Source organism: Hydrogenophaga flava NBRC 102514, assembly GCF_001571145.1.
Taxonomy (GTDB): Bacteria; Pseudomonadota; Gammaproteobacteria; order Burkholderiales; family Burkholderiaceae_C; genus Hydrogenophaga; species Hydrogenophaga flava.
On sequence record NZ_BCTF01000007.1, the window covers coordinates 112571 to 170241 of the forward strand.

The following is a 57671-nucleotide window of genomic DNA, read 5'->3' on the forward strand; positions in this document are numbered from 1 at the left end:
CAACAATGCGGTGAGGGTCAGCTGCGCCTGCGGCATGCTGGCGCCAAAGCCCTGGGTGATCGAGGGCAGGGCGGGCAGGTAGAGGTCGGTGGTGACCGGCTGCAGGCCCAGCAGCAGGGACAGCACCAGCACGATCAGGCTGGGCGACATGGCGGAACGGGAAGCGGACATCTGTTTGAGGGTAGCAGATGGCCTCATGTTCGACCGGTGCGACGCCGATGGCGGCGCGGGAGGATCACTTCATGCCGAAGAGTTCGGCCAGCGCCACCCGGTACTGCGGCTGCCCCACCGCGTTGGTGTTGTGGTGCGACCCGCCCTCGACCAGTTCGAAGCGCTTGGGGCCGGTGGCGGCCTCGAACAGCTTGCGGCCCAGTTCCGGCGCGATGGTGCGGTCCTCGCTGCCATGCACCACCAGCAGTGGCGAGCCGATCTTCTTGACCCGCTCCACGGTTTCGAAGCGCTGGGTGATCAGCGGACCGACCGGCAGCCAACCCCACTTGTAGGAACTGACCACATCGGGAATCGAGGTGAAGGTGCCCTCGACCAGGGTTCCGGCTTCGTCCTGCACCTGGGCCGCCAGGTCGATGGCGATCGCGCCGCCCAGCGAGTGGCCGAAGATGTAGCGCGGCCGGTCGGGGTACTGGCGTGCCAGCCAGTCCCAGGCGGCGCGGGCGTCTTCGTAGGCCATGGTCTCCGAAGGCAGGGTGTTGGTGCTCTTGCCGAAGCCCCGGTAATCCACCGCCAGCACCGAGAAGCCCAGCTCCTGCATGCGCCGCGCGCGGAAGGCCGAGCCCACCACGTTGAAGCGCGCCCCGTGCAGGTAGAGCAGCACGGGGGCCTTGGGGTCGCTCTCGAAACGTTCGTGGGCGCTCCACAGGCCGTGCAGCTTCACCGGCTGGTTGGTTTCCTGCGACTGGAACTCGATCCAAACGTCCTGCATGCCTTGGGCAGCTTCCTCGCCACGCCACCAGCTCCGGTCGGAGGGCTGGAAGATCCAGCCGCGCTGGCGTTCGTCGAGGGAGGCACAGCCCGCCAGCATGGCGGCGGAGAGGAGGACGAGGGCGATCAGGCGCTTCATGGGCTTACACGATCCACCAGACCGGTGGAAAGTTCACTGCCGGCGCGCCGGCCGGTCGCCGCCGGACGCTCACCGGTTGACACGGGCGCCTGTCCTGCCTACATTGCCGCCCATGCTGCGCATCCACCACCCGACGACCCTGTGTCGCGCTCTGTCGCCTCTGGCGACGGAACCGGGTGCGCGCGTGCCCGTCCACACCTCAGGCGGTGGCGCGACGGCCGCACATTCCTGAGCCCGGCGATCCCCTCCCTCTCCCATTCATTCGCGCCACGCGCGATCGCCGGGCCCCTCCACCAGAGCGCATCCTTGTCCTGACCCTCGTGAGGTCGGGACACGCCTTTTCTGGAGCCGACATGTCCCTGTTGTCCCGTGGTGACCGCATCGTCACCGAACTCGATTTCGTCCGCCTGCACAAGCTGGGCACCCAGCGCATGCCTGCCGGTCTGCCCGACGCCCTCGATCTGGCCGAGCAGGTGCCTTCGCCCGAGGTGCCACCCGACGTGGTGACCATGTATTCGCAGATCGAGATCCTTGAAGCGGGCGAAACGGCACCGCGCAAGCTCACCCTCTGCTATCCCGACGACGCCGAGCCGGCCCAAGGCTTTGTCTCGGTGCTTTCGCCGGTGGGCGCCAGCCTGCTGGGGCTGCGCGTCGGTGGGCGCGCGCACTGGCACACGCCGCAGGGCGAGCCGCGCTCGGCCCGGGTGAAAGCCATCCTGTTCCAGCCCGAGGCGAGCGGCGACTACACCACCTGATGCGTCAGACCACGCCCTGCGCCAGCATGGCGTCGGCCACCTTGACGAAGCCGGCGATGTTGGCGCCGTCGATGTAGCTCACGCTGCCATCGGCGCGCTGGCCGTGCCTGACGCAGGCAGCGTGGATGCCCTGCATGATCTGCAGCAGGCGGGCGTCCACCTCCTCGCGCGTCCACGACAGGCGCATGGCGTTCTGGCTCATTTCCAGGCCCGAGGTGGCGACACCGCCAGCGTTGGACGCCTTGCCCGGTGCGTACAGCACACCGGCCGCTTCAAAGGCCTTGGCGGCCTCGATGGTCGACGGCATGTTGGCGCCTTCGGCCACGCAGACCACGCCGTTGGCTATCAGGGTGCGGGCGTCGCTTTCGTCCAGTTCGTTCTGGGTGGCGCAGGGCAGGGCCACGTCCACCGGCACGTGCCAGGGGCGTTTGCCCGCTTCGAACTTCACACCGGTGCGGGCGGCGTAGTCGCTCACACGACCGTAGTGGTGGTTTTTCACGTCCATCAGGATGGCCAGCTTCTTGGGCGAGAAACCGGCCTCGTCGACGATGGTGCCGCTGGAGTCGGAGACGGTGATCACCTTGGCGCCCAGAGCCATGGCTTTCTCGACCGCGTACTGCGCCACGTTGCCCGAACCCGAGACCGAGACGCGCAGGCCCTGGAAGGACTTGCCGCGGGTCTTGAGCATCTCTTCCGCGAAGTAGACCGTGCCGTAGCCGGTGGCTTCGGGGCGGACCAGTGAGCCGCCGAAGGCCAGGCCCTTGCCGGTGAACACGCTGGCGGCGCTGTTGGCCAGCTTCTTGTACATGCCGGCCATGTAGCCGACCTCGCGGCCGCCCACGCCGATGTCGCCGGCCGGCACGTCGGTGTCCGGGCCCACGTGGCGGAACAGCTCCATCACGAACGCCTGGCAGAAGCGCATGACCTCGGCCGGGCTCTTGCCCTTGGGGTCGAAGTCCGAGCCACCCTTGCCGCCACCCATGGGCAGGGTGGTCAGCGCGTTCTTGAAGGTCTGCTCGAAGGCCAGGAACTTGAGCACCGACAGCGTGACCGAGGGGTGGAAGCGGATGCCGCCCTTGTAGGGGCCGATCGCCATGCTGTGCTGGATGCGGTAGCCGCGGTTGACCTGCACCTGGCCGTGGTCGTCGACCCAGGACACGCGGAACATGACCACGCGCTCGGGCTCGACCAAGCGGTCCAGCAGGCCCTGCTCGGCGTATTTGGGGTGGGCGGCGATGAAGGGCCAGAGGCTTTCCATCACCTCGGTGACGGCCTGCAGGAACTCGGGCTGACCCGGGTTGCGGGCTTCAACGTGGGAAAGAAAGTCGTGGACCGAAGCGTATTTCATGCGTGTCATGCTCCGAAAAAGTGCATGAAATTATGCGAAAACGGTATTTCGCATGCCAAAAGGCGCATGAATGGTGCGCAACATTTGCTGATGGTGCGCTTTAGCCGACCGGCTGGGTGCCGGGTTGCTCTGATTTGGTGCGGACAGGCCGATCAGCGTCCGCGCAGGAACAGCGCGTCCAGATCCTTCATGCCCAGCTGCCGCCAGGTCGGCCGGCCGTGGTTGCACTGGTCGCTGCGCTCGGTCACTTCCATCTGGCGCAGCAGGGCGTTCATCTCGTCCAGCGTCAGGCGGCGGTTGGCGCGCACCGCGCCGTGGCAGGCCATGGTGGCCAGCAGCTCGTTGCGGGCGCGCTGCACCACGGTGCTGGCGTCGTGCTGGCTCAGTTCGGCCAGCACGCTGCGGGCGAGTTCCACCGGGTCACCAGCCGCCAGGGTGGTGGGCACGGCGCGCACCGCCAGGGTCTTGGGCGAAAACGGCACGATTTCCAGCCCCAGCTGGGCCAGCACCTCGGCTGTGGTTTCCGCGGTGGCGACTTCTTCGGGCGTCGCGGCGAAGGTGGCCGGGATCAGCAGCGGCTGGCTGCTGATCTGGTGCGCGTCCAGCTGCTGTTTCAGGCGTTCGTAGACGATGCGCTCGTGCGCGGCGTGCATGTCCACCACCACAAGCCCTTGCGCGTTCTCGGCCAGGATGTAGACGCCGTGCAGCTGCGCGATGGCGCGGCCCAGCGGCCATTCGCCGTCGGGCAGGGGGGCCGGAGTGGCGGGAGTCGCCGTGTTCGGGCTGAACTCTAGTCCGGCGCGGCGGATGTCGGGTGCGTCCAGCGGCGCCGCGATCCGCTCCGACGGGCGCCACAGCGCTTCGAGGTCGCTCACGCGCTGGCCAACCTGTGGCACGTCCGGCCGCCAGGGCAGGGGTTGCTGGCGCGGCACCGGGCTCAGGAAGGACGAGGCGGGCGCCTCGGTCAGTGCCTCCGCAGACGGCATGGTGGCCACCGGCAGCGTCTGCGTCGAGCGCGGCGCGGCCAGCGCGCCTTCCACCGCATGGCGCACGGCCTGGTGCACCTCGCGGCTGTCGCGGAAGCGCACCTCGATCTTGGTCGGGTGCACGTTCACGTCCACCCGGGTCGGGTCGATACTGACGTACAGCGCATACACCGGCTGGCGGTGTCCGTGCAGCACGTCCTCGTAGGCGCTGCGCGCGGCGTGAGTGATGACCTTGTCGCGCACGAAGCGGCCATTGACATAGGCGAACTGCCAGTCGCCGCGCGAGCGGGCCGAGTCGGGCACGCCGGCAAAGCCCCAGACACGCAGGCGCTGCTGGCCGCCGGCGGTGGCTTCTTCGCCGGGCAAATCGCTGGCCGGCCAGTTCACGGCGACCGCGTTTTCAATGAACTCTTCGCCCAGCACGTCGGCCAGGCGGCGGCGCAGCGCGTCCAGAAGGTGTTCACCCCCGGCCAGGTCGGGCGCCACGGCGCGCCACTGCGCCACCAGCTTGCCGTCGTGCCAGATGGCAAAACCCACCTCGGGCCGCGCCAGCGCGTGGCGGCGCACGGCTTCGATGCAGTGGGCCAGCTCGGTGCTTTCGGACTTGAGGAACTTGCGCCGTGCGGGCGTGGCGAAGAACAGCTCGCGCACCTCCACCGTGGTGCCGCGTGCGCGGGCCGTGGGCTGCAGCTCTCCGCTGCGGCCGTCCAGCAACCAGCCGTGCGCCGCGCCTTCTTCGGTGCGCGTGAGCACCGAGACTTCGGCGATGGAACAGATGGCAGCCAGCGCCTCACCGCGGAACCCCATGGTGTCCACGGCTTCCAGGTCGTTCAGGCTGGCGATCTTGCTGGTGGCGTGGCGCTTGAGAGCGGTGGGCAGTTCCTCGCGCAGGATGCCGATGCCGTCGTCCTCCACGCTGATGAGCCGGATCCCGCCGGCCTGCAGCCGCACGGTGATCTGCGTGGCGCCGGCGTCCAGTGCGTTGTCCACCAGCTCGCGCACCACGGACGCGGGGCGTTCGACCACCTCGCCGGCCGCGATCTGGCTGATCAGCTCGTCGGGCAGTTCACGGATGGGGCGGCGGTGGGCGGGCAGGGGGGCGTTCACCCGGGGCATTCTAGGGGTGGGGCAACGCCCGGGGATAATCGCGGGCTATGGATTTCGCCCTCTACCTTCTCGACTTCATCCTGCACGTGGACAAGCACCTGCAGGCCTTTGTGCAAACCTACGGCGCCTGGGTGTATGCCCTGCTGTTCCTCATCATCTTTGTCGAGACCGGCCTGGTGGTCATGCCCTTCCTGCCGGGCGACTCGCTGCTGTTCATCGTGGGCGCGCTGTGTGGCGCCGGGCTGATGGACTGGTCGATCGCGGCGGGGCTGATGCTGGCGGCCGCCATTCTGGGTGACCAGACCAACTACAGCATCGGGCGCTACTTTGGCCCGAAGGTGTTCCAGTGGGAGAACTCGCGCTTCTTCAACAAGAACGCCTTCAACCAGGCCCACAACTTCTACGAGCGCTACGGCGGCGTGACCATCATCCTGGCGCGCTTCATGCCCTTCATCCGCACCTTCGCGCCCTTCGTGGCGGGCGTGGCCGAGATGACGCGCAGCAAGTTCACCGCCTACAACGTGGTGGGCGCGGTGATCTGGGTGATCGGCCTGACGGCCGCGGGCTATTTCTTCGGCAACCTGCCCTGGGTCCAGGCCAACCTGTCCAAGATCATCTGGGCGCTGATCTTCGTGCCGGGCCTGATCGCCATCTTCGGCGGCTGGCGCGCCGCGAAGGCCGAGAAAGCCCGGGCTGCGGCGGGGCAGGCCTGATCAGGCCTGCTGCTTGCGCGCCAGCGGCGGGTTCGCCGAGAAGTACTTGACGATGCCCTTGAGCAGGGCGTCGGCCAGCTGGTTCTGGTAGGCCTCGCTGCGCAGCCGGGCCTCTTCGTCGGGGTTGCTGATGAAGGCCGTTTCCACCAGCACGCTGGGAATGTCCGGCGCCTTGAGCACCGCAAACCCGGCCTGCTCCACGCGCGGCTTGTGAAGCTTGCCCACGCGGCCCACCTCGGTCAGCATCGCGCCGCCCAGTTTGAGGCTGTCCTTGATCTGGGCCGTGGTGCTCATGTCCAGCAGGGCGCGCGCCACGGTCGCATCCTTGGACTTGACGTTGATCCCGCCAACCAGGTCGGCGGCGTTTTCCTTGTTGGCCATCCAGCGCGCGGCCGCGCTGCTGGCGCCCTTGGTGCTGAGCGCAAAGATGCTCGCACCCTGCGGCCGCGGCGTCATGAAGGCGTCGGCGTGGACGCTGATGAACAGGTCGGCGCGTACCCGCTGCGCCTTTCTCACCCGCGTGCCCAGGGGCACGAAGAAGTCGGCGTCGCGCGTCATGTAGGCGCGCATTGGGTTGCCGTTGACCGTGGTCGCGTTGATGCGGTCGCGCAGCTTCTGGGCCACCTGCAGCACCACGTCCTTCTCCTGCGTGCCACCGGGGCCGATGGCGCCCGGGTCTTCGCCGCCGTGGCCCGGGTCGAGCGCCACGATGATCAGTCGTTCGGTTTTTTTCCCGGGTGCGGCCTTCGGCTCACCGGCTGGGGCGGGTTTGCCGGCGGTGGCGCCGGGCGCCTTGGGCGGTGCCGGTTTGTCGTGGCGGGCGATGAGGTCGGCCAGCGGGTCGTCCGCTGGCGTGGCCGGCATGTCCCGCAGCTCGGCGCCCAGCAGGTCGGCGGCGCGTTGGGCCGATTCGTCGACCGCGGCCGTGTGCTGGCGGATCAGTTCCTCGAACGGGTCGACCGTCTGCACCGGGTAGAGGTCGAGCACCAGCCGGTGGCCATAGGCCGCGACCGGTTCCAGGTTGAACACCTGCGGCTTGATCGGCTTTTTCAGGTCCACCGTCAGCCGCGCGACGTTGGCACTGACCGGGGCGACGCGGATGGCCGCAATGTTCGGGTCGTCGCTCTGCAGCTTGCCGACCAGCTCGCGCATGCCTTCGATGAGGTCGATGCCCTCGATGTCGACCACCAGCCGCGACGCCTGGTCGACCGTGGTCTTCTGTGCCTTGAGCTCGCCGTCGGACTCGATGGTCACGCGCGTGTAGTCCTGCGCCGGCCAGATGCGCACCGCCACCACGCGCCCTGCGCGAGCCAGGTGCGGCGCACCGATCAGCAGCACCAGCGCGCCGGCCTGCAACAGGCGGCGGCGGTCGGGTTGGTGCGGTGGTCGGATCATGTGTTCAGGGCGGCCAGCAGACGCCGGCCGGTGTCGGTGAAGGCCTGTATCGTCACCTGGCGCGGGCCGTCGGTGAAGTCGGTGTCGTCACCGGGTGTTTCCTCCGGCCCGATGGTCAGTGCCGCGTCCACCGCGCCCATGAGGCCGGCGGCGCGCTCGGGCCATTCCACCAGCTTGAGACCGGGGTTTGCAAACAGTTCCCGAAAACCCGCGTCTTCCCACTCGCGCGGGTCGCCGAAGCGGTAGAAATCGAAGTGCCAGGCTGACAGGGCGCCGTGCGGCCCGGCCTCGGCGCGGTGCGGCTCGACCACCGCGTAGGTCGGGCTCTTGATGCGGCCCTGCACGCCCAGCGCGCGCAGCAGGTGGCGCACGAAGGTGGTCTTGCCCGCGCCCAGGTCGCCGGCCAGCGTCAGCGTGGCGTTCGCGATTGCGGGCGACGTGGCCAGGCGCTGCGCGAAGGCGGCGGTGGCGGCCTCGTTTGCCCAACGCCCGTTCCACACGGCACTCTCCGGGGAGGGCGTTCCTACAATGGGCGGACGATGCGATCCGGTTTCGATGCTGCTCAACTGATGGTTCAGGTTCAGGCCTGGGGCCGGGAACTGGGATTCTCCCAAATCGGGGTGGCCGGCGTCGACCTCTCAAGCGCCGAACAGGGCCTTCAGTCGTGGCTGGCGGCCGGATTTCACGGCGGCATGGACTACATGGCGCGCCACGGCCTCAAGCGTGCCCGCCCGGCCGAGCTGGTGCCCGGCACCGTCAGCGTGATCACCGCGCGCATGGACTACCTGCCGCGCAGCACGCCCGAGGGCTGGCAGGCGCACGAGCTTGCGCGGCTGCAGCGGCCCGGCGAGGCCATCGTCTCGGTCTATGCCCGGGGCCGCGATTACCACAAGGTGCTGCGCAGCCGCCTGCAGCAGCTGGCCGAGCGCATCGACGCCGCCGTCGGCCCGCTGGGCCACCGCGTGTTCACCGACTCGGCGCCCGTGCTCGAAGCCGAGCTCGCCCGCCGCAGCGGCCAGGGCTGGCGCGGCAAACACACGCTGATCCTCAGCCGCGAGGGCGGTTCGATGGCCTTCCTCGGCGAGATCTACCTCGACCTCGCCATGCCACCCACCGCAGCGGTCAGCGACCACTGCGGCGCCTGCAGCGCCTGCATCGACGCCTGCCCCACGCAGGCCATCGTCGCGCCCTACCGGCTCGACGCACGCCGTTGCATCTCTTACCTCACCATCGAACACGAGGGGCCGATTCCGGAAGACCTGCGCCCGCTGATCGGCAACCGCATCTACGGCTGCGACGACTGCCAGCTCGTCTGCCCCTGGAACAAGTTCGCGCAGCGCAGCCCGCTGCCCGACTTCGACCCGCGCGAGGGCCTGACCGGCGCGACCCTGGTGGAGCTGTTCGGCTGGAGCGAAGAAGAATTCCTGCGCCGCACCGAAGGCAGCCCGATCCGCCGCATCGGCCACGTGCGCTGGCTGCGCAACATTGCGGCGGCCATGGGCAACGCGCTGGGCCGCAACGACGACCCCGCTGTGCGGGTAGCACTGACCGGCCGGCAGCACCATCCGGACGCCACGGTGCGCGAAGCCGTGTCGTGGGCACTGGACCGCCACGCGCCGGTGGTCTGAATCCCCTGTTTGGTTGATGCAGTCAACCTTGTGGCAAAATGGTTGACACTATCAACATGAAAGCCAAGCCATGACACCGTTCCGCAAATTCCAGGCCCTGTACCCCGTCTTCCTTATCTCCATCACCATCGCCCTGTGCATCACCGGTCTGGTGACCTGGCTGCAGACCGGCACCGGCGGCGACTTCCTGCAGCGCTGGCTCAAGGCTGCCGCCATGGCCGTGGTGGTCATGCTGCCGCTGGGCAGTCTGGTCATGGTGCAGGTCGGGCGCATCGTCAGCCGCTGGTGGGGCCACCACAGCGAACTGCGCCAGCGCATCGTGTTCGCGCTGCTCATGGGCCTGTCGATGGAAGCGCTGGCCACCGGCATGGCCACCGGCGCCAACCTGGGCCTGAGTGTGGACGCCCTTGCCCAGTGGGTCCACGCCTACGTGCGTGCCCTGCCGCTGGGGTTGTGCATCGGCCTGCTCATGGCTTTCGTCGTGCGGCCGTGGCTGCAGGCCCGGATGCTGCGGTACGGGATGGGGCCGAAGGCGTGACGGCCTGAGGGTAGGGCGGAACGCCCGTGGCCTGCGACAGGTGCTCTGCGGAGTAGTAGACCAGTGGTTTGCCCAGCAGGCTGGTGATGCCGTTGAACAAGTGCAAGACCTGCCCTGCAGAAGACCGCTACGGCTTCAGGCGCCGTCGGCCTTTCGCACATAGCCCCAGGTTAAGAGGACAAGCACGAATGCGAATCCGAAGATGGCCAGTACATCAGTTCTGGATCCGCTCCCGTCCCAGAACTGCAATAGGACTGTAGTCGGTGCGAACACCCATGTGGGAACCGAGATGGCGAGAAGCGGCCTTCCCATCCGTGCGAGCTTGCCAGACAAAAAGAAGCCTCCGTACACAGAGCAAACAGCACCGAGCCACACGGCGGTTGGTAGCCATGAGGATGACTGACTCTCCATTTATGCTCCATCAAAAACCTAGGTTGTCCCAGAAGTTCCGAACAAGGTGCGGCATGTTCTCTTTGGCCTTCGCTCGGAGGCAGTCGCACTCTGCCGAGTTGCCGAACGGCGTATATGGCCGGAGCGGTGATGTCGCCTTGACTGCGAATCCACTAGTCTGAGTTCCGGCAACGAAAGACCAGGGAGCGGTACGAAAAAATCCATTCATGAAGGTGGGGCCGACCAGGCCAAAACCTGCGGATATGACCACCTTGTTGAGGTCTACGCATCGCGCAGCCTCCTCCAATGTCGCACCGTCAAACTTCATAAGTGCCCAAAGCTGCCCACCCCCCATCCAGCCCAATCGGATCAGCCTTGGTATACCGCCCGACCCGCGGGTCGTAGAAGCGGTGCCAGTTGTAGAACAGCTCGTTGCCATCGTCAATCTGGCCGGGGTAGCGGAGTTGGTAGTTCACCGGGGCTTGCCCAGCCGCTGGCGTGCTCTGCGGCGCAATCTCCCCAAAGCCGCTGTAAGGCCACTGCCACCGTGTCTGCCCGGCCGAGTCGCTGAGCCTGCGCGGCGTGTTCAGATGATCCGCATGCACCGCGTAGTGGGTGCCGTCGATCACCGCCGCAATCGGCATCGGCCCCGAGGCGGTGGGCAGCCAGATGTGTTCGGTGGTGGACCGCAGGGAGGTGGCCAGGCGGCGCGTGGTCTGCGACAGCAGATTGAAGCCCTCCAGCCCGTAGCTGAACACGCTCTGCTCCAGATCGTTCTCGCGCAGCAAACGCTGGCCCCAGCCGTTGTAGCGGCTGAGCGTGGTCTGAGCGCCCGAGCAGTTCACCCCGGTGGGGCAAGGCGGAACACCCGTGGCCTCCGAGAGGCGCCCGGCGGTGTCGTACTGCAGCGTCTTGCCCAGCAGGCTGGTGATGTCGCCGGCGGCGTTGCTCACTCAACTTGCGCGAATTGGGACTCACTCCAAGAGCATGAGCAAAACGACGATTGCCGAACCGACCACGACATCAACGATGAGCCATGTTCCCCATCCCCATTGCTCCGGGTGGACCCCTTGTCGTTCCGGGTTCATCTCGCTATGGCTGGAAGGTTTGTTCGTGGGCATGAGGCAATGTGGCGTATCGGCCCGCAGATCACGTCGAGTACGCCCGCCGCAACTCCCGCTTCAACAGCTTCCCGCTCGGGTTCTTCGGCAGCGCTTCCGCAAACACCACGCGCTTGGGGCATTTGAAATGTGCCATGTGTTCGCTGCAATGCGCCATCACCTCGTCCTCGCTCAATGACTGCCCCGCCTTGACCACGATCACGGCGGTCACCGCTTCCACCCATTTCGGGTCGGGCAGACCGATCACCGCCACCTCGCTCACGGCGGGCAGGCGGTAGATCATTTCTTCCACCTCGCGGCTGGCAACGTTTTCGCCTCCGGTCTTGATCATGTCCTTCTTGCGGTCGACGACGGTGATGTAGCCCTCGGCGTCGATGGTGGCGAGGTCGCCGCTGTGGAACCAGTCGCCGCTGAAGCTGGCGGCGGTCTTCTCCGGGTCGTTGAAGTAGCCGAGCATCAGGTGCGGCGAGCGGTGCACGATTTCGCCGACCTCGCCCACGGCCACGTCCTGCATGTCGTCGTTCACCACGCGGGTTTCGACGTTGATGACGGCCTTGCCACACGAACCCGGTTTGCGCAGCTGGTCTTCGGGCGGCAGCATGGTCGCCAGCGGCGCAATCTCGGTCTGGCCGTAGAGGTTCCACAGGCGCACGTTCGGCAGGCGCGCGGCCAGCTCCTTCAGGACCTCGACCGGCATGATGGATGCGCCGTAGTAGCCCTTGGCCAGATGCTTCAGCTTCTCCGCGTCGAACAGCGGCGAGCGCAGCAGCGCGATCCACACCGTGGGCGGCGCGAAGAAGCTGGTGATCTGGTGCTGCTCCAGCAGCGCCAGCAGGTGGTCGGGCGTGGGTTTGCCGGTGATGACGTTGCGGCTGCCGATGTAGATGGCGGGGCCGAAGAACACGTCCAGCTGCGCGCAGTGGTAGAGCGGCAGGGCGTGCAGTGTGCGGTCGGCCTCGGCCACCTCGGCGTTGATGACGCAGCTGACGTACTGCCACAGCACCGCGTCGTGCGTGAGCATGGCGCCTTTGGGCATGGACTCGGTGCCGCTGGTGTAGACGATCTGGGCCAGGTCGTGGCTCTGCGTGCCCACGGCGGGCAGCGCGTCGGTGCAGGCAGCGAGCTCGTCGAAGCGGTGCATGCCCGGTGCCGGCTCGGTGGCGTCTTCGCTGGGCAGCCAGATGAACTGTTTGACCTGCGTCTCCAGCGCCGAGGCCTCGCGCGCCAGGCCGGCCAGGCCGCTGTCGGTGGCCAGCGTACGGGCGCCGGCGTGGCGCAGGATGTAGGCGACTTCTTCCGCCTTGAGCATGAAGTTGATCGGCACCAGCACCGCACCGCGCCGGGCCAGCGCGAAGCGCAGCGCCGCGAAGCCGTGCGAGTTGCGCGCCAGCACCGCCACCTTGTCGCCTTCGCCGACGCCGATCGCGTTCAGGCCCGCCGCCAGCCGCGTGACCAGGGCGTCGAACTCGGCGTAGGTCCAGCTGGTGGCGCCGCAGGTGATGGCGGGCTTGCCCGGCAGCCGCAGCGCGGTGCGGTGCAGCGCGTCCGCGATGGTCTGGCGGCGGATGGCGGGGGCGAGCGGGGGCAGGGGCTTGGCGGTCATGGGCGAAATCTCCTGTTACAGCGAAGGCGGGTTGGCCGGCGCAAGATCGGCCCATTGAAAACCAGCCGCGCCCGTTTGCCATGGGCGTTTCCACCATGCCGCGCGCCGGGTCTGTCGCCTGGGTGTCGCGGGCTATCATCCTTCGCATGCCCGGCTCGCCGCTCGTTCCCCCCGTCCTGGACCGCTCGCTCGGCGGCTGGGGCCGTCGCATCAGGGCCTCCTGGGCGGCGTGGTGGCATGTGCTGCTGCTGGGCGCGCAGGTGCTGGTGCTGGCCATGGCGCCGTCGAGCTATGCGCAGGGCGCGCAGCGCAGCGCGGTGCTGCGCCACCTCTACCGGGCCTCGGCGCCGCTGCTGCCCGGGTTCCTCACGCTGTCGGCACTGCTGAGCCTGGTGCTGATCCGCATCGTGGTGGCCACCGCCACCAGCTACGGCCTCTCGCAGTACGCGCTGGAGGTGCTGGTGCGCACCCTGGTGCTGGAGATCATCCCCTTGTACGCGGCAATGTTCGTGGCGCTGCGCCACACCATGCCCGAGGGTCAGCGCATCCGCAAGCTGCTCTCGCAGCAGCACCGCAGCGGCGTGCAGCACGAGCAGCAGGCCCTGCTGCGCACCGAACTGCTGCCGCGCGCACTGGCGGGCGTGTTTTCGGTGCTGCTGCTGGCGGCCGTGAGCAGCGTGATCGCGCTGGTGCTCACCTACCTCAATGTCTACGGCTTCTCGCACTGGGCGCTGCAGGCCTACACGCTCGCCGTCGGCCAGGTGTTCACGCCGGCCGTGGTGCTCATCTTCAGCCTCAAGACCCTGTTCTTCAGCCTGTCGGTGGCCATCGTGCCGCTGGCCGCAGCCGCGCGGCGCGACGAGGCGGGCGGTTTCGGCCGCCTGAGCGACATCTCCGAGTTCGCGCGCCTGCTCTCGGTGCTGCTGCTGGTGGAGGTGACCTCGCTGCTGGGCAACTACTACTGATCCATGGACCGTTCACCGATGAACCCTGCCGACACACCGCCCCCGCTGGAGCCCATGCCTCCACCGGTGAAGAACCTGGAGCTCAAGGCCGCGCTGCTGCTGGTCTTCCTGCTGCTGCTGGTGGTGGGCTCGGCGCTGTACGTTGCCTACGCGCGCGGCGCCTTCGAACGCACCCAGCGGCTGGTGCTGGTGGCGCCCGATTCGGAAGGCGTGGCCGTGGGCATGAACATCACCTTCGCCGGCTTTGCCATTGGCCGCGTCGGCCGCATCGAACTGGCCGAGGACGGCAATGTGCACATCCTGGTGGACGTGCCGGTGAAGGACGCCAAGTGGCTGCGCAGCTCCAGCATCTTCACCATGGAAAAAGCGCTGGTGGGCGGCACCAAGATCAAGGCCTTCAGCGGCGTGCTGACCGATCCCCCGCTGGAGGATGGCGCGGTACGCCAGGTGCTCAGCGGCGACGCGGCGGCCGAGATCCCGGGCATCGTGGCCTCGGTGAAGGAGCTGGTGGGCAACCTCAACGCGCTGACGGCGGCAGACGCGCCGCTGCCGCAGAGTCTGGTGCACCTGCAGGGCACGGCGGCGAAGCTCAACGGACCGCAGGGCGCGATGGGCGCGCTGTTTGGCAACGAGGCCGACGCGAAGAAGGTGGTCGAAGCCATCGACCGGGCCAACAAGCTGCTGGCGCGGGTGGACCAGCTCACCGGCCGGCTCGACAGCCTGGTGGCCAACGCCGACAAGCAGGTGTTCGGACAGGGCGCCGGCCCGGGCGGCACGGCACAGGGCGGCCTGGTGCAGGACGCGCGCGGCACGGTGAAGCAGCTCGACGGCCTGCTGGCGGACGCGCGCGTGAGCCTGCAGAAGGTGGACAAGCTGCTGGTCGATGCCCAGGCCATCACCGCCAACACCCGTGAAGCCACCACCGACCTGCACCTGCTGCGCGCCGAGGTCGATGCCAGCCTGCGCAAGGTGGACTCGCTGATCAACGAGGTCAACCGCCTGTGGCCGCTCAAGCGCGACGCGCAGATTGAACTGAAATGAAGAAGAACACGTTGCGCCGCTGGCCTTGGGTGGTCTCTTTCGCAGCCTTGCTCGCAGCCTGCAGCAGCACGCCCCCGCCGCCCGACTGGCAGATGAACGCCAAGAGCAGTGCCGAGCGCGCGGCCGAGGCCTGGCTCAGCGGCAACGGCAAGGTGGAGGAAGTCGAGTTCCTGCGAGCTCGCAGCGAGGTGGCGCGCACAGCGCAGCCGTCGCTGCTGGCGCGGCTGGAGCTGATGCGCTGCGCCACCCGCGTGGCGGCGCTGGTGTTCGAGCCCTGCGCTGGTTACGAGGCGCTGGCCACCGACGCGGCGCCGGCCGAGCAGGCCTATGCGCGCTACCTGGCCGGGCAGGCAACGGCCGCCGATGCGGCCCTTCTGCCGCCGGTGCATCGAGGCCTGGTGGGCACCGCGCCGGCCAGCCTGAGCGGCATCGAGGACCCGCTGTCGCGCCTGATCGCTGCCGGCGTGCTGCTGCAGCGCGGAGCCGCTTCACCGGCGGTGGTGGCGGACGCGGTGGAGACTTCCTCGCAACGCGGCTGGCGCCGCCCGGTGCTGGCCTGGCTGGGCGTGCAGCTGCGCCAGGCCCAGACGGCTGGCGCGGCCGACGAGGCGGCTCGCATCCAGCGGCGCCTGGACGTGCTGGCCCCGCGCTGACGCGGGTGCATCAGGTTCGCAAGCCCTTCTCCACTCCCTTCAGTTAAGCGGCGAAGCGCCATCCACCCCCGTGTGAACGGGCGGCGGGATTCGCGCGCGCTCGCGCCAGGTGTTCGCTTGGGCAGAGGGTTGCCCTGCACCGAACAGCGCCTGAAAACCCCCTTATTTCCTGCGATTGCTCGGTCAACCGTTTCTTAGCATGGGTTCAAGAGCGTGTGCTCTTGTTGTGCCCTGTGTTGCCCACGGTTTTTAAATCAAAAGTGTCTTTTTTCATCAATAAACAATCAATATGAAAACAAAATTACTTGTTGCACTGGGCGCTGTGTTCGCTATCAGTGGCTGTGCCGTCAAGCCCGTCGTCCTGACCACGGACGAACTCAAGGCGGCGGTACGCATCGATGTCGATCGCCTTTCCCAGCAGCGCGATGCCGTCTCGGCGCCTATTTCCCTGGACGAGGCGATCGCGCGTGCAGTGCGCAACAACCGCGACCGCAAGCTCAAGGTACTGGAGTCGGCGCTGGCACAGAAACAACTGGATCTGACCCGTTTCGACGCGCTGCCCGGCCTGGCGGTGTCGGCCGGCTACTCGGCGCGCAACAACTACGCCGCCTCGGCCAGTGTGCGCTTTGCGGACGGAGTGCCGGAAGCCCTGCCGGCGGACCCCTCCTATTCGGTGTCGCAGGACAAGCAGCGCAGCACCTACGACGTCGCCTTCACCTGGAACGTGCTGGATTTCGGACTCTCTTATGTGCGGGCGAACCAGCAGGCCGACCGTTTTCTGATCGGCAAGGAGCGTGAGCGCAAGGTGGTGCACAACATCACCCAGGAGGTCCGTGCGGCCTACTGGCGGGCTGTATCGGCCGAGCGTTTGCTGCAGAAGATCGGCCCCCTCGTGGAGCGCGCCGAAGCGGCGCTGAAGGACTCCCGGTCGGTGGAAGCCCAGCAACTGCGCCCGCCGCTTGAAGCCCTGCAGTACCAGCGCGAACTGCTGGAGATCCTGCGTTCCCTGCAGGCCCTGCGGCAGGATCTGATGAGCGCGCGCACCGAGCTGGCAGGCATGATGGGACTGCGCCCCGGTACATCGTTCGAGCTTTCCGAGGTCCAGATGCCGGTTTTCCGCGTGCCCGAGTTCCGCCTGGACATGGGGCGCATGGAAGAGGTGGCCCTGTTGCAACGTCCGGAGTTGCTGGAGAACCGCTACCAGCAGCGCATCTCCGCTGCTGAAACGCGAACGGCCTTGTTGCGTCTGTTGCCCAACCTCAACCTGACCGCGGGCGTCTACCGAGATTCCAGCGACTACCTGCTCAACCAGGACTGGGCCGGCGCGGGCGCACAGGTGAGCTGGAACCTGTTCAATGTTTTCCGTTTGGGGGCTGAGCAGGACATGGCCCAGGCCCGGGAGGCTTGGGTGGAAGAACAGCGCCTGGCGACGTCGATGGCTGTCCTGACGCAGGTCCACATCGCACGGTTGCGTTATGAGCAGTCGGTCAAGAGCTTCGAGCTGGCGGGTCTGTACAACGAGGTTGCGCTGCGCATCCAGGAGCAGACGCGCAACGGGACGCGCCTCCAGCGCGTGTCGGAGCTGTCGCTGATCCGCGAGTCGCTCAACGCCTTGCTGGCAGAACTGCGTCGCGACGTGGCCTATGCCGATCTGCAGAACAGCTTCGGGCGCATGTTCATGACCATAGGCCTGGATCTGGTGCCGCAGAACTACACCGATGGCACGCTTGGCGACCTGAGCAAGGACGTCGGTCAGCGCTTTGGTCGCTGGGAGAGGGGTGATATCGGCCTGGCGCCCGATAGCCAGGGTCCAGGGGCGCAGGCCGTGCCCGAGGTGGTGATCGAAGCCAGTGCACTGGAGGCGGTCAAATGAAGCGCCATCCGCGATGGGCCCGGTCGCTGGGTGCGGCGGCTGTGGCGATGTGCATGAGCGGGCTGTGCGCGTTGGCGCAGGCGGCTCCCGAGAACGAAGCGCGGGCTGTCATCAAGGCGGTGGACCGTGTCCTGCTCTCCAGTGAGCTGGCGGCGCGGGTGACCAGTCTGCCCAAGCGCGCGGGTGATGCCTTCCGCAAGGGTGATCTGCTGGTGTCCCTGGACTGCGACCTGCACCGCGCGCAGGCGGCCAAGGTGGCGGCGGAGCTGCAGGGCGCTCGGCTGAAGATGGAGAACGCCAAGCAATTGCAGGAACTGCGGTCCATTGGAGCGCTGGATGTCTCGGTGGCGGAGTCCGATTACGCGCAGACGCAGGCTGCCTTGCGCATCGCTCAGCTCAACGCAGGCCGTTGCAGCATCTCGGCGCCATGGGCCGGCCGGGTGGTGGCGGTTCACGTCAAGCCTTACGAGAACGTGCGTCAGCAACAGGAACTCATCGAGATCATCAACGACAGCCGCTTCGAGGCCGAGGTGGTGGTGCCCGCCAAGTGGATGCGATGGCTCAAGCCGGGTACACCACTGGATCTGCAGGTGGATGAGACCGGCACCAGTGCGAAAGCCAAGGTGGCCGCCATCACTCCGGCCATCGACGCCGTCAGCCAGACCGTGGTGTTGCGCGCCGCCATTGCCGACGGATCCCAGCTCATCCCTGGCATGAGTGCCACGGCGGTGTTCAACGTTCCCACCAACAAGTAATCGCCGTGTGCCGGCCTGGAGCAGGCCGGCATCAACGAGGAAAAGAACATGAAGAAGCACGTTGCCACCAACCAAGCCCCGTTGCGCTTCCGTCGCAAGCCGCTGATCACCGCGTTGGAGCCGCGCCTGCTGCTCGATGGTGCAGCCCTGGTGACGGCGGTCGACCTGAGCACGGATGTGGAATTCCAGGATCAGGCGGCCGAACCGGCCGCTGAGGCGCCCGCACCGGCGCCAGCGGTCGAGCCCGTAGTAGCAGAGGCGGCGTCCTCGGTAGAAGTTTCGCAGGAGGCGGTGCCTTCCGATACAGCACCCGCCAGCACAGCCCCCGGTCTGCCCACCTCAGACACCAACACATCCACCGAGCTGACCATCGGGTCCGGTGAGGAGGCCGAGACCGAATCGCCGGCGACAGCCAGCGACTCGCAGGCCCAGGAGGACACGGACACCAGCCTGGCGCCCGAGGCCGTCGCCCCGACGCAGGCCCGGCAGGAAGTGGTCTTCGTCGATACGCAGGTACAGGACTACCAGACCCTTGTCGACGGCCTCGGTGAAGACGTGCAGGTTCACCTCATCGACTCCAGCAGCAACGGCCTGGAGCAGATCGCCGCCGCGTTGCAGGGACAGACCGGTCTCGACGCCATACACGTGTATTCGCACGGCGACGTGGGTCAGCTGAACCTGGGTAACCTCACGTTGGACAGCGCCAACATCGGTCAGTACTCGGACCTGCTGGCGCAGATTGGCGAGTCCTTGAACGCCGAAGCCGACCTCATGCTGTACGGCTGCTACGTCGGTGCCGACAGCGCCGGCCAGGACTTCATCGACGAGATGGCCGACCTCACCGGCGCCGACGTCGCTGCATCCAGCGACCTGACGGGCGCCGACAGCCAGGGCGGTGACTGGGACCTGGAGTCCGCGACAGGACAGATCGAAACCGCTGCCGTAGCGGTCCACTCCTATGAGCAGGTGCTGGCCACCCCTGTCATCAGCCAGCTCAGCGACTTCAGCTACACCGAAGACTCGGGTACGGTGGTGGTCGATTCCAACATCACCATCGGTGGTGCCAGTGACTTCAGTGGTGGCTACATCGAGTTCTCGCTCACTGGTGGCACCACGACAGAGACACTCGGCCTGGTCACCAGCGGCAGCGCCTCCACCGCCTCCGGCGTCGTGTCCATTGTGGGCACCACCGTCTACCGGGGCACGGGCAGCGCCTCCGAAATCATCGGCAGTGTCGATTCGACCTACAACGGTCTGAACGGGCAGAACCTGCGCATCAACTTCTCCAACGCCTTCGTCAACGGCAGCTTCCAGACCGGCAGCAACGGCGACACCGTGATCACGGGCTGGACGAGCGTCGGTGGGCGCATTCGCCTGGACGGTTCGTACCAGATCGCCGGACAGGCCACGCCAGTGGATTCCACCTACGCGTCGGGCAACACCACCGGCGACTACAGCACCAACGGCAGCTTCACGCAGACCACGAATCTTTCGAACTACGCGGCCGACGTCGCCGGCGACCTGGCTCTGGAGCTCAACACCGGTAACGCGTCCATTGACCAGCCCTACGGCGTCATCCGCGGTCCCGCCGTCTACAGCAACGGCACGGTGACCCTGCAGGCCGGTGACCAAGTGTCGTTCGACTGGAAGGCGCTCAGCGGTGGCGACGCCTACGACGCCTATGGCTACATCATCAACGTGAATACCGGTGCAACGATCACCATCCTGAATTCGACCGGTAGTGCGAGCAATCAGGAAACGGCCTGGGTCACGAACACCTCGACCATCGCGTCCGGGCAGGAGGGCGTGTACCGCTTCGTCTTCGTGGCAGGTTCGTTCGATCTCACCGGTGGCCAGTACCTCGGCGGCAAGCTGATGATCGACAACGTCACCGTCACCCAGGCCAACCCGCCCGGGGCCGTGACCGCCGACAACATCACCACCATCAGCCGTCTGGTCACTTACCAGAACTCCAGCCAGGACTTCGCGAGCGCCAGCCGCACGCTGACAATGACAGCGGCCGACGGCACGGGAGACGCGGCAGGCAGCGCGAGCGCCACCATCACGCTGGTGCGTGTCAACGACGCGCCCAGTCTGACCAGTGGCAACACGCTTGGTGCGGTGGCTGAAGACGCGACCAACCCCAGCGGCGCTACGGTCTCGACGCTGTTCTCCTCGCGCCTTTCCGACCCCGATGCCACCAACGCCCCGGTCGACACCCTGGCGGGCATCGCCATCTCGGCCGATGCGAGCAGTGCGGCACAAGGCGCCTGGCAATACACCACGGACGGCAGCACCTGGTACGACGTCGGCTCGGTGTCCACCAGCAATGCCTTGCTGCTGCCCAGCACGGCCAGCCTGCGCTTCCTGCCGTCGGCCGACTGGAACGGCACCCCCGGCAACCTGTCCGTGCACGCGGTGGACAGCTCCTTCGGCGGCAGCTTCACCAGTGGCGCGTCCCGCTCCGGTTTCGACACCACGTCTGATGGATCGACCTCGGCGGTGTCGGCTTCTGCGGTGACTCTGGCGACCAGCGTGACTTCGGTCAACGACGGCGCTGTGTTCACCAGCTCGCCGGTCACCGTGTCACTGAGCGATTCCACGGGGTCCGACACCTTTGCGACCCAGTCGGGATCGTTCACAGCCAACGACACCCATGGCGGAGCGCCCAACGAAGGCGGAACCCCGAGCTTCGGTATTTCCGGTGGGTCTGTGGCCGGCGGGTCGGTGAGCCTGGCCGGCACTTACGGCACGCTGACCTTGACGAGCGCGACAGGCGCATACAGCTTCGTGCCCAATGCCACCGCCGTTAACATGTTGCCCGCCGGATCAGCGCTGAGCGATACCTTCACGGTGACCGTGTCGGATGGCCAGGGCGGTACGACCACACAGCTGTTCACGGTCAACATCACGCCGTCCAACGACAGTCCCATCGGTGTGGCCGATACCGACGACGTTATGGAAGCCGGTGGTGTGGCCAACGGCACCGCCGGTACGAGCGCCACGGGCAATGTCCTGACCAACGACACCGACATCGACAGCACCGACACTCCGTCAATCAACGGGGCTGTCACGGCGGTGCGGGAATCGACAGGGGGTTCTGACGCGACTGTGGCCGCCGGTACCGACAGCAGCGACGGACGTGTAGTCAGCGGTCTCTACGGCACGCTGCACATCGGCGCCGACGGCAGCTACCAGTACATCACCGACGAGACCAACCCCGATGTGCAGGCCCTGCGCCTGAGCGGACAGACCCTCACAGACAGCTTCGTCTATACCGTCAGCGACTCGGGTGGCCTCACCGACCACGCGACGCTGAGCATCACCATCGACGGCCGCAACGACACGCCGGTCGGCAACGACGACGCTGCAGCGGCGGTCGAACAGGGCGGTGTGTTCAACGCGTCGGCTGGATCGGATGCGACCGGCAACGTCCTTGCCAACGATGTGCTGGTGGACGGTGCGGCCAATGGAGAAACCCAGACTGTGTTTGCGGTGAGGACAGGTGCCGAGAGTGGCAGCGGAACTGCGGGCACCGTGGGCGTGGTGCTGACCGGTATGTACGGCAGCCTGCGACTGGACGACGACGGTGAGTTCACCTACGTGGTGAACGACAGCGACCCTGCCGTGCAGGCACTGCGCACCACCGGACAGACACTGACCGACAGCTTCACCTACACCGTGCGCGACGCGGCGGGGCTGACGGATCAGGCGACCCTGGTGATCACCATCGATGGCCGCAACGACAACCCGGTGGCGGTCGATGACGCAGCAACCGCGATCGAGGCCAGTGACAGCTTCAACTCGGTCCACGGCGTGGACGCCAGCGGTGACGTGCTGAGCAACGACACCGACGTCGACTCACAGGCCAACGGCGAAACGGAGACGGTCTCTGCCGTGCGCACCGGTATCGAGTCGGGAAGCGGCGACGCCGGCACGGTGGGCTCAGCGCTTGCCGGCCAGTACGGCAGCCTGACGCTCAATGCCGACGGCACCTTCACCTACGCCATTGACGACACCAACCCGGCGGTGCAGGCGCTGCGCATCAGCGGACAGACGCTGACCGACAGTTTCACCTACACCGTCAGCGACACCGGCGGTCTGACCGACCAGGCGACCCTGACCATCACCCTCGACGGCCGCAACGACACACCGGTCGGTCACGACGACACCGGGGATGCGGTGGAGCAAGGTGGGGTGTTCAATGCGGTGGCGGGATCGAACTCGACCGGCAACGTGTTGACCAACGACACCGATGCGGACAGCGCCGCGAGTGGCGAGACGCAGACGGTGACCGCTGTGCGCACCGGTACCGAAGGCGGCAGTGGCACCGCAGGAACGGTGGGAACCATACTGGTGGGGACCTACGGCAGTCTGCAGCTGGGCAGCGACGGACAGTTCACCTACGTGGTGGACGACAGCAACCCCGATGTGCAGGCCCTGCGCATCAACGGCCAGACGCTGACCGACAGCTTCACCTACACCGTCACCGACGCCGGTGGGCTCAGCGACGACGCGCAGCTGTCGATCAGCATCCATGGACGCAACGACAACCCGGTCGCCACCGACGACGCGGCGATGGCGATTGAAGCAAGTGAGCGGCTGAACTCGCTCGACGGCGTGGATGCGACCGGCAACGTGCTGGACAACGACAGCGACGTGGACGCCGACGCCAACGGCGAGACCGCCGCCGTCTCGGCGGTGCGCACCGGCGCAGAGGTTGGCAGTGGCAGCGCCGGCACGGTCGGGCAGGCCCTCACCGGCCAGTACGGCAGCCTCACGCTCAACGCCGACGGCACCTTCACCTACGCTATTGACGAGACAAACGCGGACGTCCAGGCGCTGCGCATCAGCGGGCAGACGCTGACCGACAGCTTCACCTACACGGTCAGCGACACCGGAGGTCTGACCGACCAGGCCACGCTGACCATCACCATCGACGGGCGCAACGACACCCCGGTCGCCAACAACGACACCGGCACGGCCCAAGAGGCCGGCGGCGTGAACAACAACCGTGCGGGTTCGAACGCGACGGGCAACGTGCTCATCAACGACACCGATGTGGACCGCTTGTCCAACGGTGAATCGGCCGTGGTGAGCGGCGTGCGTGCCGGCGGTGAGGGTGGCACCTTCTCCGGCGGTGTCGGCAGTGGCGTCAATGGCAGCTACGGCCGTCTCACGATCAACGCGGACGGCAGCTTCACCTATGTCGTCGACAACACCGACCCCGCCGTGGAGGCGCTGCGCCTGAGCGGCCAGACGCTGACCGACACCTTCACCTACGCGGTGACCGACGCGGGTGGTCTCACGGACCAGGCCACGCTGACCATCACTATCCAGGGGCAGAACGACGCTCCGGTGGTCGGCCTGGGCAACATCGACCAGACCTGGGATTTCGGCAAGCCGTTCTCCCTGGACGTGGGTGCCCAGTTCAGCGACGTCGATTCCGCTGCCAATGGCGAAGACCTGCAGTTTTCCGTCACGGGTTTGCCGGCCGGGCTGACCTTTGACGCCAACACCGGGCGCATCACCGGGTCCCCATCCGGCATCGGCACCTTCACTGTGACGGTGGTCGGCACGGACCGCGGAGGACTCTCGGTGTCCCGCCAGTTCAGCTTCGAGGTGCTGCCGCCGCCGGTCCAGGAACCGGCCGAGCCAGCGGTGCCAGAGCCCGTTGCGCCGCCGCCGGTTGCGGGCCCGACCGGAGATGGTTCGACGCCGACCGCGCCGCAGACTACGCCATTGCCGGATGGCACTGTCGGCAGCGGACCGGTCACTGACCCGGTCACGGACAGCGGATACCTGCCCGACGTGGGTGGTTCCTCCGATGGCATCTCCGAACAGCAGGCGGTTCTGCTGGAGAATGCCGCGGATGGCGGCTCCGAAGGCAACGGTCAGAGTCAGAGAGACGGCAGTGCGGATGGAAAGGGCGATGCCAACACCGGCGCCAAGCCCGAGACGGCTTCCAAGGGCGATGGCTCCGGCAGCGAACGTCTGCTCTTGGACGAGGGCACCACCCGGGTGACCGAGACCGTCAACGCCGATGGCAAGGTCACCTCGGTGCAAGCCGCGATCCAGGTCGAGGTCGGTGCCGATGGTCGGGTGGTCTTCAGCGACGCACAGCAGAAAGCCTTCGACATCGTCGGTCTGAGCGTGGCGTCGATCAACCCGAGCGACGGAGGCCTGACGGTGATGGTGGCTGATGAAGGTCGTGGTCGAGACACCCGGTTCTACATGGGCGAACTCGGCGATGGCAATCAACTGCCTGACTGGATCAAGGTGAACCCGAACACCGGGCAGGTGACCATCGGCAATCCGCCCGCCGGCACCGACGCCGTGACGGTGCGCGTGAAGGCCGTCGCCAGCGACGGCACGGTTCGGATGCTCGACATCGAGCTCAACCTCGACGATTTGCTCAAGCGCAAGAAGACCTCCGATGGGCAGGACAGTGTGGAGAAGGTGCCTGTGGCCGTGGGCTTTGTCCCGCTGTCCGAGCAGGTGGCCAGCGAGGTGGCGTCGCACGATGCCTATGGTCAGCGCCTGATCGAGCTGCTGGGCAATGTCTGAAAACCCGCCTACCGCCGCCGGTCCGCTGGCGGCCATGCTCGGGTTGGAGCAACAGCTGCGCAAGTCGGCCAGCCTGGCGCAGCTGTCTTTCACCATCGTCAACCAGACGCAATCCTGTGTGCCTTACGCGCAGGCGGTGCTTCTGCTGGGTTCCGATGCGCCGAGCTGGCGTGTGTACGCCGCCTCGGACATCGCCAGCGTGGACCACACCTCGCCGTATGTGGCGTGGATCGAGCGGTTGGTGCGCGAGCACTGTGCCAGCGGGGCCGAGCCCGGACAGGCCATGCTGCAACCGCAGGACGTGGCCGAGGCCTCGCGCGAGCCGTGGGCCGAGATGGCACCGGGGCACCTGCTGTGGCAACCCCTGACGGTGGAGGCGCGCGGGGGCGAAGCCAACGGTCTGCTGCTGCTCTTTCGTGACAGCCCCTGGACCGAGGCCGAACGGGCGCTGGGGTCTCATCTGGCCTCCAGCATGGGGCACGCCCTGTTTGCCTTGCGGCGAATCGATCCCATGCGCCACCTGCGCAGTCTGGTCAAGAGCCGGCGCGCGACCATGGGCATGGTGGCGGGGCTGGTCATCCTCATGGTGTGGCCGGTGCGCCTGAGTGCATTGGCGCCGGTGGAGGTGATTGCGCAGGATCCGGTGGTGATCAGCGCACCGATGGAAGGGGCCATCCGGGAGATCCGGGTCGTACCCAACCAGGCCGTGGCCAAGGGCGATGTGCTGGCGGTGATGGAGGATGCGGAACTCTCCAGCGCGCTGGAAGTCGCCCGGCGAGACCTGTATGTGGCGCAGGCCGAGTTGCGGACCTCGCAGCACACCGGCTTCCAGGACCCGTCGCAGAAGGCGGACCTGGCCGAACTCGAAGCCAAGGTGCGGGTGCGCCAGGCCCAGCTTGACTACGCGCAGGCGCGCTTCGAACGCGCCACCATCCGTGCCTCGGGCAATGGTGTGGCGGTGCTGGGCGACCCGGACGAATGGAAGGGGCGGCCGGTGCGTGTCGGTGAGCGCATCCTGCTGGTGGCCCGCCCGGAGAAGGTGGACCTGCAGGTCATGCTCGCGGTCAAGGACTCGATCGCGCTGGTCGAGGAAGCAGAGATCAAGGTCTTTTTTGACAACGATCCACTGGACGCGCGACAAGCGGTTTTGCGGCATGCGGCCTACGAACCGCAGCGCACGCCGGAGGACATCCTGGCCTATCGCCTGGTGGCGACGCCGGGCACGGACGATGGCGATCCGCTGCCGCGCATCGGCATGCGAGGGACTGCACGGGTGTACGGAGAGCGGGTTTCTCTGTTCTTCTACCTGTTTCGCCGGCCGATCACGAGCCTGCGCCAGTGGCTGGGGTGGTGAGCGATGAGCGACTCCGTTGCCCTTCCTGCGCTGCGCCAGAACCTCCAGCTCCTGCCGGGCTCGCCCGATGAGGACGGCGCGCCGCGCTGGCTGCTGTTCGACGTGGTGCGCAATCGCTACTACACGATTTCACGCATCACGCTGGACATGATCCGTCACTGGGTCGCGGGGATTGACCTGGAGGCCTATCTGGACCGGCTGGCCAGGCAGCACATCGACGTGGCGCGGGAAGAGGTGCTGGCGCTGCTGGATTTCCTGCTGGCCAACAACCTGATCGAGACACGAAGCGCCCAGGGCAGCGAATACATCCACCGCCAGCATCTGGCGAGCAAGCCAGGGCCGTGGCAGTGGATGCTGCACAACTACCTGTTCTTCCGCATCCCGCTGTTCCGCCCGGACGCCTGGCTCACGCGCTGGGCACCTCGTCTGGACTGGCTGTTCGGCGTCCAGGCCCTTTGGTTGATGCTGGCGCTGGGTCTGACGGGCGGTCTGATGGTGCTGCGGGACTGGGACCGCTTCCAGTCCACTTTCATGCACTTCTTCAGCCTGGAGGGCGTGCTCTGGTACGGCCTGGCGCTGGCGGCGGTCAAGAGCATCCACGAACTGGGGCACGCCATCGAAGCCAAGCGCCAGGGGTGCCGGGTGGCGTCCATCGGGCTGGCGTTCCTGGTGATGATGCCGGTGCTCTACACCGACGCCACCGACGCCTGGCGCCTGACTTCACGCCGTGCGCGTCTGCGCATCGCGATCGCCGGCGTGCGCATGGAGCTGTACATCGCCATGCTGGCCACGTTCCTGTGGAACCTGCTGCCGGACGGACCCTGGCGCAGCGTGGCCTTCTTCCTGGCCACCACGAGCTGGATAGCCTCGCTGCTGGTCAACACCAGCCCCTTCATGCGCTTTGACGGTTACTACGTGCTCTCCGATCTGCTGGGGGTCGAGAATCTGCAGCAGCGCGCATTCGCGCTCGGGCGCTGGCAGTTGCGGCGTCTGCTGTTTGGGCTGGACGATCCGGTACCCGAGCCTCTGCCGCGCCATCGCGCCCGCCTGCTCATCGCCTACGCCTGGGGAACCTGGATCTATCGCCTGTTCCTGTTCCTGGGTATTGCGCTGCTGGTCTACCACTTCTTCTTCAAGGTGCTGGGTGTCTTTCTGTTCGTGGTGGAGTTGCTGTGGTTTGTCGTGTTACCAATCTGGCGTGAACTGTCGCAATGGCGCAAGCGATCCGCCGATTTCCGTTTGCAGGGGGGGCGTCGTCTGGCCTGGATCGGTGGCGGGCTGATCCTGCTGTGGATGCTGTTGCCGCTGCGTACCTCGGTGGAGATGCCGGCGGTGCTGCAGGCCGCGCAGGTGCAGACGGTGTTCCCCTCGGAGGTGGCGGTGGTGGAGTCAGTGGCGGTGCGCGATGGCGACGCCGTGCAGGCGGGCAGTGTCATGCTGCGTCTGCGTTCACCGGAACTCGAGCGCGACCAGCGTGAAATCGAACAAGAACTGGCACTGGCCCGCACGCACCTCTCACGCATCGCCTCCTCGGCGCAGGACAAGGCCCTGATCGGGGTCACCATGAACCGCGTCAGCCGGCTGGAGCAGCGCGAGGCGGGTATCCGCGAGCGCATGGCGCGGCTCACCGTCTTGGCGCCGTTTGCGGGCTATGTGCGCAGCAGCGAGTGGCTCCACGAGGGCCGCTGGGTGAACCCGGCGATGCCACTGATGAGCGTGGTGGATCCCAGTGCGCTCAAGCTGATGGGACTGGCCGAGGAGCAGAACCTCAAGGTGCTGGAGCCTGGGCAGCAGGGGGTGTTCATCGCCGACCGGGCCGATGGGCCAAGCTTGCCGGTCAGGCTGGACGCCATCGACATCTCGGCGGTATTCGAGTTGCCCTTCCCGGAATTGGGCTCTCGCTACGGTGGTCATCTGCCGGTGCGCTCGGTGGGCGAGTCGCAGCTGATTCCTGAGGGAGCGCACTACCGGCTGAGCTTCTCGACGGAAGCACACGAGGCCGGGGCGGGCCAGATGCGTGAGCCCGGCATGATCGTGGTGCAAGGGGCGAGGCGCAGCTGGCTTCTGTCCGCGCTGCGGCACATGATGGCGGTGCTGGTGCGCGAGGCCGGCCTCTGAGCGGGCCGCGCAGCGGCCTCATCCGGTTCGCGGACCCCTTGGTGTCCCTGGCGAAGACAGGTCCGGGGCAGGCGGGTGGTCAACTGCGAGTCGGGGATACCCCCTCCAATGCCGGGTGCAGCGTGTATGCCGGAACGGGAACTTCGCGGTCGAATATCGTTGTGGGTTGTGCGACGGACACGTCCCCGTTGGATTTCTGAAGCGCTGCCGACTCCAGGCAGATGTGTGTGGGTGATGCGAACAGCCCCCAGATCGCCAGCCCTTACACCACGGAGGCTGACAACCCCAGCCAGGTCGCTGCCCCCTCACCACTCCGCGAAGCTGCCGTCCTTGTGGCGCCAGACCGGGTTGCGCCAGCGGTGGCCCTCGGCCGCGCGCTCGCGCACATACGCCTCGTTCACCTCGATGCCCAGGCCCGGCCCGGTCGGGATCGCCACCATGCCGTCCTCGTAGGCGAACACCTCGCGGTTGTTCACGTAGTCCAGCAGGTCGTTGGCCTGGTTGTAGTGGATGCCCAGGCTCTGTTCCTGGATGAAGGCGTTGTAGCAGCCGGCGTCGATCTGCAGGTTGGCCGCCAGCGCGATGGGGCCCAGCGGGCAGTGCAGCGCCAGCGCCACGTCGTAGGCCTCGGCCATGGCCGCGATCTTGCGCGTCTCGGTGATGCCGCCCGCGTGTGACGGGTCGGGCTGGATGATGTCCACGTAGCCCTCGGACAGGATGCGCTTGAAGTCCCAGCGCGAGTACAGCCGTTCGCCCAGCGCGATGGGCATGGTGGCCGCGTGCGCCAGTTCCTTCAGCGCCTCGTGGTGTTCGCTGAGTACCGGCTCTTCGACAAACATCAGCTTGTAGGGTTCGAGTTCGCGCAGCAGCACCTTGGCCATGGGCTTGTGCACCCGGCCGTGGAAGTCCACGCCGATGCCCACGTTCGGCCCCACGGCCTCGCGCACCGCGGCCACGTTGGCCAGGCAGCGCTCGACCTTGTCGTGGCTGTCGATGAACTGCAGTTCCTCGGTGCCGTTCATCTTGACGGCGGTGAAGCCGCGTGCCACGGCGGCTTGCGCGGCGGCGGCGGTGTCGGCCGGGCGGTCGCCGCCGATCCAGCTGTAGACGCGGATGCGGTCGCGCACCTGGCCGCCCAGCAGGTCCGAGACGCTCACACCCAGCGCCTTTCCCTTGATGTCCCACAAGGCCTGGTCGATGCCGGCGAGCGCGCTCATGTGGATGCCCCCGCCGCGGTAGAAGCCGGCGCGGTACATCACGGTCCAGTGGTCTTCGATCTGGCGCGGGTCTTTGCCGACGAGATAGTCGGAGAGCTCGTCGACCATGGCGGCCACGGTGTGGGCGCGGCCTTCGAGCACCGGCTCGCCCCAGCCGACGATGCCCTCGTCGGTCTCGATCTTGAGGAAGCACCAGCGCGGCGGGACGATGAAGGTGGTGAGGCGGGTGATTTTCATGGGGGCTATGGATCAGACGGCGGCGGTGGCCTGCTGCCAGGCACGGACGAAGGCGGTGGCCCGCTGCGCCACGGTGGCGGCGTTGTCGCCGGCCCGGTAGAGCGCGCTGCCCAGGCCGAAGCCGGAGGCACCAGCCGCGAGGTAGGGCGCAAGTGCGTCCGGCGTGACGCCACCGACCGGCACGATGGCCACCGGCGGCGTGAGCACCGCGCGCCAGGCTTTCAGGCCCATGGGGCCCAGGGTCTCGGCCGGGAACATCTTGAGCACGTCGGCGCCCGCGGCGAGCGCGGCAAAGGCTTCGGTGGGCGTGGCCACGCCGGGCGCGCAGGCCAGATCGAGGGCCTTGGCAGCGCGGACGACGGCCGGGTCGCTGTGTGGCATGACGACCAGCTGGCCGCCGGCCTTGGCGATGTCGGCGCAGGCTTCGGGCTGCAGCACCGTGCCGGCACCCACCAGGGTGTCGTCGGGCAGGGTGTCGCGCAGGATGCGGATGCTTTGCAGCGGATCGGGCGAGTTCAGCGGCACCTCGATCAGGCGGATGCCAGCGCCGTGCAGGGCCAGGCCGATGTCGCGCGCCTCCTCGGGCCGCAGCCCGCGCAGGATGGCGATCAGCCCGTGGGTGGAGAGGGTGTGGCGGAACAGAGTGGAGAGGGTCATGCGGAACGGCGGACAGAGGAGGGGGCGGCAAGGCCGGCGGCCTGCGCGATGCGCCACAGGCCCAGCGGGGTGACGCCGGAGCGGATTTCGGGTGCCGGCTGGCCCTGCGCTTCCAGGGCGGTGGCGTAGCGCACGCACAGCAGCGGCTCGCCGCACAGCACCACCGGGGTGCCGTCCTGCAGCGCGGGCGTCAGCGCCGCCACCTCGTGCCCGATCAGCAGGCCTGAGAGGTAGTCGGGCTGGGCGCTGCCGGTCAGCTGGGCGGTGAGCCCGAGCGTGCGCACGCTGAACACCGTGGAGAGCACGCCCAGCGCACCGAGTGGCGAGCGCGCCACCCGCAGGCCACGCGCGAAGGCGGGTTCGTCGTGCGGCGCGCCCATCACCATGGTGCGGCCCAGGATGGTGTGCTGCGAGAGCGCGGCATACACCTCGCCGGTCATGAAGGTTTCAAAGCGCACGACGGCGCCGTCTTCCACCCAGGCCCACTTGGTGTGGGTGCCCGGAAGCCCGATCAGCAGGCGCGCTGGCGTGCGGCCCTCGTCGGCCAGGCTCTGCAGCACGCCCGCGATCTGGGTTTCTTCGCCGCGCATCACATTGGGCAGTTCGCCGGCCTGCAGCAGGCCGGGCACCACGTGCAGCGGCTCGCCGCCGGGGCGTGCGATCACGGTCATGGCCGTGGCCAGTTCGCTGGCGCGGGCCGGCAGCGGCTGGTAGCGCGCCTCGCGCCAGCCCTGGGCGCTGCCGACCATGCCGCAGGCAATGAGTGGCGTGTCCGCATGGGCCGTGAGCCAGTCGCCGCACAACCCCTGCAGTGCGGCCTCGAAGGCCTCTGCAGGCGTGGCGATGCCGGCACCGGCCGGCAGGTTCATCACCCCGTGCTCGCTGCGGCGGGTGGCCAGAACCTGGCCGCCCGGGCCGAGGGCGTAGGCGCGCAGCGAGCTGGTGCCCCAGTCGAGCGCGAACACAACAGGACGGCTGGCCAGCGCGGTGTGCATGTCAGCGCGCCCAGTTCAGGACCATGGGGTTGAGTCGGCGCGCGATGTCGATCAGGCCGCGCCGCACCTCGGGGTGCATGGCCGGGAAGGGATGACGGCCTGCCTCGCAGGCGATCACGCCACCTTCCTTCATCAGCGCCTTGGCCGTGAGGATGCCGCCCTGGCGGTTCTCGTGGTTGATCAGCGGCAGCCAGCGCTGGTAGAGCGCAAACGCCTGGTTCATGTCGCCGCTGCGGTGCGCCTCGATGATCGGGCGGATGCCGTCGGGAAAGGCGCCGCCGGTCATGGCGCCGGTGGCGCCCGCGTCCAGGTCGGCCAGCAGGGTGATGGCTTCCTCGCCGTCCCACGGCCCTTCGATGGCGTCGCCGCCCAGGCGGATCAGCTCGCGCAGCTTGCTGGCGGCGCCGGGCACTTCGATCTTGAAGTAGGCCAGGTGCTCGATCTCCTGCGCCATGCGGGCCAGGAACGGGGCAGAGAGCACCGTGCCGCTGGCCGGCGCGTCCTGCACCATGATGGGAATGCCGATGGCGTCGGACACGCGGGCGTAGAACTCATAGATCTGCGCCTCGGGCACGCGGAAGGTGGCTCCGTGGTAGGGCGGCATGACCATCACCATGGCCGCGCCCATGTCCTGCGCGCGCTTGCTGCGGGCCGCGCAGACCGAGGTGCCGTAGTGCGTGGTGGTCACGATCACCGGCACGCGGCCGGCCACGTGTTCCAGGCAGGTGCGGGTGAGGACTTCGCGCTCGTCGTCCGAGAGCGAGAACTGTTCGGAGAAGTTGGCCAGGATGCACAGGCCGTCGACGCCGGCGTCGATCATGAAATCGAGGCAGCGCTTCTGGCTCGGCAGGTCGAGTTCACCTGATTCGGTGAAGGTGGTGGGCACCACCGGGAAGATGCCGCGGTAGCGCGGCGCACGGGCGGAGGCGGTCATGGTCTCTCTCAATGCGAATGGCGGGGCACGGCCGAGCCGCGGCAGCCGACGAGGAATTCGAAGTCGCAGCCCTGGTCGGCCTGCAGCACGTGGTTGACGTAGAGGCGCTGGTAGCCGCCGTTCATGGCGTGTTCCGGCGGCGTGACCTGGGCCAGGCGCGCGGCCAGTTCCTCGTCGCTGATGTCCAGGTGCAGGCGGCCGGTGGTGCAGTCGAGTTCGATGAAGTCGCCATCGTGCACGGCGGCCAGCGGGCCACCGGCGGCGGCCTCGGGCGCCACGTGCAGCACCACGGTGCCGTAGGCGGTGCCGCTCATGCGCGCGTCGGAGATGCGCACCATGTCCTTGATGCCCCGGCGCAGCAGCTTGGGCGGCAGGCCCATGTTGCCCACCTCGGCCATGCCGGGGTAGCCCATGGGGCCGCAGTTCTTGAGCACCATCACGCAGGTCTCGTCGATGTCCAGGTCTTCGTCGACGATACGTTCCTTGTAGTGCTCCAGGTTCTCGAACACCACGGCGCGGCCGCGGTGCTGCAGCAGATGCGGCGAGGCGGCCGAGGGCTTGAGCACGGCGCCGCGCGGCGCCAGGTTGCCGCGCAGCACGCAGATGCCGCCGTCGGGCACCAGCGGGTTGTCCAGCGGGCGGATCACCTCGTCGTTGTACTGCGGCGCGTCGGCCACGTTCTCCCACAGGCTCTTGCCGTTCACGGTGAGCGCATCCGGGTGCGGCAGCAGGTTGTTCTCGCCCAGGCGCCGCAGCACGGCCGGCAGGCCGCCCGCGTAATAGAACTCCTCCATCAGGAAACGGCCCGAGGGCTGCAGGTCCACCACCGTGGGCGTGCCCTTGCCGATGCGGGTCCAGTCGTCGAGTTCCAGCTCCACGCCGATGCGGCCGGCAATCGCCTTGAGGTGGATCACCGCATTGGTCGAACCGCCGATGGCGGCGTTGGTGCGGATCGCGTTTTCAAAAGCCTCGCGGGTGAGGATCTTGGACAGGCGCAGGTCTTCGTGCGCCATCTGGACGATGCGCTGGCCCGACATGTGGGCCAGCACGTAGCGGCGCGCGTCCACGGCGGGGATGGCGGCGTTGTGCGGCAGCGAGGTGCCCAGCGCCTCGGCCATGCAGGCCATGGTCGAGGCCGTGCCCATGGTGTTGCAGGTGCCGGCCGAACGCGACATGCCGCCCTCGGCCGCGAGGAACTGGTGCATGTTGATCTCGCCGGCCTTGAGCGATTCGTGCAGCTGCCACACGGCCGTGCCCGAGCCGATGTTCTTGCCTTCGAGCTTGCCATTCAGCATGGGGCCGCCGGTCACCACGATGGCGGGCACGTCGCAGCTGGCCGCGCCCATCAGCAGCGCGGGCGTGGTCTTGTCACAGCCCACCAGCAGCACCACCGCGTCGATCGGGTTGCCGCGGATCGCTTCCTCCACGTCCATCGACGCCAGGTTGCGCGTGAGCATGGCGGTGGGGCGCAGGTTGGACTCGCCGTTGGAGAACACCGGGAACTCCACCGGGTAGCCGCCGGCTTCGAGCACACCCTTCTTGACGTGTTCGGCCAGCTTGCGGAAGTGCGCGTTGCATGGCGTCAGCTCGGACCAGGTGTTGCAGATGCCGATGATGGGGCGGCCATCGAACGCGTGGTCGGGGATGCCCTGGTTCTTCATCCAGCTGCGGTACATGAAGCCGTTCTTGTCGGCGCTGCCGAACCATTCGGTGGAGCGCAGCTTGCGTGGTTTGTCGGACATGGTGGTGTGCGGTGGGGTGGGGGTTTAGTGGGAGCCGGCGCCGGGGCGGCGCACCATCAGGCGCTGCAGCAGGCAGAACAGGAACAGCAGCAGGCCGACGACGATGCGCGTCCACCAGGAGCTGAGCGTGCCGTCGAAGGTGATGAGGGTCTGGATCAGGCCCAGGGTGAGCACGCCGAACAGCGTGCCGAAGACGTAGCCCACGCCGCCGGTCAGCAGCGTGCCGCCGATCACCACGGCGGCGATCGCGTCCAGCTCCATGCCAACGGCGTGCAGGCCGTAGCCCGAGAGCGTGTAGAAGGTGAAGACCACGCCGCCGAGCGCCGCGCACAGGCCCGAGACCGCGTAGACGCCGACCAGGGTGCGCCGCACCGGCAGGCCCATGAGGATGGCCGAGTGTTCGCTGCCGCCGATGGCGTAGACCGTGCGGCCGAAGGTGCTGCTGTGGGCCGCGAACAGGGCCAGCGCCAGGCAGGCGATGGCGATCAGCGCGCCCAGGCTGATCGAGGCGCCCTCGGCCAGTTCCAGGCGCCAGTAGGCGAGGTTCGAATAGGCCTCGTTGCCGATGCTGATCGAGTCGATGCTGATCAGGTAGCACAGGCCGCGCGCCAGGAACATGCCCGCCAGCGTGACGATGAAGGGCTGCAGCCGGAAGCGCTCGATCAGGAAGCCCATGAAGGCGCCGAAGGACACGCCCATCACCAGCACCACGCCGATGGCGGGCAGCGGCGACCAGCCGTGGTGCTCGATCAGGGTGGCCAGCACCATGGTCGAGAGCGCCACCACCGAACCCACCGAGAGGTCGATGCCGCCGCTGAGGATGACGAAGGTCATGCCCACCGCCACGATGAGCAGGAAGGCGTTGTCGATCAGCAGGTTCAGGAACACCTGCGCCGAGAAGAAGCCGGTGTAGCTCAGCGAACCGGCCAGCCCCATCAGCAGGAACAGGCCCACCGTCGCGGCCAGCGGCAGGAAGCGCAGGTCCAGGCGGCGCAGGGCATTCGGTGTGGCGCTCATGCGGCACCTCCGGACACCGACGGGCGGCGGGCCAGCGCCCACACCTGGGCGCGGAACTCGGGCGACTGCAGCAGCATCACCACGAACACCACCGCTGCCTTGACCACCAGGTTGATCTCGGGCGGCACGCCCAGCGAATAGATGGCGTAGGTCAGGGTCTGGATGATGAGCGCGCCGATCAGCGTGCCCAGCAGGCTGAAGCGGCCACCGGCCAGCGAGGTGCCACCCAGCGTGACGGCCAGGATGGCGTCCAGCTCCATCAGCTGGCCGGCGTTGTTGCCGTCGGCGCTCTTGACGTTGGAGCTGATCAGCAGGCCCGCCACACCGGCGCAGAAGCCGCAGAACACATAGGCCGCCGTGGTCAGCTGCCGCGCGCGGATGCCGGCCACGCGCGCCGCCGCGGGGTTGACACCGACCGCCTGCACGAACACGCCCAGCGGCGTCTTGTAGAGCAGCCCGGCCAGCAAGGCCAGCACCCCGAGCCAGACGAACAGCGAGAACGGCAGGCCCAGCAGGTAGCCACCCCCGATGAAGAAGTAGGGCTGGTAGTAGATGGTGATGATCTGGCCGTCGGTGATGAGCTGGGCGATGCCGCGGCCCGCCACCATCAGGATCAGCGTGGCGATGATGGGCTGCATGCCGATGCCGGCCACCAGGGTGCCGTTCCACAATCCGCACAGCATGGCCACCGCCAGCGCGCCGGTGATGGCCACGCCCAGCGGCAGGCGCGTGGTGGCGCCGTCGACCGAGCCGCCGATCATCCAGGCGGCCACGGCGGCCGAGATCGCGACCACGGCGCCGACAGAGATGTCGATGCCGCGCATGGCGATCACCAGGGTCATGCCCAGCGAGACCAGGATCAGCGGCGCCGCGCGGTTGAGGATGTCGATCAGGCTGCCGTAGAGGTGGCCGTCGCGCCACTCGATGTGCAGGAAGCGCTCGTTGGCCACCACGTTGACCAGCAGCAGCAGGGCCAGCGTGACCAGCGGCCAGGTGAGGCGGTGGCCCAGCAGGGCGCTCATCCGAGAAGGGGTTTCAGGCATGTTCGTCGGCAATCAGTTCGTACACGGCGTCTTCGCTGCTGCCCGCTGGCAGCTCGCCGATGGGGCGGCGGTCGCGCAGGACCAGGATGCGCTGCGACACCCGGACCACCTCGCTCATCTCGGACGAGATGAAGACCACCGCCATGCCCTGCGCGGCCAGGCGCAGGATCTGGTCCATGATTTCCTGTTTGGCCGCCACGTCGATGCCGCGCGTGGGCTCGTCCAGGATCAGCAGGCGCGGCGCGGTGGCCAGCCAGCGCGCGATCACCACCTTCTGCTGGTTGCCGCCCGAGAGCTGGCCCACCGGCGTCTCGGCGCCCGGTGTGCGGATGCCCAGCAGCGCGATGTAGCGCTCGGCCATCTCGCGCTGCTCGGCCAGCGGCAGCGGGTGGCGCAGGCCGCGCATGGCCTGCAGCGCGATGGCGATGTTCTCGCGCACCGAGAGGTCGGCAAAGATGCCCTCGGTCTTGCGCTCTTCGGGGCACATGGCCAGGCCGCGCGCGATGGCGTCGACCGGGTTGTCAAAACGGGTGACCTCACCGTCGATGCGCAGCACCCCGGCGTCGGGGCTGTCCAGGCCGAACAGCAGGCGCGCCAGCTCGGTGCGGCCCGCGCCCAGCAGACCGGCGATGCCCAGCACCTCGCCGGGGCGGATGGCCAGGTCGGTCGGCTGGATGCTGCCGGCGCGCGCCAGACCCTCGGTCTGCAGCAGGGCCGGGGTGTCGCTGGCCGATGCCTCACTGGCCGCAGCGGGCGCCGTGGCCGGACCCATCTCGCGGCCCACCATGGCCTCGATCAGGCCCTGCGCGTGCAGGTCGCGCGTGAGCCACTCGCCGATCCAGCGGCCGTTGCGCAGCACCGTGATGCGGTCGGAAATGGCGTAGACCTGGTCCAGGAAGTGGGTGACGAACAGGATGGCCAGGCCTTCCTCGCGCAGGCGCCGCAGCACCTGGAACAGGCCCTTGACCTCGTCGTCGTCCAGGCTGGAGGTGGGTTCGTCGAGGATCAGCACGCGGGCGTCGATGCCCAGGGCGCGCGCAATCGCCACCAGCTGCTGGATCGCCACCGGGTAGTCCGAGAGGCGCCGGGTGACGTCGATGTCCAGGCCCACACGCGCCAGCAGGCGGCGGGCGCCTTCGCGCGTGGCCGCCCAGTCGATGCGGCGGCCCTGCCACGCCGGGTGGCGCGGGTAGCGGCCGGCGAAGATGTTCTCGGCCACCGTGAGGTTGGGGCAGAGGTTGACCTCCTGGTAGACCGTGCTGATGCCCTGCTGCTGCGCGTGCAGCGGCGAGGCCGGCCAGCCCGTGTCGTCGCCCAGGCGCATCTGCCCGGCCACGGGCGTGACCACACCGGTCAGCACCTTGATCAGGGTCGACTTGCCGGCGCCGTTCTGGCCCATCAGCGCATGGACCTCGCCGGGGAACAGGCGCAGCTGCGCGTCCTGCAGCACGGTGGTGCGCCCGAAGCGCATGCCCACGCCCGAGAGTTGCAGCACCGGAGAGCTTGCCGGGGTGCTCATGCCTTGTTCTTGTTGTAGACGTCCACGAACACGGCGGCCAGCAGCACCAGGCCCTTGATGACCTGCTGGTAGTCGATGCCGATGCCCATGATGGACATGCCGTTGTTCATCACGCCCATGATGAAGGCGCCGATGACCGCGCCCATCACCTTGCCCACGCCGCCCGAGGCCGAGGCACCGCCGATGAAGCAGGCCGCGATCACGTCCAGCTCGAAGCCCAGGCCGGCCTTGGGGGTGGCCGTGTTCAGGCGCGCTGCGAAGACCAGGCCGGCCAGCGCGGCCAGCACGCCCATGGTGACGAAGGTGTAGAAGGTCAGGCGCTCGGTCTTGATGCCCGAGAGGCGGGCGGCCTTCTCGTTGCCGCCCAGCGCGTAGATGCGGCGGCCGACGATGGTGCGCGAGGTGAGGAAGTCGAAGGCCACGATCAGCAGCGCCATCACCACCAGCACGTTGGGCAGGCCCTTGTAAGAGGCCAGCATGTAGCTGAAGAACACCAGCAGGCCGGCAAACACGGCCAGCTTGAGCGCGAACAGGCCGAAGGGTTCGGTCTCGATGCCGTGCCTGAGCTGGTTGTTGCGTGCGCGCAGGCTGGACAGGGCCAGCAGCGCGGCGGCCGCGACGCCGATCAGCAGCGAGGTCAGGCGCAGGCTTTCGCCGCTGAACAGGTCCGGGATGAAACCGGAGCTGAGCATCTGGAACGACTCGGGGAAGGGTCCGATGGACTGGCCCTGCAGCAGCGCCAGTGCCAGGCCCTTGAACACCAGCATGCCGGCCAGGGTGACGATGAAGGAAGGGATGCGGAAGAAGGCCACGAACCAGCCCTGCGCACCGCCGATCACGCCACCGACCAGCAGGCACACCAGCGAGGCGGGCACAAAGTGCCACTCGTAGGTGACCATCAGCACGGCGGCCAGCGCGCCGATGAAGCCGCAGACCGAGCCCACCGAGAGGTCGATGTGGCCGGCCACGATGACCAGCAGCATGCCCAGCGCCATGATGACGATGTAGCTGTTCTGCAGCACCAGGTTGGTCAGGTTCAGCGGCTGCATCAGCGTGCCGTCGGTCATGACCTGGAAGAAGGCCATGATCGCGACCAGCGAGATCAGCATGCCGTACTCGCGGAAGTTGTGCTTTAGGAAGTCCAGCACGGATCGGCTGTCGGACGGCGCCGCACGGGTCGCAAGGGAGGTTTGTTGTTGTTCCATGGGGTTCAGTGGCTGGTCACGATGGCGCGCATGATCTTTTCCTGGGAGGCCTCGGCGACCGGCATCTCGGCGACGAAGCGGCCTTCGTTCATCACGTAGATGCGGTCGGACAGGCCCAGCAGTTCGGGCATTTCGGAAGAGATCACGATCACGCACTTGCCCTCGGCCGCCAGCTGGGCGATGAGGGTGTAGATCTCGTACTTGGCGCCCACGTCGATGCCGCGCGTGGGCTCATCGAGGATGAGCACCTCGGGTTCGGTGAAGAGCCATTTGCTCAGCACCACCTTCTGCTGGTTGCCGCCGGAGAGGTTGACCGTCTTCTGGCCCACGCCCGAGCAGCGGATGCGCAGCTTCTCGCGGTAGCCCTGGGCCACGCTGTACTCGCGGCCGTCGTCGATGACGCCGGCGCGCGAGACGGCCTCCAGGCGGGCGAGCGAGGTGTTGAACTGGATGTCTTCGGCCAGCACCAGGCCGTTGCCCTTGCGGTCTTCGGTCACGTAGGCCAGGCCGTGCGCGACCGCCTTGCCGACGGTGCTCACGTCGATGGGCTTGCCGTGCAGCCGCACCTCGCCGCTGATGCGCTGGCCCCAGGCGCGGCCGAACACGCTCATGGCGAACTCGGTGCGGCCGGCACCCATGAGGCCGGCGATGCCGACGATCTCGCCGCGCCGCACCTGCAGGTTCACACCCTTGATGAACTCGCGGTCGACGTGCTGCGGGTGGTGCACGCGCCAGTCGCGCACCTCGAACACGGTCTCGCCGATGTCGGGCGTGCGGCGCGGGTAGCGGTCGGCCATTTCGCGGCCGACCATGCCGCGGATCACGCGGTCTTCGCTGACGGGTGCGCCCTGGCAGTCGATGGTCTCGACCGTGCTGCCGTCGCGCAGGATGGTCACCGAGTCGGCCACGCGGGCGATCTCGTTGAGTTTGTGGGAAATCAGGATGCAGGTGATGCCCTGCGCCTTGAGTTCGAGCAGCAGGTCCAGCAGGGCCTGGCTGTCGTTTTCGTTCAGGCTGGCCGTGGGCTCGTCCAGGATCAGCAGCTTGACCTGCTTGGACAGCGCCTTGGCGATCTCCACCAGCTGCTGCTTGCCCACGCCCAGGTCGGTGATGCGGGTCGAGGGCGACTCGCGCAGGCCCACCTTGCGCAGCAGCTCCTGCGTCTGGCGGTGCGCGGCCATCCAGTCGATCACGCCACGGTGTGCGATCTCGTTGCCCAGGAACACGCTCTCGGTGATCGACAGCAGCGGCACCAGGGCCAGCTCCTGGTGAATGATGATGATGCCCAGTTGCTCGCTGTCGTGGATGCCGCCGAAGTGGCGCTCCTGGCCGTCGAACAGGATCTGGCCGGTGTAGCTGCCCGAGGGGTAGACCCCCGAGAGCACTTTCATGAGCGTGGACTTGCCGGCGCCGTTTTCACCCACCAGGGCATGGATCTCGCCGGCGCGCACGCGCAGGTTGACCTGGTTGAGCGCGACCACGCCGGGGAAGGTCTTGCGGATGGACCGCATTTCCAGAAGGGTTTGCAAGGCGGATTCCTCGGTACACAGGGGGCCGGGAGCCCTGTCGGTCAGGCTCCCGGCGGCAGACCACTTACTTGAGCTGCGATTCCTTGTAGTAGCCGCTGTCCACCAGCACCTTCTTCCAGTTGCTTGCGTCGACCGGCACCGGCTTGAGCAGGTAGCTGGGCACCACCTTCACGCCGTTGTTGTAGGTCTTGGTGTCGTTGATCTCGGGCTGCTTGCCCGAGAGCGTGGCGTCCACCATGTTGGCCGTGACCTTGGCCAGCTCGCGTGTGTCCTTGAAGATGGTGGAGTACTGCTCACCCTTGAGGATGGATTTGACCGAGGGCACTTCGGCGTCCTGGCCGCTGACGATGGGACAGGGCTGTTGCGCCGTGCAGTAGCCCACGCCCTTGAGCGAGGACAGGATGCCGATGGACAGGCCGTCGTAGGGAGACAGAACGGCATGCACCTTGTCCTTGCCGTAGAAGGCCGACAGCAGGTTGTCCATGCGGGCCTGGGCCACGGCGCCGTCCCAGCGCAGCGTGCCGACCTTGTCCATGCCCATCTGCTTGCTGCGCACCACCAGCTTGCCGCTGTCGATGTAGGGCTTGAGCACGCTCATCGCGCCGTCGTAGAAGAAGAAGGCGTTGTTGTCGTCGGGCGAGCCGCCGAACAGCTCGATGTTGAACGGGCCCTTGCCCTGCTTGAGGCCGAGCTTGTCGACGATGGACGTGGCCTGCTGCACGCCGACCTGGAAGTTGTCGAAGGTGGCGTAGTAGTCGACGTTCTTGCTGCCCTTGATCAGTCGGTCGTAGGCGATGACCTTGACGCCCTTGTCGGCCGCGTTCTGCAGCGCCTTGGACAGCGTGGTGCCGTCGATGGAGGCGATCACCAGCACCTTCACGCCCTTGGTGATCATGTTCTCGATCTGCGCCAGCTGGTTCGGGATGTCGTCTTCGGCGTACTGCAGGTCGGTCTTGTAGCCGCGGTCCTTGAGGACCTTGACCATGTTGTCACCGTCGGCAATCCAGCGCGCGGACGACTTGGTGGGCATGGAGATGCCGATGGTGCCTTTGTCCTGCGCGAAGGCGCCGGTGGTGAAGGCGGCGGCGGCCAGTGCGACGGCGCAGAGGACGTGGCGGCGGTTCGGGGTGTTCAAGTGGGTCTCCTCGGTGTGGTGGTGCCGCGCGGTCGTCCGCGCGGCGGGTTGGTTGTTGTGGGTGCCGCGGGTGCGGCGGGAATCAGGTCAGTACTTGCGCTTGGGGAACTCGGCGGCGGCGGTCTCCATGGGGAAGATGCCTTCTTCGGTCACGATGCGGCGCGGCAGCGTCTTGCCAGCCTTCAGGTCCTTGACGGCGGCCATCAGCTGGGGGCCCAGCAGCGGGCTGCACTCGACGCTGACGTTCAGCTTGCCGGCGATCATGGCTTCGAAGGCACCCTTCACGGCATCGATCGAGATGATGGTGATGTCCTTGGCGGGCTTCATGCCGGCTTCCTCGATGGCCTGGATCGCGCCGATGGCCATGTCGTCGTTGTGCGCGTAGAGCACGTTGATCTTCTTGCCCTCGGCTTTCAGGAAGGCTTCCATCACTTCCTTGCCCTTGGCGCGGGTGAAGTCGCCGGTCTGGCTGCGGATGATCTTGAACTTCGGATCGGCCTTGATGATTTCCTCGAAGCCCTTCTTGCGGTCGATGGCCGGTGCCGAGCCCACGGTGCCCTGCAGCTCGACGATGTTGACCTCGCCCTTCTGGTCCTTCATCTTCTCGACCAGCCAGCGGCCAGCCTTGCGGCCTTCTTCCACGAAGTCCGAGCCCATGAAGGTGACCCACAGCGACTCGTCCTTCTCGTTGACGGCGCGGTCGGTCAGGATCACCGGGATCTTGGCGGCCTTGGCTTCGCGCAGCACGGCGCCCCAGCCGCTTTCCACCACCGGCGAGAAGGCGATCACGTCGACCTTCTGGGCGATGAACGAGCGGATGGCCTTGATCTGGTTCTCCTGCTTCTGCTGGGCATCGGCGAACTTCAGGTCGATGCCGGCTTCCTTGGCCGAGGACTTGATGGACTCGGAGTTGGCGGTGCGCCACTCCGACTCGGCCCCGATCTGGCTGAAGCCCAGCACGATGGGCTTCTGGGCGAAGGCGCCTCCGGGCAGCATCAGGGCCAAGGGTGCGGCCGCCATGGCGGTCACCAGGGTGCGGCGTTGCATTTGTTTCATGTTGTCTGTCTCCTGTCTGAGGGTGGTTGAAACGAGAGGTCAGGCCAGCATGTAACTGGTCTTGACGGTGGTATAGAACTCCGCCGCGTAGCGGCCTTGTTCCCGGGATCCGTGGCTGGAGTCCTTGCGTCCGCCGAACGGAACATGGAAATCCACGCCGGCGGTCGGCAGGTTCACCATGGTCATGCCCACCTGCGCGTGGCGACGGAAGTGTGTCGCGTGTTTGAGCGAGGTGGTACAGAGGCCGGCACACAGACCGAACGGCGTGTCGTTCGCCAGTTCGAGCGCGTGCCCGTAGTCGTCGGCCCGCAGCACGCAGGCGATGGGACCGAAGATTTCTTCGCGGGCGATGCGGTGCCCGGGTTCGGCCAGCCACAGCGCGGGGCTCATGTAGTGGCCGGGGGTCTCGCGCTCCAGGCGCTCGCCGCCGAAAACGTGCTCGGCGCCTTCGTCCGCGCCGATGGCCATGTAGGACAGGTTCTGCTCCAGCTGGGCGCCGTCGACCACCGGGCCCATCTCGGTGCCGCGGGTGAGGGCGTGGCCCACCTTCAGCGCGGCCAGGCGCTGGGTCAGCCGGGCGACGAAGGCGTCGTGCACCGGTGCCTCGACGATCAGGCGGCTGGACGCGGTGCAGCGCTGGCCGGTGGAGAAGTACGAGCCCTGCAGCGCGCAGTCCACCGCCAGGTCCAGGTCGGCGTCGGCCAGCACGATCAGCGGGTTCTTGCCGCCCATCTCCAGCTGCACCTTGGCCTGGCGCGCGGCGGTGGTGGCGAGGATGCGGCGCCCGGTGGACACCGAGCCGGTGAAGCTCACCGCGTTCACCCGCGGGTGCTCCACCAAAGTCTGGCCGACCTCGCGGCCGCTGCCCATGATGAGGTTGAAGGTGCCGGCGGGCAGGCCGCAGCGGTTGAGGATCTCGGCCAGCGCCCAGCCGCAGGTGGGCACCAGCTCGGCCGGCTTGAACACCACGGTGTTGCCATAGGCCAGGGCGGGCGCGATCTTCCAGGCGGGAATGGCGAAGGGGAAGTTCCAGGGCGCAATCACCGCGACCACGCCGACCGGCTCGCGGGTGATGTCCACCTGCACCCCGGGGCGCACCGAGGCCAGGGTCTCGCCGCCGATGCGCAGCGCCTCACCGGCGAAGAACTTGAAGATGTTGCCAGCGCGGGCGACCTCGGCGATGGCTTCGGGCAGGGTCTTGCCTTCCTCGCGCGCCAGCAGCTGGCCCAGCTCTTCCTTGCGCGCCAGCAGCTCGCTGCCGGCCATGTCCAGCGCGTCGGCGCGGCGCTGCGGGGTGCTCAGGCTCCACTGCGGCAGGGCGTCGACGGCGGCGGCAATCGCCAGTTCGGTCTGGTTGCGGTCGGCGCGGGCGAACTCGGCCACCACCTCCCGCGTGTCCGATGGGTTGATGCTGATGCCGGTGGTGGCACCACTGACCCAGCGGCCATTGATCAGGTGCCGAGGCTGTTGCCGGATCTCGCCGAGTTTCATGGGATTGCTGCTGCCTTGTGTGACGTTGGGCGGCAGTCTAGGAGCGTTTTTAATATCAATCCAATCGTTTTTCAGACAAAATTGATATCTTTCTTGGCATTCTCGAAAACCCCTGATGAGCAACTACAACCACTGGTTCATCCGCGCCCGGCTCAAGACCCGCCAGCTGCTGTTGCTGGTGGCCCTGGCCGAGGAGGGCAACATCCACCGCGCGGCCCAGGTGCTGAGCATGACCCAGCCGGCCGCGTCCAAGCTGCTCAAGGATCTGGAGGATGTGCTGGGCGTGCCGTTGTTCGAGCGCCTGCCCCGGGGCATGAGTCCGACCTGGTACGGCGAGACCATGATCCGCCACGCGCGCATGGCGCTGGCCAGCCTGAACCAGGCGCACGACGAGCTGGTGGCCCTCAAGACCGGCCACTTCGGCCAGGTGGGCATCGGCGCCGTCACCTCGCCCGGCCTGAGTCTGCTGCCGCCGGCGGTGGCGCTGGTGAAGCAGGAGCACCCCAACCTGCGCATCTCGCTGGACATCGAGACCAGCCCGGTGCTGCTGGACCGGCTGGAGCAGGGCAAGCTGGACATCGTGGTGGGGCGGTTGTTCGCCGAACACGACAAGGGCAACCTGGCCTACGAGCCGCTGACCGGGGAACTGGTGTCCGCGGTGACGCGCCCAGGGCATCCGCTGATGGGGGTGAGCAACCTGAGCCTGCGCGACGTGCACGGCGCGGGCTGGATCGTGCCGCCGGCCGGCAGCGTGCTGCGCCACCGCTTCGACCTGATGTTCCAGCAGGAGGGCCTGAGCCCGCCGATCAACACCATCGAGACCTCGGCCCTGCTGTTCATGACGCGCATGCTGCAGCAGAGCGACATGGTGGGTGTGGTAGCGAGCGAGGTGGCGAACTACTACGCCTCGCACGGGCTGCTGAGCGTGCTGCCGATGGACATGCCCTGCCACATGGACGCCTTCGGCCTCATCACCCGCACCGACCGCCTGCTCTCGCCGGGGGCCAAGGTGATGATGAAGGTGCTGAAACAAACCTGTCTCACGCAGTACGGCATCAGGCTGTCAGCCTGATTTGATTTCAGGTCCAGCCGCCGTCGACGACGAACTCCTGTGCGGTGCACATGGCCGAATCGTCGGCCGCCAGGAACAGCACCATGCTGGCCACGTGGTCCGGCCGCAGCTGGTCGGGCAGGCACTGGTTGCGCGCGATCTCCTGTTCGCCCGCGGCGTCCAGCCACAGCCGCACCTGCCGCTCGGTCATCACCCAGCCCGGCGTGATGGTGTTGACGCGGATGTGGTCCTTGCCCAGCGAGGCGGCCAGCCCGCGGGTGAGCCCGTTGACCGACGACTTGGCGATGGCGTAGCAGGGGTAGTCCGGGTTCTTGGTCTGCCAGCCGATGGAGCCGAAGTTGATCACCGAGCCGCCGCCCAGGCGGCGCATGCCGGGCACCACCGACTGCACCGCGAACAGGGCGGGGCGCTGGTTCACGGCCATGCGCTCGTCGAAGTAGGCAGGCGTGAGGTCTTCCAGGCGGTGGCGGTCGTCGCTGGCCACGTTGTTGACCAGAACGCCGAAGTCGCCCAGGGCGGTCGCCGCGTCCGCGATGGCGGCCTGCAGCGCGGCGATGTCCTTGACGTCGACCGCGCGCCACCAGGGGCGGGCATGCCCCTCGTCGGCCAGTTGCTGCGAGAGTGCTTCGGCGGCGGACGCCGCCACATCGACAAAGGCGACCTGGGCGCCCTGGCGGGCCAGGGCCGCCACGACCGCCGCACCGATGCCGGTGGCGCCACCGGTGACGAACACCCGGCGGCCCTGCAGGCTGGGGTAGCGGGCGGCCTGCGGGTTGGCAGCGGGGACGTCGGGGTTGCTGGTGGATGACATATATAAATAGGTATCTAAAAAATCAAAATTGCAATCAAACAGATATCAATCTGAACGCATAATGCGCCGAACGTCAAGCCCCGCCCCCTGGAGACACCATGCCGCGCCTGCCTTCCGTACCCGCCCACCGCGAGCCCTTTCAGGTGACCGACGAGGTGCGCTGCCTCTGGCCGGCATCGGCGGTGCTGGGCGAGGGCGGGCTCTGGTCGGTGACCCGGCGGTGCCTGTTCTGGGTCGACATCCTCTCGCGCCACATCCACCGGCTCGACCCCGCCACCGGCGCGCAGCAGAGCTGGACCTTTGACGAGGAGGTGTCCGCACTGGCCGAGCGCCGCACCGGCGAGGGCCTGGCGATCGCGCTGCGCCGGGGGCCGGCGTTCTGGAACCCCGACCAGCCGGGCGTGCCCCCGCGCTACCTGGGCCAGCCCGAACCCGAACGCAGCGGCAACCGCTTCAACGACGCCCGCTGCGACGCCGCGGGACGCTGGTGGATGGGCAGCATGGACTTCGGCTGCGCGCTGCCCACCGGCTCGCTCTACCGCGTCGCGGCCGACGGCGCCTGGGTGCGCATGGACGAAGGCTTTGCCGTCACCAACGGCCCGACCTGGATCGCCCAGGGCCGGACCATGCTGTTCAACGACACCGTCAACGGCCAGGTGCTGGCCTACGACAGCGATCCCGACACCGGCGAGATCAGCGGGCGCCGTCTCTGGCTGCAGTTCGCGCCGGAGGACGGTGTGCCCGATGGCATGACCACCGATGCGCTCGGCCGGGTGTGGATCTGCCACTGGGGCGGCGGCTGCGTCACCTGCCACGACCCCGACACCGCGCAGGAGCTGGCCCGGGTGCGCCTGCCCGTGAGCCGGGTGACCTCGTGCACCTTCGGCGGGCCGGACCTCTCGACCCTGTTCATCACCTCCGCGCGCTTCAGCCTGGACGAGGCGGCGCTGGGTCGCGAGCCGCTGGCCGGCGGCCTGTTCGCCGTGCGGCCGGGTGTGGCGGGCCTTCCCGCGTCGCCCTTCGCCGGCTGATCTTCAACGCACCCACCACAGGAGCAGACCATGGGCGAACAGAGTTTTGGCGGTGTGCACTGGATTGAGCAGCACGCGCAGCGGCTGGCGGTGATGCCCGGTGCCGGCGGCGGTGTCGTGGCCTGGCAGTGGGTGCGCGATGGTGAGCCGGTCGACCTCTGGCGGGCGTGGGACGGCCGCACCCCGCGCATGCAGGCGCTGGCCAGCTACCCGTTGCTGCCCTGGTCCAACCGCATCAGCGGCGGTGGCTTCGAGCACGCCGGGCGCTTCCATGCGCTGGCGCCCAACACGCCCGACGACCCGTACCCGATCCACGGCGACGGCTGGCTGCAGCCCTGGCAGCTGACCCGTTCCAGCGAGGACGGCGTGCATATGCAGCTGCGCAGCGCGGGCTTTGGCGGCAGCCCCTACCACTACGAGGCCAGCCAGTCCTTCACCCTGGTCGACGGAGGCATGGACCAGTCGCTGAGCGTGACCAACCGGGGCGAACATCCGCTGCCCTTCGGCCTGGCCCAGCACCCCTGGTTCACGCGCACGCCCGCGTGCCGCCTGAGCGCCCGCGTCGATGGCGTGTGGCTGGCCCGGCCCGACAAGATCCCGACCGGTTACACCACCGACTTTCCCGAGGGCTGGAACCTCGGCCAGGGCGCGCTGGTGGACCGCCTCGTGATCGACAACGGGTTCGGTGGCTGGGACGGTGAGGCGCTGATCGAATGGCCCGAGCGCGACCTGGCGCTGCGCATGCACAGCACGCTGACACTGCCCGACGGATCGCAGGCGCGCCCGGACTGCCTGCTCTACGCGCCGGCTGAACCGCCGGTGTTCTGCTTCGAGCCGATCAGCCACCCCATCGACGCCGCGCACCTGCCCGGCCAGCCCGGCTGGACCGAGGTGGCGCCAGGCCAGTCCATGGCGCTGGTGGTGGAGTGGCGCTTCAGCAGCTCACCGGCAGACCGGTCCGCAGCGACTGCGTGATCGCCTGACCGATGCGCGTGGCCTCGGTCGCGTCATTCAGCGTCAGCGGCGCCGGGCGCTCGCCGCGGCAGGCCGCCACGAAGGCCTCCATCTCCAGCCGGAAGGCGTCGCCGAAGCGCGCGAAGAAATCCGGCAGGGCGCGGTGGCCCACGCCGTCCGCGTCGCGGTACTGCACGCGGCTCAGGTGCGCGCCCATGCCCACCTGCAGCGTGCCGGCGGTGCCGATCACCTCGGTGGTGGTCTCGTGGCCGTGCGGCATGGTGCGGCTGGCGTAGAACACCGCACGCTGGCCGCCCTCGAACTCGACAATCGCCAGGCCGTTGTCCACGTCGCCGAAGGGCTTGAGGCCTTCGTGGATGGCGATGGTGCCGCTGGCGAACACGCGCGTGGCCTTGGGGTTGCCCAGCATCCAGCGTGCGAGGTCGATGTCGTGCACGCTGCAGTCCATGAAGATGCCGCCCGACGACTCGGCAAAGCGCACGAAGAAGCCCGTCTCGTCGTTCTGGTCGCAGGTCTGCGAGCGCACGAGGAACGGCCTGCCCAGATCGCCCTTGTCGATGGCGGCCTTGGCCTCGGCGTAGCTGGGGTCGAAGCGGCGCACGAAGCCGACCATGGCGACCAGGTCCGGATGGTCCTTGGCCACGGCCTCGACCGCTTCGCAGGTGGCCACGTCGAGCGACAGCGGCTTTTCCACAAAGACGTGTTTGCCCGCGCGCAGGCAGGCGCTGGTCTGGTCGGCGTGCAGCGTGGTCGGCGTGACCAGCACGATGGCGTCGATGTCGGCATCCGCCAGCATGGTTTCCAGCGTCTCGTGGCAGCGGGTGATGCCCAGCTCCTGCCGCGCCCAGTCGAGTTCGGAAGCGACGGGGCTGCAGGCCGTAACCAGGCGCGCGCCCGGCGTGTTGCGGGCCAGCTGCTGCGCATGGCGCTTGCCCAGCCGGCCCAGGCCGGCGATGCCGACGTTGAGGATCTTGGTGCTCATGCGTGCGGCCTTCAGAACGTGACGGGCTGGCCCGTGGTCGCGCTCTGCGTGGCGGCGTCTGCCAGCTTCTGCGCCATCACGCCGTCCTGCACCGTGGTCTTGAAGGGCTGGCCCGACTGCAGGCAGCTGAAGAAGTGCTCGATCTCCAGCCGGTAGGCGGCGGCGTAGCGCTGCAGGAAGAAGGCCTCGGGCTTGTCGGCCTGGATGCCGTTGGCGCCCCAGTGCTGCACCTCGGTGGGCGTGTGGTTGCCGCATTGCAGCAGACCGGCCGAGCCCAGCATCTCGAAGCGCTGGTCGTAGCCGTAGGCGGCGCGGCGCGTGGTGTTGATCTGGCACAGGCGACCCTTGTGCGTGCGGATGGTGACGGCGGTGCAGTCGAAGTCGCCCGCGGCGCCCACGGCCGGGTCGGTCAGCACCGAGCCGGTGGCGCTCAGCCAGGCGGCCTCGTCGCCGTCGGCGCAGAGGATCCACCGGAACACGTCGAAGTCGTGAATCAGCATGTCGCGGAAGATGCCGCCGGATTGTTTGATGTACTCGACCGGCGGGGCGCCGGGGTCGCGGCTGGTGATCACCATCATCTCGGGCGTGCCGATCTCGCCGGCGTCCATGCGGCGGCGGGCCTCGTTGAAGGTCGGGTCAAAGCGGCGCTGGAAACCGATCATGCAGCCCACGCCGGCGGCGGCCACGGCCTGGGCCACGGCCTCGGCGCGCGGCACCGACAGGTCGACCGGCTTCTCGCAGAAGATGTGTTTGCCCGCGGCGGCGGCGCGCGCGATCAGGTCGCTGTGGGTGGTGGTGGGCGAGCAGATGGCGACGGCGTCGATGCCCGGGTCGGCGAACACGGTGTCGACATCGGTGGCCTGGGCACCCAGGGTATGGGCCAGATCGGCCGCGGCGGCCGGCACGGCGTCGCAGACATATTTGAGCTTCACGCCCGGCTGGGCGGCGAGGTTGGTGGCGTGGATGCGGCCAATGCGGCCTGCGCCCAGAACGGCAACGTGTTTCATGGGTTCGAAGGGTGGGGTTGGGAGGGGAAACGGGTCAGCGCGCCGCGGCGCCGCTGGGCTTGTATTCGAGTTCGAGCCGATAGGCGAGGGCGATGAACAGGCACTGCGCCAGGGCCATGGTGCTGGAGAGCGCGCGGAAGCCGAACACGGCGCTCTCTTGCACCACCAGCGCCACGTCGGCCAGCTGGGCCAGGGCGCCGACGCGGCTGTCGGTGATGGCGATCACGGTCGCGCCCGCCTGGGTCGCCTGCCGCACCACGTCCATGGTCTCTTCGGCGTAGGGCGCAAAGCTGATGGCGACCATCACGTCGCCGCGCCGCAGCCCGCGCACCTGGCCGACGTGCATGGCGCCGGCAAAGTCCACCAGCTGCACCGGCTTGTCGGTGTGCTGCAGCGCGTAGGCCAGGTAGGTCGCCACCGGGAAGGCCCGGCGCGCGCCGGCCACCCACAGCGACGGGGCGTGGGCCAGCAGGTCCACCGCGCGGTCGATGGGCAGCTCGTGCAGATGGCGGCCCAGCTCTTCGAGCCCGGCCACGGCGCCGCCCACGAACTCCTGCGCGATGCTGGTGCTGTCGAGCGGGTGGTCGCTGCGTGCCACGGCTTCGCGGATGCGGTTCTGGTAGCTGCGGCTGGGGGCAATCTGGGTGGCGATGCCGGCGCGGAACAGGGCCTGCATTTCCGAGAAGCCGGAGAAGCCGAAGTGTTTGGCAAACCGCACCACGGCCGAGGGCTGCACGCCGCAGTGGTCGGCGATGTCCTGGATGCGCTCCAGCCCCACGTGGTCGCGGTGCTGTTCGATGTAGGTGCCGATCAGCTTGAGCTGCCGGCTGAGCTGTCCGTGCTCCTGCACCAGGCGCTGCAGGAACTCGTCCACAGGGGTGGCGGGCTTGGGAGAAGTCATGGGTCGCACTGTAGCTGAGAAATGGAAAAATAGAAAAAAAAATCATTCATTAGGGAAAATATCTAGAAGAAAAATTCTCTTCGCGTTCTACCATCCGTCCCGTGCCACCGCTGGGCCGGTCTGTCCGCTCCTGACGGCACGCAGGCATTCGCTTCAACCAACGACTGGAGACATTCATGAACGCTTCTTCCGTGCGCCCCGTGCTCAAGACACTGGCCCTGGCCGCCCTGCTGGCCGCCGGTGCCGCCCACGCCGAGGGCCGCTACGTGCTCATCAGCCACGCGCCCGATTCGGACTCGTGGTGGAACACCATCAAGAACTCGGTCAAGCAGGCGGGTGAGGACTACGGCGTGACGGTCGAATACCGCAACCCGGCCAACGGCGACCTGGCCGACATGGCCCGCCTGATCGAGCAGGCCGCGGCGCAGAACGTGGACGGCGTGATCACCACCATCGCCGACTTCAACGTGCTGCAGGGCGCGCTCAAGAAGGTCACCGACAAGAAGATCCCGCTGATCACCATCAACTCCGGCACCACGGCACAGAGCGAAAAACTGGGCGCGATCATGCACGTGGGCCAGCCCGAGTACGAAGCCGGCAAGGGCGCTGGCGAGCGCGCCAAGGCCGCGGGTGTCAAGAGCTTCCTGTGCGTGAACCACTACGCGACCAACCCGGCCTCGTTCGACCGCTGCCGCGGCTTTGCCGAGGCCATCGGCGCCGACTTCAAGAAGAGCACCATCGACTCCGGGGACGACCCCACCACCATCGAGTCCAAGGTCAGCGCCTACCTGCGCCAGAACGCCGGCACCGGCGCCGTGCTGACGCTGGGCCCGACCTCGGCGCACCCGACGCTCAAGGCGCTGGAGAAGGGTGGCCAGGCCGGCAAGCTCTGGTTCGCCACCTTCGACCTCTCCGATGAAATCGGCAAGGGCATCAAGGCCGGCACCATCCAGTTCGGCATCGACCAGCAGCCCTACCTGCAGGGCTACATCCCGGTGGCGGTGATGGCCACCATGAAGGCCCAGAAGACCAGCGATATCAAGAAGGTGTCCGAGGCCATCCAGGCCAACGCCAAGACCAAGGCCCGCTTTGCCGAGTACGGCCTGGCACCGGCCTTCGGCGCGCGCCACATCGGTTCGGGCCCCGGCTTCGTGACCAAGGACACGCTGCCCAAGGTGGAAAAGTACGCGGGCCAGTACCGCTGAGTGAGTGCAGGGCCGGCGCCGCTGTGGGGTGCCGGCCCGCAGACAGAGACATCTTTTTGAGGACATGACATGGCCAGTGCAAACCTGAGCGGCGCGCCCGCGAACCTGCCGGGCGACGAGCGCGTGCGCAACGTGGGCTCGGTGCGCAAGCTGCTTGCCCGCCCCGAGTTCGGTGCCATTGCGGGCACCTTGCTCGTGGTGGCGATCTTCGTTTTGGCGGCCGGCGATTCCGGCATGTTCAGCGCCGAAGGCACGGTCAACTGGGGCACCGTGGCGGGCTTCCTGGGCATCATCGCCGTGGGGGCGGCCCTGCTGATGATCGCCGGCGAGTTCGACCTCTCGGTCGGCTCCATGATCGGCTTCGCCGGGATGATGGTGGCCATCCCCATTCTGGAATGGGGATGGGCGCCCAGCGCCGCGGTGGTGTTCGCTTTTGCCTGCGCCCTGGCGCTGGGCTGGCTCAACGGCTGGCTGGTGATCAAGACCGGCCTGCCCAGTTTCATCGTCACGCTCGCCTTCTTCTTCATTCTGCGCGGCCTGTCGCTGGCGGTGGCGGTGCTGCTGACGGGCAAGACCATCCTGTCAAGCAGCGGCGACATCGTGCTGCAGGAGGCCATGCTGGCCGACCCCGTGGTGTCGGCCCTGTTCCACGGCCATGTGCTGACTGGCCTGTTCGACAGCCTCGCCGCGGCCGGCTGGATGGCGGCGCGCGACGACGGCACGGCCCTGGCCATCGGCGTGCCCAAGGTGGTGGTGTGGTGGTTCGTGCTCACCGCCGTGGGGGCCTTCGTGCTGGCCCGCACCCGGGCCGGCAACTGGATCCTCGCGGTGGGGGGCGACGCGAACGCGGCCAAGAACGTGGGCATTCCGGTGGCGCGGGTGAAGATCGGCCTGTTCATGTTCACCGCCTTCTGCGCGACGCTGTTCGCCGTTCTGCAGGTGGCCGACGCCGGTTCCGCCGCCGCCGACCGCGGTCTGCAGAAGGAGTTCGAAGCCATCATCGCGGCGGTCATCGGCGGCTGCCTGCTGACCGGGGGCTACGGCTCGGTGATCGGCGCGGCCTTCGGGGCGCTGATCTTCGGCATGGTGCAGATCGGCATCGGCTACACCAGCATCGACAACAACTGGTACCGCGTGTTCCTGGGCGTGATGCTGCTGGCCGCCGTGCTGTTCAACAACTACATCCGCCGCCGCTTCGCGATGGGCCGGCTGTGAACGGGGAGATGGCCATGAGCGACTACATCCTTCAACTCGAAGACATCTCCAAGTTCTTCGGCCCGGTCATCGCACTCAACGGCGTGACGCTGCGGCTCAAGCGGGGCGAGGTGCACTGCCTGCTGGGCGATAACGGCGCGGGCAAGTCCACGCTGATCAAAACCCTGGCCGGGGTGCACCTGGCCGACAAGGGCCAGTACCTGGTCAACGGCGCACCGGTGCGCTTCCGCTCCCCGCGCGACGCGCTGGACGCCGGCATCGCCACCGTCTACCAGGACCTGGCGCTGGTGCCGCTGATGAGCGTGGCGCGCAACTTCTTCATGGGCCGCGAGCCGGTGCGCAAGCTGTTCGGCGTGCTGCCGGTGATGGACCACGTGTCCGCCGAGGCCATCGCCACCGAGAAGCTGGGCGAGATGGGCATCCGCGTGCGCAACGCGGGCCAGATGATCGGCACCATGTCCGGCGGCGAGAAGCAGTGCCTGGCCATCGCGCGCGCCATCCACTTCGGCGCGCAGGTGCTGATCCTGGACGAGCCCACGGCGGCGCTGGGGGTCAAGCAGAGCGCCAACGTGCTCAAGCTCATCCTCAAGGCGCGCCAGCGCGGCATCTCGGTGATCTTCATCACCCACAACGCCAACCACGCGTACCCGGTGGGCGACAGCTTCACCCTGCTCAACCGGGGCAAGTCGCTGGGCACCTACGCCAAGGCCGAGATCTCCAAGGAAGCCCTGCTGGACATGATGGCCGGCGGGGCCGAGATGAAGACGCTGATGGAAGACCTGGAAGGAGTGACCATCTGATGCCCACGCTCCCGTTCCCCTCCGGTCGCCGCCACGACCTGGCCTGCCTGGGCCGGCTGGCCGTCGACCTGTACGCCCAGCAGTTCGGCAGCCGCCTGGAAGACGCGCGCAGCTTTTCCATGTACCTGGGCGGCAGCTCGGCCAACCTGGCGTTTGGCGTGGCCCGACTGGGTTGCCGCAGCGCCATGATCTCCCGCGTGGGGGACGAGCAGATGGGCCGCTTCCTGCTGGAGCGCCTGCAGGCCGAGGGCTGCGACACCAGCCAGGTGCAGATCGACAAGGACCGCCTCACGGCCCAGGTGCTGCTGGGCCTGAAAGACCGCGACACCTTCCCGCTGCTGTTCATGCGCGAGAACTGCGCCGACATGGCGCTGGATGCTGCCGCTATCGACGAAACCTTCATCGCCCAGTGCCGCGCGCTGGCCATCACCGGCACCCACCTGTCGACCGACGGCACCCGCGCCGCGGCCCACAAGGCGCTGGAGGCCGCGCGCCGCCACGGCACGGTGACCGTGCTGGACATCGACTACCGCCCGGTGCTGTGGGGCCTGACCGGCCGCGGCGCCGGCGATAACCGTTTCGTCGACGACGCCGGCGTGACGCGCCAGCTGCAGCAGAGCCTGCCGCTGTTCGATCTGCTGGTCGGTACCGAAGAGGAGTTCTTCATCGCTGGCGGCGTGGCGGGCGACCTCATCGCCAGCCTGCGCGCGGTGCGCACGCTCTGCCCGACGGCGACGCTGGTGGTCAAGCGCGGCGCGCTGGGCTGCTGTGTTATCGAGGGGGACATCCCGGACGACATCGACGCTGCGCCGACCTACCGCGGCGAGCGCGTGGAAGTGCTCAACGTGCTGGGCGCGGGCGACGCCTTCCTCTCGGGCCTGATGGCCAGCCTGCTGCAGGGCAAGGACTGGGCCGAGTCCACGAAAGTGGCCAATGCCTGCGGCGCCATCGTGGTCTCGCGCCACGCCTGCTCCGCCGCCATGCCCACGCCGGCCGAGCTGGCCCACTGGTTCGGTGGCAGCCGCAATCCGAAAGTGGACGCCGACGAACAACTGGCCCACCTGCACCGCGTCACCGCCGCGCGCCCGAGCTGGGACGACCTGTGCGTGATGGCCTTCGACCACCGCAGCCAGTTCTACGACATCGCCCGCGCCGCGGGGGCCAGCGATGCGAAAGTGCCCGCGCTCAAGAAGCTGCTGGTGCAGGCCGCCGAGCAGGTGGAGCGCAGCCGCCAGCTGCAGGGCCACACCGGCGTGCTGATCGACGGCGGCGACTACGGCCGCGATGCGCTGGCCAGCGCCACCGGCCGCGGCTGGTGGGTGGGCCGCCCGGTGGAGTTGCCCGGCTCGCGCCCGCTGCGCTTCGACGGCACAAGGTCCATCGGCAGTGCGCTCATCCACTGGCCGACCGAGCAGGTCGTCAAGTGCCTTGTGCACTACCACCCGGACGATCATTTCGAGCTGCGCCTGGAACAGGAACAGACCGTGCTGGAGCTGCGGGAAGCCACGCGCGAGAGCGGCAACGAACTGCTGCTAGAAATCATTCCGCCCAAGGGCATGACGCCCGAGGGCACCGCCGACGCCGCCGTGCTGCGCGCGGTCAAGCGCTTCTACAACCTGGGCGTCAAGCCCGAGTGGTGGAAGCTGGCGCCCATGCAGGAGCAGGGCTGGCGCGATCTGGAGGCGCTGATCAGCGAGCGCGACCGCCACTGCCGCGGCGCGGTCATCCTGGGCCTGAACCAACCGCTGGACTTCCTGGCGGCCAGCTTCGCCAACGCCACCAACCCCATCGTCAAGGGCTTCATGGTCGGGCGTACGCTCTGGGCCGATGCGTCCCTGAAATGGTTCAAGGGCGAGATCGACGACGCGGCCCTGATCGACGAGGTGGCCCGCAATTTCGCGGTGCTGGTGGATGCGTGGAGAAGCCGACACTCCGCCCAACGCGCCGCGGCCTGAACACTCTGACTCAAGACATGAAAACCCAACGACTCACGATGGCACAGGCGCTGGTGAAGCACCTGGCCGCCCTGCGCGTGGAGGTGGAGCACCTCGATGGCCGCACCTCCATCGAACCCTACTGCGGTGGCGTGTTCACCATCTTCGGCCACGGCAACGTGGCAGGTCTGGGCGAGGCCCTGGCGGCCGAGCGCCACCGCCTGCCCACGCTGCGCGCCCACAACGAGCAGACCATGGCGCACGCGGCCATCGCCTACAGCAAGGCGCAGTTCCGCCAGCGCATCATGGCCGTGTCCACCAGCATCGGCCCGGGCGCGACCAACATGGTCACCGCCGCCGCGGTGGCGCACGTCAACCGCCTGCCGGTGCTGCTGCTGCCCGGTGACGTGTTCGCCAACCGCCGCCCCGACCCGGTGCTGCAGCAGATTGAGAGCTTCGGCCAGGGCGACGTCAGCGCCAGCGACTGCTTCCGCCCGGTCACGCGCTACTTCGACCGCCTCACCCGCCCCGAGCACATCCTGACCGCGCTGCCCCGCGCGATCCAGACGATGACCGACCCGGCCAACTGCGGCCCGGCCTGCCTGTCGCTGCCGCAGGACGTGCAGGCCATGGCCTTCGACTGCCCCGAGGACTTCCTCAACCCCGGCGTGCTGCGCTTCCGCCGCCCGCCGGCCGATGACCGTGAACTGGCCAACGCCATCGCGCTGCTGCGCAGTGCCAAGCGCCCGCTCATCGTGGCCGGTGGGGGCGTGCTCTACAGCCAGGCCTGGGCCGCGCTGCGCGCTTTCGTTGACGCGCACGGCGTGCCCCTGGTCGAGTCGCACGGCGGCAAGAGCAGCCTGCCCTGGGACCACCCGCTCAACCTCGGCGCCATCGGTGTCGACGGTGTGTCCCGGGCCAACGACATGGCGCGCGAGGCCGATGTGGTGTTCGCCGTCGGCACCCGGCTGCAGGACTTCACCACCGGCTCGCACGCCCTGTTCCCGCAGGCGAAGCTGCTGAGCCTGAACGTGCAGCCGTATGACGCCGGCAAGTGGAGCGGCGCGGCCCTGGTGGCCGACGCCCGCGTGGGCCTGGGCCAGCTCGAAACGGGCCTGGCCGGCTGGGCCGCCGACGTGGACTGGACGGCGCGTGCGAAACAGCAAGCCGCGGCCGCCAACGCCCGCATCACCGAGCTGACCACCAACGTGCCGAAAGACATGCTGCCCTACGACGCCGAGGTCATCGGTGCGGTGCGCGACTCGGCGCTGGAGCTGGGCCTGGACAGCGGCACCCAAGACGTGGCGCTGTGCGCCGCCGGCACGCTGCCGGCCGAGCTGCACAAACTCTGGCGCGCCAGCCTGCCGGGCAACTACCACATGGAATACGGCTACTCCTGCATGGGCTACGAAGTGGCCGGTGGCCTGGGCGTGAAGATGGCCCGGCCCGAGCAGGAATCCATCGTGCTGGTGGGCGATGGCTCCTACATGATGGCCAACTCCGAGCTGGCGACCTCGGTCCTGCTGGGCCAGAAGATCATCGTGGTGATCCTGGACAACCGCGGCTTCGGCTGCATCCAGCGCCTGCAGACGGCGGTGGGCAGCCCCGCGTTCAACAACCTGCTGGACGACTGTGTGCCCGAAGGCGGTGAGCGCAGCAGCATCGACTTCGCCATGCACGCGCGCGCCATGGGTGCCGACGCGGTACACGTCAAGGACGTGACCGAACTCAAGGCCGCCATGGTCCGGGCCCGGCAGGCGAAACGCACGCAGGTCATCGTGATCGACACCACCCACACCCGCACCACCGACGGCGGCTGCTGGTGGGAGGTGGCGGTACCCGAGGTGTCGGGGCAGGCCGAGGTGCGCGCAGCCCACACCGCCTATGTGCAAGGCCAGTCGCAGCAGCGCCTTTGACGCGAACACAACGGAGACCGGCATGAAGCGCTTTCTGAAAGGGCTGGCACTGGTGGT

The 57671-nt window shown here is 67.9% G+C and carries 46 protein-coding genes (2 of these 46 running past the window's edge); 21 read left to right on the top strand and 25 right to left on the bottom strand.

Going from position 1 to position 57671, the window contains the following annotated elements; all coding sequences use genetic code 11:
• Together HFL01S_RS08315 and HFL01S_RS08320 are read right to left on the bottom strand one after the other, a co-directional pair.
• Positions 1–171: the start of a multidrug effflux MFS transporter gene (locus HFL01S_RS08315; protein WP_218008617.1), read on the bottom strand. The gene continues 1086 nt to the left of window position 1, outside the view; only the first 171 of its 1257 coding nucleotides appear in the window; the start codon lies at positions 169–171; the stop codon falls past the left edge of the window.
• A 64-nt stretch (positions 172–235) separates the two neighbouring features.
• Positions 236–1078, bottom strand: coding sequence for an alpha/beta hydrolase (locus HFL01S_RS08320; RefSeq protein WP_066257261.1), 843 nt, complete (start codon positions 1076–1078; stop codon positions 236–238).
• Between the two features lie 353 nt (positions 1079–1431).
• Here HFL01S_RS08320 and HFL01S_RS08325 point away from each other — a divergent pair, with 353 nt between their 5' ends.
• Positions 1432–1833, top strand: a complete 402-nt coding sequence (locus HFL01S_RS08325) for a GreA/GreB family elongation factor (protein ID WP_066257263.1) — start codon at positions 1432–1434, stop codon at positions 1831–1833.
• 4 nt (positions 1834–1837) lie between these two features.
• On the opposite strand, the gene gdhA is transcribed toward HFL01S_RS08325, so the two are convergent.
• Both gdhA and mutL read right to left on the bottom strand, forming a co-directional pair.
• Positions 1838–3181 carry an NADP-specific glutamate dehydrogenase gene (gdhA, locus tag HFL01S_RS08330; RefSeq protein WP_066257265.1) on the bottom strand — a complete coding sequence of 448 codons (1344 nt, stop codon included), beginning with the start codon at positions 3179–3181 and terminating at the stop codon, positions 1838–1840.
• A gap of 152 nt (positions 3182–3333) precedes the next feature.
• Positions 3334–5283 (bottom strand): DNA mismatch repair endonuclease MutL, encoded by a 1950-nt coding sequence (gene mutL, locus HFL01S_RS08335; protein ID WP_066257270.1) that lies wholly within the window; start codon positions 5281–5283, stop codon positions 3334–3336.
• 38 nt (positions 5284–5321) lie between these two features.
• Between mutL and HFL01S_RS08340 the strand changes: the two genes are divergently transcribed.
• Positions 5322–5987: a DedA family protein gene (locus HFL01S_RS08340; protein ID WP_066257272.1), complete on the top strand. Its 666-nt coding sequence runs from the start codon at positions 5322–5324 to the stop codon at positions 5985–5987.
• On the opposite strand, the gene HFL01S_RS08345 is transcribed toward HFL01S_RS08340, so the two are convergent.
• A complete protein-coding gene (locus tag HFL01S_RS08345; RefSeq protein WP_066257275.1) occupies positions 5988–7382 on the bottom strand; it encodes an N-acetylmuramoyl-L-alanine amidase in 1395 nt (464 codons plus the stop codon).
• Positions 7379–7939, bottom strand: a complete 561-nt coding sequence (tsaE, locus tag HFL01S_RS08350) for a tRNA (adenosine(37)-N6)-threonylcarbamoyltransferase complex ATPase subunit type 1 TsaE (protein ID WP_066257416.1) — start codon at positions 7937–7939, stop codon at positions 7379–7381. Before tsaE ends, HFL01S_RS08345 begins: the two co-directional genes overlap by 4 nt.
• A gap of 12 nt (positions 7940–7951) precedes the next feature.
• Between tsaE and queG the strand changes: the two genes are divergently transcribed.
• Positions 7952–9010: a tRNA epoxyqueuosine(34) reductase QueG gene (gene queG, locus HFL01S_RS08355; protein WP_066257278.1), complete on the top strand. Its 1059-nt coding sequence runs from the start codon at positions 7952–7954 to the stop codon at positions 9008–9010.
• Positions 9011–9080: 70 nt separating this feature from the next.
• Positions 9081–9548 (top strand): DUF2798 domain-containing protein, encoded by a 468-nt coding sequence (locus HFL01S_RS08360; RefSeq protein ID WP_066257280.1) that lies wholly within the window; start codon positions 9081–9083, stop codon positions 9546–9548.
• Positions 9549–10255: 707 nt separating this feature from the next.
• Here HFL01S_RS08360 and HFL01S_RS08365 read toward each other — a convergent pair.
• Positions 10256–10891: an RHS repeat-associated core domain-containing protein gene (locus tag HFL01S_RS08365; RefSeq protein WP_066257283.1), complete on the bottom strand. Its 636-nt coding sequence runs from the start codon at positions 10889–10891 to the stop codon at positions 10256–10258.
• 196 nt (positions 10892–11087) lie between these two features.
• Positions 11088–12662, bottom strand: a complete 1575-nt coding sequence (locus tag HFL01S_RS08370) for an acyl-CoA synthetase (RefSeq protein WP_066257285.1) — start codon at positions 12660–12662, stop codon at positions 11088–11090.
• Positions 12663–12808: 146 nt separating this feature from the next.
• On the opposite strand from HFL01S_RS08370, the gene HFL01S_RS08375 reads away from it, so the two are divergent.
• From HFL01S_RS08375 to HFL01S_RS08410, 8 genes are all read left to right on the top strand, one after another.
• Complete coding sequence (locus tag HFL01S_RS08375) at positions 12809–13627, top strand: MlaE family ABC transporter permease (RefSeq protein ID WP_084383164.1); 819 nt, start codon at positions 12809–12811, stop codon at positions 13625–13627.
• Between the two features lie 18 nt (positions 13628–13645).
• On the top strand, positions 13646–14668 hold the full coding sequence (locus tag HFL01S_RS08380) for an MlaD family protein (protein ID WP_066257289.1): 1023 nt from the start codon (positions 13646–13648) through the stop codon (positions 14666–14668).
• Positions 14665–15321 (top strand): hypothetical protein, encoded by a 657-nt coding sequence (locus tag HFL01S_RS08385; RefSeq protein ID WP_066257292.1) that lies wholly within the window; start codon positions 14665–14667, stop codon positions 15319–15321. Before HFL01S_RS08380 ends, HFL01S_RS08385 begins: the two co-directional genes overlap by 4 nt.
• Positions 15322–15610: 289 nt before the next feature.
• A complete protein-coding gene (locus HFL01S_RS08390) occupies positions 15611–17194 on the top strand; it encodes a TolC family protein (RefSeq protein ID WP_084383158.1) in 1584 nt (527 codons plus the stop codon).
• Complete coding sequence (locus tag HFL01S_RS08395) at positions 17191–17949, top strand: efflux RND transporter periplasmic adaptor subunit (protein ID WP_218008618.1); 759 nt, start codon at positions 17191–17193, stop codon at positions 17947–17949. The genes HFL01S_RS08390 and HFL01S_RS08395 overlap by 4 nt, the downstream gene beginning before the upstream one ends.
• A gap of 48 nt (positions 17950–17997) precedes the next feature.
• Positions 17998–24516, top strand: a complete 6519-nt coding sequence (locus HFL01S_RS08400; RefSeq protein WP_066257297.1) for a cadherin-like domain-containing protein — start codon at positions 17998–18000, stop codon at positions 24514–24516.
• Complete coding sequence (locus HFL01S_RS08405) at positions 24509–25870, top strand: efflux RND transporter periplasmic adaptor subunit (protein ID WP_066257299.1); 1362 nt, start codon at positions 24509–24511, stop codon at positions 25868–25870. Before HFL01S_RS08400 ends, HFL01S_RS08405 begins: the two co-directional genes overlap by 8 nt.
• Before the next feature lie 3 nt (positions 25871–25873).
• Entirely contained in the window at positions 25874–27988 is a 2115-nt protein-coding gene (locus tag HFL01S_RS08410; protein WP_066257301.1) for a site-2 protease family protein, read from the top strand.
• A 305-nt stretch (positions 27989–28293) separates the two neighbouring features.
• On the opposite strand, the gene dgoD is transcribed toward HFL01S_RS08410, so the two are convergent.
• The 13 genes from dgoD to HFL01S_RS08475 form a co-directional block, all read right to left on the bottom strand.
• Complete coding sequence (dgoD, locus tag HFL01S_RS08415) at positions 28294–29442, bottom strand: galactonate dehydratase (RefSeq protein ID WP_066257303.1); 1149 nt, start codon at positions 29440–29442, stop codon at positions 28294–28296.
• 12 nt (positions 29443–29454) lie between these two features.
• Positions 29455–30099, bottom strand: a complete 645-nt coding sequence (locus tag HFL01S_RS08420; protein WP_066257308.1) for a 2-dehydro-3-deoxy-6-phosphogalactonate aldolase — start codon at positions 30097–30099, stop codon at positions 29455–29457.
• Positions 30096–31094 (bottom strand): 2-dehydro-3-deoxygalactonokinase, encoded by a 999-nt coding sequence (locus HFL01S_RS08425; protein ID WP_066257314.1) that lies wholly within the window; start codon positions 31092–31094, stop codon positions 30096–30098. Before HFL01S_RS08425 ends, HFL01S_RS08420 begins: the two co-directional genes overlap by 4 nt.
• A gap of 1 nt (position 31095) precedes the next feature.
• Entirely contained in the window at positions 31096–32028 is a 933-nt protein-coding gene (locus tag HFL01S_RS08430) for a dihydrodipicolinate synthase family protein (RefSeq protein ID WP_066257317.1), read from the bottom strand.
• 8 nt (positions 32029–32036) lie between these two features.
• Positions 32037–33770, bottom strand: coding sequence for an IlvD/Edd family dehydratase (locus tag HFL01S_RS08435; RefSeq protein ID WP_066257324.1), 1734 nt, complete (start codon positions 33768–33770; stop codon positions 32037–32039).
• A gap of 24 nt (positions 33771–33794) precedes the next feature.
• The gene (gene yjfF / locus HFL01S_RS08440) at positions 33795–34787 is read right to left on the bottom strand and encodes a galactofuranose ABC transporter, permease protein YjfF (RefSeq protein WP_066257327.1); all 993 of its coding nucleotides are present in this window, start codon (positions 34785–34787) and stop codon (positions 33795–33797) included.
• A complete protein-coding gene (locus HFL01S_RS08445; RefSeq protein WP_066257330.1) occupies positions 34784–35830 on the bottom strand; it encodes an ABC transporter permease in 1047 nt (348 codons plus the stop codon). The genes yjfF and HFL01S_RS08445 overlap by 4 nt, the downstream gene beginning before the upstream one ends.
• Entirely contained in the window at positions 35823–37349 is a 1527-nt protein-coding gene (locus HFL01S_RS08450) for a sugar ABC transporter ATP-binding protein (RefSeq protein ID WP_066257333.1), read from the bottom strand. Before HFL01S_RS08450 ends, HFL01S_RS08445 begins: the two co-directional genes overlap by 8 nt.
• Positions 37346–38554, bottom strand: coding sequence for a multiple monosaccharide ABC transporter permease (gene mmsB / locus HFL01S_RS08455; protein ID WP_066257334.1), 1209 nt, complete (start codon positions 38552–38554; stop codon positions 37346–37348). Before mmsB ends, HFL01S_RS08450 begins: the two co-directional genes overlap by 4 nt.
• A gap of 5 nt (positions 38555–38559) precedes the next feature.
• Entirely contained in the window at positions 38560–40065 is a 1506-nt protein-coding gene (gene mmsA / locus HFL01S_RS08460) for a multiple monosaccharide ABC transporter ATP-binding protein (protein WP_066257336.1), read from the bottom strand.
• An 82-nt stretch (positions 40066–40147) separates the two neighbouring features.
• A complete protein-coding gene (gene chvE, locus HFL01S_RS08465; RefSeq protein WP_066257337.1) occupies positions 40148–41218 on the bottom strand; it encodes a multiple monosaccharide ABC transporter substrate-binding protein in 1071 nt (356 codons plus the stop codon).
• Positions 41219–41305: 87 nt separating this feature from the next.
• Complete coding sequence (locus HFL01S_RS08470; protein WP_281179900.1) at positions 41306–42274, bottom strand: ABC transporter substrate-binding protein; 969 nt, start codon at positions 42272–42274, stop codon at positions 41306–41308.
• Positions 42275–42313: 39 nt separating this feature from the next.
• Positions 42314–43765, bottom strand: a complete 1452-nt coding sequence (locus tag HFL01S_RS08475) for an aldehyde dehydrogenase family protein (protein ID WP_066257345.1) — start codon at positions 43763–43765, stop codon at positions 42314–42316.
• Positions 43766–43880: 115 nt separating this feature from the next.
• Between HFL01S_RS08475 and HFL01S_RS08480 the strand changes: the two genes are divergently transcribed.
• The gene (locus tag HFL01S_RS08480) at positions 43881–44837 is read left to right on the top strand and encodes a LysR substrate-binding domain-containing protein (RefSeq protein ID WP_066257347.1); all 957 of its coding nucleotides are present in this window, start codon (positions 43881–43883) and stop codon (positions 44835–44837) included.
• A 7-nt stretch (positions 44838–44844) separates the two neighbouring features.
• On the opposite strand, the gene HFL01S_RS08485 is transcribed toward HFL01S_RS08480, so the two are convergent.
• Positions 44845–45648 carry an SDR family NAD(P)-dependent oxidoreductase gene (locus HFL01S_RS08485; protein WP_066257349.1) on the bottom strand — a complete coding sequence of 268 codons (804 nt, stop codon included), beginning with the start codon at positions 45646–45648 and terminating at the stop codon, positions 44845–44847.
• 98 nt (positions 45649–45746) lie between these two features.
• On the opposite strand from HFL01S_RS08485, the gene HFL01S_RS08490 reads away from it, so the two are divergent.
• Together HFL01S_RS08490 and HFL01S_RS08495 are read left to right on the top strand one after the other, a co-directional pair.
• Positions 45747–46679: an SMP-30/gluconolactonase/LRE family protein gene (locus HFL01S_RS08490; protein WP_066257351.1), complete on the top strand. Its 933-nt coding sequence runs from the start codon at positions 45747–45749 to the stop codon at positions 46677–46679.
• A 30-nt stretch (positions 46680–46709) separates the two neighbouring features.
• Positions 46710–47654 (top strand): aldose 1-epimerase, encoded by a 945-nt coding sequence (locus HFL01S_RS08495; RefSeq protein WP_066257353.1) that lies wholly within the window; start codon positions 46710–46712, stop codon positions 47652–47654.
• Here the strand turns inward: HFL01S_RS08495 and HFL01S_RS08500 are convergent.
• From HFL01S_RS08500 to HFL01S_RS08510, 3 genes are read right to left on the bottom strand one after another with little or no spacing between them, the layout of a single operon-like run.
• A complete protein-coding gene (locus HFL01S_RS08500; RefSeq protein WP_066257355.1) occupies positions 47614–48636 on the bottom strand; it encodes a Gfo/Idh/MocA family protein in 1023 nt (340 codons plus the stop codon). The two genes, HFL01S_RS08495 and HFL01S_RS08500, sit on opposite strands and share 41 nt — an antisense overlap.
• An 11-nt stretch (positions 48637–48647) precedes the next feature.
• On the bottom strand, positions 48648–49643 hold the full coding sequence (gene iolG / locus HFL01S_RS08505) for an inositol 2-dehydrogenase (RefSeq protein WP_066257357.1): 996 nt from the start codon (positions 49641–49643) through the stop codon (positions 48648–48650).
• Between the two features lie 34 nt (positions 49644–49677).
• On the bottom strand, positions 49678–50544 hold the full coding sequence (locus tag HFL01S_RS08510) for a MurR/RpiR family transcriptional regulator (RefSeq protein ID WP_066257359.1): 867 nt from the start codon (positions 50542–50544) through the stop codon (positions 49678–49680).
• A 176-nt stretch (positions 50545–50720) separates the two neighbouring features.
• Between HFL01S_RS08510 and HFL01S_RS08515 the strand changes: the two genes are divergently transcribed.
• From HFL01S_RS08515 to HFL01S_RS08540, 6 genes are all read left to right on the top strand, one after another.
• A complete protein-coding gene (locus tag HFL01S_RS08515; protein WP_066257361.1) occupies positions 50721–51749 on the top strand; it encodes a sugar ABC transporter substrate-binding protein in 1029 nt (342 codons plus the stop codon).
• 69 nt (positions 51750–51818) lie between these two features.
• The gene (locus HFL01S_RS08520) at positions 51819–52964 is read left to right on the top strand and encodes an ABC transporter permease (protein ID WP_066257362.1); all 1146 of its coding nucleotides are present in this window, start codon (positions 51819–51821) and stop codon (positions 52962–52964) included.
• Positions 52965–52978: 14 nt separating this feature from the next.
• Complete coding sequence (locus HFL01S_RS08525) at positions 52979–53764, top strand: ATP-binding cassette domain-containing protein (RefSeq protein ID WP_084383165.1); 786 nt, start codon at positions 52979–52981, stop codon at positions 53762–53764.
• Positions 53764–55719 (top strand): bifunctional 5-dehydro-2-deoxygluconokinase/5-dehydro-2-deoxyphosphogluconate aldolase, encoded by a 1956-nt coding sequence (locus HFL01S_RS08530; protein WP_066257366.1) that lies wholly within the window; start codon positions 53764–53766, stop codon positions 55717–55719. The genes HFL01S_RS08525 and HFL01S_RS08530 overlap by 1 nt, the downstream gene beginning before the upstream one ends.
• 17 nt (positions 55720–55736) lie before the next feature.
• Positions 55737–57614 (top strand): 3D-(3,5/4)-trihydroxycyclohexane-1,2-dione acylhydrolase (decyclizing), encoded by a 1878-nt coding sequence (iolD, locus tag HFL01S_RS08535; RefSeq protein ID WP_066257369.1) that lies wholly within the window; start codon positions 55737–55739, stop codon positions 57612–57614.
• Between the two features lie 22 nt (positions 57615–57636).
• A protein-coding gene (locus HFL01S_RS08540) for a substrate-binding domain-containing protein (protein ID WP_066257371.1) crosses the window boundary here: on the top strand, positions 57637–57671 show its 5' end (the start). The gene runs 913 nt beyond the window's last position; 35 of the gene's 948 nt are visible here — the first part of the coding sequence; its start codon is at positions 57637–57639; its stop codon lies beyond the right edge, outside the window.

What these genes read in the sequence shown, in the direction of transcription:
- HFL01S_RS08480 (WP_066257347.1), top strand. Translation starts at nt 43,881, where the DNA reads ATGAGCAACTACAACCACTGGTTCATCCGCGCCCGGCTCAAGACCCGC.
- yjfF (WP_066257327.1), bottom strand. Translation starts at nt 34,787, where the DNA reads ATGAGCGCCACACCGAATGCCCTGCGCCGCCTGGACCTGCGCTTCCTG.
- HFL01S_RS08420 (WP_066257308.1), bottom strand. Translation starts at nt 30,099, where the DNA reads ATGACCCTCTCCACTCTGTTCCGCCACACCCTCTCCACCCACGGGCTG.
- HFL01S_RS08375 (WP_084383164.1), top strand. Translation starts at nt 12,809, where the DNA reads ATGCCCGGCTCGCCGCTCGTTCCCCCCGTCCTGGACCGCTCGCTCGGC.
- HFL01S_RS08510 (WP_066257359.1), bottom strand. Translation starts at nt 50,544, where the DNA reads ATGACTTCTCCCAAGCCCGCCACCCCTGTGGACGAGTTCCTGCAGCGC.
- HFL01S_RS08525 (WP_084383165.1), top strand. Translation starts at nt 52,979, where the DNA reads ATGAGCGACTACATCCTTCAACTCGAAGACATCTCCAAGTTCTTCGGC.
- HFL01S_RS08500 (WP_066257355.1), bottom strand. Translation starts at nt 48,636, where the DNA reads ATGAGCACCAAGATCCTCAACGTCGGCATCGCCGGCCTGGGCCGGCTG.
- HFL01S_RS08495 (WP_066257353.1), top strand. Translation starts at nt 46,710, where the DNA reads ATGGGCGAACAGAGTTTTGGCGGTGTGCACTGGATTGAGCAGCACGCG.
- mmsA (WP_066257336.1), bottom strand. Translation starts at nt 40,065, where the DNA reads ATGCGGTCCATCCGCAAGACCTTCCCCGGCGTGGTCGCGCTCAACCAG.
- HFL01S_RS08445 (WP_066257330.1), bottom strand. Translation starts at nt 35,830, where the DNA reads ATGCCTGAAACCCCTTCTCGGATGAGCGCCCTGCTGGGCCACCGCCTC.
- HFL01S_RS08515 (WP_066257361.1), top strand. Translation starts at nt 50,721, where the DNA reads ATGAACGCTTCTTCCGTGCGCCCCGTGCTCAAGACACTGGCCCTGGCC.
- HFL01S_RS08320 (WP_066257261.1), bottom strand. Translation starts at nt 1,078, where the DNA reads ATGAAGCGCCTGATCGCCCTCGTCCTCCTCTCCGCCGCCATGCTGGCG.
- HFL01S_RS08425 (WP_066257314.1), bottom strand. Translation starts at nt 31,094, where the DNA reads ATGCACACCGCGCTGGCCAGCCGTCCTGTTGTGTTCGCGCTCGACTGG.
- HFL01S_RS08370 (WP_066257285.1), bottom strand. Translation starts at nt 12,662, where the DNA reads ATGACCGCCAAGCCCCTGCCCCCGCTCGCCCCCGCCATCCGCCGCCAG.
- HFL01S_RS08530 (WP_066257366.1), top strand. Translation starts at nt 53,764, where the DNA reads ATGCCCACGCTCCCGTTCCCCTCCGGTCGCCGCCACGACCTGGCCTGC.
- HFL01S_RS08490 (WP_066257351.1), top strand. Translation starts at nt 45,747, where the DNA reads ATGCCGCGCCTGCCTTCCGTACCCGCCCACCGCGAGCCCTTTCAGGTG.
- HFL01S_RS08450 (WP_066257333.1), bottom strand. Translation starts at nt 37,349, where the DNA reads ATGAGCACCCCGGCAAGCTCTCCGGTGCTGCAACTCTCGGGCGTGGGC.
- dgoD (WP_066257303.1), bottom strand. Translation starts at nt 29,442, where the DNA reads ATGAAAATCACCCGCCTCACCACCTTCATCGTCCCGCCGCGCTGGTGC.
- gdhA (WP_066257265.1), bottom strand. Translation starts at nt 3,181, where the DNA reads ATGAAATACGCTTCGGTCCACGACTTTCTTTCCCACGTTGAAGCCCGC.
- HFL01S_RS08410 (WP_066257301.1), top strand. Translation starts at nt 25,874, where the DNA reads ATGAGCGACTCCGTTGCCCTTCCTGCGCTGCGCCAGAACCTCCAGCTC.
- HFL01S_RS08390 (WP_084383158.1), top strand. Translation starts at nt 15,611, where the DNA reads ATGAAAACAAAATTACTTGTTGCACTGGGCGCTGTGTTCGCTATCAGT.
- HFL01S_RS08520 (WP_066257362.1), top strand. Translation starts at nt 51,819, where the DNA reads ATGGCCAGTGCAAACCTGAGCGGCGCGCCCGCGAACCTGCCGGGCGAC.
- HFL01S_RS08325 (WP_066257263.1), top strand. Translation starts at nt 1,432, where the DNA reads ATGTCCCTGTTGTCCCGTGGTGACCGCATCGTCACCGAACTCGATTTC.
- HFL01S_RS08380 (WP_066257289.1), top strand. Translation starts at nt 13,646, where the DNA reads ATGAACCCTGCCGACACACCGCCCCCGCTGGAGCCCATGCCTCCACCG.
- HFL01S_RS08430 (WP_066257317.1), bottom strand. Translation starts at nt 32,028, where the DNA reads ATGACCGCCTCCGCCCGTGCGCCGCGCTACCGCGGCATCTTCCCGGTG.
- HFL01S_RS08360 (WP_066257280.1), top strand. Translation starts at nt 9,081, where the DNA reads ATGACACCGTTCCGCAAATTCCAGGCCCTGTACCCCGTCTTCCTTATC.
- HFL01S_RS08345 (WP_066257275.1), bottom strand. Translation starts at nt 7,382, where the DNA reads ATGATCCGACCACCGCACCAACCCGACCGCCGCCGCCTGTTGCAGGCC.
- HFL01S_RS08485 (WP_066257349.1), bottom strand. Translation starts at nt 45,648, where the DNA reads ATGTCATCCACCAGCAACCCCGACGTCCCCGCTGCCAACCCGCAGGCC.
- iolG (WP_066257357.1), bottom strand. Translation starts at nt 49,643, where the DNA reads ATGAAACACGTTGCCGTTCTGGGCGCAGGCCGCATTGGCCGCATCCAC.
- HFL01S_RS08405 (WP_066257299.1), top strand. Translation starts at nt 24,509, where the DNA reads ATGTCTGAAAACCCGCCTACCGCCGCCGGTCCGCTGGCGGCCATGCTC.
- HFL01S_RS08395 (WP_218008618.1), top strand. Translation starts at nt 17,191, where the DNA reads ATGAAGCGCCATCCGCGATGGGCCCGGTCGCTGGGTGCGGCGGCTGTG.
- mutL (WP_066257270.1), bottom strand. Translation starts at nt 5,283, where the DNA reads ATGCCCCGGGTGAACGCCCCCCTGCCCGCCCACCGCCGCCCCATCCGT.
- HFL01S_RS08435 (WP_066257324.1), bottom strand. Translation starts at nt 33,770, where the DNA reads ATGTCCGACAAACCACGCAAGCTGCGCTCCACCGAATGGTTCGGCAGC.
- queG (WP_066257278.1), top strand. Translation starts at nt 7,952, where the DNA reads ATGGTTCAGGTTCAGGCCTGGGGCCGGGAACTGGGATTCTCCCAAATC.
- HFL01S_RS08400 (WP_066257297.1), top strand. Translation starts at nt 17,998, where the DNA reads ATGAAGAAGCACGTTGCCACCAACCAAGCCCCGTTGCGCTTCCGTCGC.
- HFL01S_RS08385 (WP_066257292.1), top strand. Translation starts at nt 14,665, where the DNA reads ATGAAGAAGAACACGTTGCGCCGCTGGCCTTGGGTGGTCTCTTTCGCA.
- HFL01S_RS08470 (WP_281179900.1), bottom strand. Translation starts at nt 42,274, where the DNA reads ATGAAACAAATGCAACGCCGCACCCTGGTGACCGCCATGGCGGCCGCA.
- HFL01S_RS08475 (WP_066257345.1), bottom strand. Translation starts at nt 43,765, where the DNA reads ATGAAACTCGGCGAGATCCGGCAACAGCCTCGGCACCTGATCAATGGC.
- HFL01S_RS08340 (WP_066257272.1), top strand. Translation starts at nt 5,322, where the DNA reads ATGGATTTCGCCCTCTACCTTCTCGACTTCATCCTGCACGTGGACAAG.
- mmsB (WP_066257334.1), bottom strand. Translation starts at nt 38,554, where the DNA reads ATGGAACAACAACAAACCTCCCTTGCGACCCGTGCGGCGCCGTCCGAC.
- iolD (WP_066257369.1), top strand. Translation starts at nt 55,737, where the DNA reads ATGAAAACCCAACGACTCACGATGGCACAGGCGCTGGTGAAGCACCTG.